The organism is Pseudomonas sp. p50(2008) (genome assembly GCF_015351605.1).
Lineage (GTDB): Bacteria > Pseudomonadota > Gammaproteobacteria > Pseudomonadales > Pseudomonadaceae > Aquipseudomonas.
This window is the reverse complement of the sequence record NZ_JACMYF010000011.1, coordinates 113128-170798: the sequence shown is the minus strand read 5'-3', so window position 1 is coordinate 170798 and position 57671 is coordinate 113128. Positions and strand designations below refer to the sequence as shown.

The following is a 57671-nucleotide window of genomic DNA, read 5'->3' as shown; positions in this document are numbered from 1 at the left end:
GCGCACACCCACGCGAACGACGCGGTGTTTGAACGGCGCGAGGTGCCAGAGCACCGTGTCGATCACCAGCAGCAGGGCGCTCAAGGAGAGCAGGTGGGCGAGGAGGAAGGACATGGGGGGACGCTCCAGGGAGAATGTTATGCGTTCGATGTAGCGGCTGTTAAGCCTGTCAGGACAATACGGACTCTGTAGCAGCTGTCGAGCTTGTCAGGACAATACGGACTCTGTAGCAGCTGTCGAGCTTGTCGGGACAATACGGACCCTGTAGCAGCTGTCGAGCCTGCGAGGCTGCGTCCGGCTGCGCAGCAGTCGCAAATCCTGTACACGCGGTCTTCCTGAACGACCACATCGACTGATTTTACGACTGCTGCGCAGCCGGACGCAGCCTCGCAGGCTCGACAGCTGCTACAGGGGATCAGTGCAGCCTCGCAGGCTCGACAGCTGCTACAGGGAACCGGTGCACCCTCGCAGTCTCGCGAGGTCGCAAGGAACTCAGTTCAAATGCGTCTTCAGTTCCAGCGCCGCCTGACGCACCGCCGCTTTCACTTCAGGAATCTGGCTCAGCGGATTCAGCAACCCGAAGTCGTGAATCATCCCGTTGTAGCGAACCGCCGTGACCGGCACACCCGCCGCATCCAGATGCCGGGCGTAGGCCTCGCCTTCATCACGCAGCACGTCGAACTCCGCCGTCTGCACCAGCGCGGCTGGCAGGCCTTTGAGCTGTTCGGCGCTGGCTTGCAACGGCGACGCATGGACCTGCGCACGTTCGCCGGCGTCAGTGGTGTAGTTGTCCCAGAACCAGCTCATCATGGCCTTGGTCAAGAAATGGCCCTCGGCAAACTGCTGGTACGACCCGGTGTCGAACCGGGCGTCAGTCACCGGCCACATCAACAACTGGAAGCGCAATGCCGGGGTTTTCTGTTCCTTGGCCATTAACGCCACGACCGCCGCCATGTTGCCACCGACGCTGTTGCCGGCCACCGCGAGGCGCTTGCCATCGACGCCGATGTCCTTGCCGTGCTCGGCGACCCAACGGGTGGCGGCGTAGGCCTGGTTGATTGCGGTCGGGTACTGCGCTTCCGGTGAAGGCGTGTAGTCGACGTACACCGCGACGGCACCGGAGCCGACGACCAGGTCGTGGATCAGACGCTGGTGAGTCGGGTAATCGCCCAGCACCCAACCGCCACCGTGGAAGAACATGAACACCGGCAACTCACCCTTGACCTTGGCCGGACGAACGATTTTCAGGTTGATGGTTTGCCCGTCGACCTTGATGGCGCGGTCGCTGACGTCCACTCCCGACAGATCAACCTTCACTGAATTCTGCGCACCGGTCAGTACCGCACGGGCCTCTTTCGGGCTCAACTGCTCGAGGGGCTTGCCACCGCCGGCGGCGAGGGCTTCGAGGAAGGCTTGGGTGTTGTGTTCGACACCGGGGCTGCCCGCCGCAAACGCGCTGCTGACGGAGAGGGCAAGGAGGGAGGCGGTCAGGGTTTTCTTGACGAGGTTCATGCGGGTAAATCCTTTTAATGGGAGAAGAAGGTCCCGGCAGGAGCATGCGGGGTGAACACAGATTAATAGGGTGCCGGAAAAGGAAAAAGCCGCTATAAAGTGTTTGACTGTCAACCAGGACGTGACAATGAACCCGTTCGAAGATATGCGTATTTTTTGCCAGGTGATGGACTCCGGAAGCTTCACCGCGGCGGCCGATCAGTTAGGGCTTTCCAAGCAATTCGTCAGCCGACGTTTGATGCAACTCGAAGAGCGTCTGGGGGTGCGGCTGCTCAACCGTTCCACCCGGCGCCTGGACGTCACGCCGCTGGGCCAGAGTTATTACGAGTCAGCCTTGCGCCTGCTGGGTGAAGTCGAGCAAGTGGAGCAGGGGATCGCCGGGCAGACCACGGAGCCGCGCGGCACGATTCGGGTGAGTGCGCCGCTGTCGTTTGCCCTGGCTCATCTGGGGTGTTTGCTGCCGCTGTTTCTGCAGCGTTATCGCGATGTCACCGTGGAAGTCGACCTGAGTGATCGCCCGGTGGATTTGCTTGGCGAGGGGTATGACCTGGCATTGCGCATCGGAACGCTGGAAGACTCGACGCTGATTGCTCGTCGCATCGCGTCCATCGAGCGTGTGTATTGCGCCAGCCCGGCTTATCTGGCGGAGCGTGGCACGCCGCTTAAACCCGAAGATTTAATCGCCCACGATTGCCTGCCTTACGGTCATGGCCGTCAGGTGCAATGGCGTTTCGAAGGGCAGGGCAAACCACTGGCCGTGCAGGTCACCGGGCGGATGCGGGTCAACAACGGTGAATTGCTCAAAGACGCAGCGATTGCCGGTATGGGGGTTACGTACCTGCCGACGTTTATTGTCGGGGCGGCCTTGAAAGATGGCAGGTTGGTGCCGGTGCTGGATGAGTTTCGGCCGGAGCCGCTGACGTTGTCGGCGGTGTACCCGCAGCATCGCCAGGGGTCGAGGCCTGTGCAGGCGTTGATCGAATTCTTGCGTGAGCGGCTGGATCAGACCGAGGTCTGAGGCACACAACGAACCCGCGTAGGAGGGGCCGCAGGCTGCGATCTTTTGGTCTTGATCTTCGAAAAAAACAAGATCAAAAGATCGCAGCCTGCGGCAGCTCCTACAGAGGTGTGTGGTGCTCGGGTGACCAGCGCCCGTCAGGACCTCTTGTCATCGCCTGGCTCACCGCCGACATGCACACCACGGTCATCGCCGACTTCTCCGTTGGCATGCACGCCGCGGTCGTCGCCGACTTCTCCGTTGGCATGAACGCCGCGGTCGTCGCCGACTTCACCCGCACGATGTACCCCGTGGTCATCACCCACTTCACCAGCGCGATGTACCCCGTGGTCATCCCCCTGCTCGTTGTGGGTGCCGCTGCGCCCGGACGAGGATGAGGCGGTGTTGCCGGAATGGCCCGAGCCATGGTCGCTGCCGCTGTGACCACTGCCGCTGTTGCCGCCGCCACCGCTTCCGCTGTGACTGCCACCACCGCCACTTCCGCTTCCGCTTCCGCCGTGACCACCACCATTGCCACCACCGCTTCCGCCGTGACCGCCGCCATTGCCGCCGCCGCTTCCGCCGCCGCCGCCACCGCCGTTTCCGCCACCACCGCCACCACTTCCGCCACCACCGCCACCTCCGTTCCCGCCGCCGCCACCACCACTTCCGCCGCCCCCTCCGCCACCATCCTTCGCGTGAGCACTAGACATACCGGAAAAGCTGTCCGGTACAAGGACAGTGGATGCCGACAGAACTGCGCCAATAGCCACTGCGAGCAAAAGCTTCTTCATGTGCATATCGATCTCCGTCTTTTTTTCTGGGTCTATCAGTGAATACTCGAGGCGAGCTCGAATATGGGGATGTACATCAGGATGACGATCACCCCGATCAGCAGGCCGATAAAGGTCATGAGCAACGGTTCGAACAGGCGCACGAACCATTCCAGCCAGCGGCTGATTTCTTCGTCGTAGAAGTCGGCGCTGCGCTCCATCATCTGCCCGAGGTTGCCGGATTGTTCCCCGGCGCGCAGCAGGCGCAGGGACACGGGTGTCACCAGGTGGTTGAGTTCCAGCGAGGTCGACAGGGATTGCCCTTCGCGTACTCGCTCGCACGCCTGGTCCAGGCGGCAACGCGAGGCGACGTTGAGCTGGGCGCGCACCATGCCCATGGCCGTGACGAGGGGGATGCCGCCCTGCAGGAGAATGCCCAGGGAACGGTAGAAACGCGCCAGTTCGTACATGACGATGCGCTGGTGGATGGCGGGAATTTTTTCGATCAGACGGTCGACGCCACGGCGAAAGCCCGGCTGGCGCTGAAGGAACACCAAGGCTGCGATGATCGCGGCCAGGGTTCCGAAGAATTCGCTCTGGTGAGCGTGCAGGAACATCCCGCTGCTCATCAGCACCTGGGACAGCCACGGCAGATTGTCGCCCAGGCCTTCGAACACCAGGCTGAAGCGCGGCACCACATAACCCATCAAAAATAAAACCACGCCACCTCCCACCACCAGCAACAGCATGGGGTAGATCGAAGCGCTGACGATCTTCTGTCGAACCTCGTCCATGCGCTGGCGATAGCTGACATAGCGGCCAAGGGCATCGCCCACGGCGCCGGTCTTCTCGCTGGACTGTACCAGCGCGACGTAAAGCGCAGGGAAAACTGCCGACAACTGGCCCAGTGCCTGGGAGAACGATTTGCCCTCATACAGCAGGCGGACCAGCTCACTCAAGGTTTTGCGGGCCTGCGGGGCGTTTTCTTTTTCGGCCAGGCTTTCCAGCGCATCGATCAACGGCAGGCCCGCATTGAGCAATGTGGTCAGTTCCTGGCTGAACAACACCAGGTTGAACGTCTCGCGCTTTTGCAAACGCAGTGCTCGCCAGTGTCGCTCGGCGTGCAGGCTCACCACGCGCAGGCCCTGGTCTTCGACGATGCGCCGGGCTTCGCTGTGGCCGGGCGCTTCGACAGTCATCGACACCACGCCGGCCTTGCCCACTGCCTTGAGATGAAAGCGCATGCTCGCCACTCCCGTCATTGCCAGCTGGTGACTTCGGCGTTTTCGCCTTCGCCGCCGGGCTGGCCATCCTTGCCCATGGAGAGCAGATCGTACTCGCCGTTTTCGCCGGGGTAGCGATAGGCGTAGTTACGCCCCCACGGGTCCTGCGGCAATTTTTTCTGCAAATAAGGACCGGTCCAGCGGGTTTCGTCGCTCGGCGCGGTGACCAGCGCCTGCAAGCCCTGTTCGGTGGACGGGTAATGGCCGACCTCCAGTCGGTACAGATCGAGTGCCTTGCCCAGGCCTTCGATTTGCGCCTTGGCCACCTTCACTTCCGAGCGGCCAAGCTGGGCGAAATACTTCGGCGCAACGATGCCGGCCAACAGCCCGAGCACCACCAGCACCACCAGCAATTCGAGGAGGGTAAACCCGCGTTGGGTACGCGGGGCACAACACAGACGCTGATTCATGATGACCTCACACAGTCGGCAGAAGGGTCGCTTTGATGGCTTATGCAATTGCCATGCTCAGGCCCCGACATTCTTCTGCAGCCCCCGTCCTGCGGGCCTTTCCAGTTGCGGCACGGTGCTTGCGTAAGCCTCTTCCACGATCAGCCATTGGGGCATTACCCCCATTTTTCGGGGCAGGTCAGGGGAGGAACCATGATCAAATCTCTCACCGCTGGACTGCTTGGCGGGCTGCTGCTGACCGGCGTCGTGCAAGCCGATGTGTTCGTTTCCGTGGACGCCAAGGGCGGCTACGTGTTGTCCAACGTCCATCGCCCCGGGCGCCACTATGAGCGGGTGATTCGCGAGCCCGAACAGGTCCAGGTCAGCCTCGATCAACAGCCCCAGATGATTGCGGCCAGGCCCTACGCTGAGCTGGTGTCGGCGGCCGCGACCGCCAACCAGTTACCGGCGGCGCTGTTGCATGCGGTGATCCAGACCGAGTCCAGCTACAACTCCAGCGCGACCTCACCCGCAGGGGCGGGGGGGTTGATGCAATTGATGCCCGACACGGCCCGGGAGATGGGGGTCAAGGATGTTTACGATCCGAAAGCCAACATCCAGGGCGGCGCCAAATACCTCAAGCGTCTGATGACCCTGTTTGACAACGACATCGCCCTTGCCGTGGCAGCCTACAACGCCGGCCCGCAAGCGGTGCTCAGCCGTGGCGGAGTGATTCCGCCGTTCGCCGAAACCCAGCGTTATGTGCCCAGTGTCCTGCGCCAGTACCGGCGTTTGCAGGGGCTGGCCGTGGACGCGCCGTTGTGAGTGATCACTGTCGGGGCCCATTCCCCCACATGTGGGGGAAAAAAGGGGCGCTGACTTAGCGGTGAGCTGATTGTGCCAAGGGGATTCCTGTGGCGAGAGGATTCCGTGGCGAGGGGATTCCGTGGCGACGGGATTCTGTGGCGAGGGGATTTATCCCCGTTGGGTCGCGCAGCGGCCCCCTCAGTTTGCGCACCCGACCAAATGCCAACTGCCCGCCCCACGGTGTCCGTTCAGGGACAATGAAGGTTTTTTTGGAGGGGGCCGCTGCGCGACCCAACGGGGATAAATCCCCTCGCCACAGATTCCCAATTTCACAGATCCCTTTGGCCACAGATTCCCAGTTTCACAGATCCCCTTGGCCACAGAATCCCAATTTCACAGATCCCCTTGGCCACAGAATCCCAGTTTCACAGATCCCCTTGGCCACAGAATCCCAATTTCACAGATCCCTTTGGCCACAGATTCCCAGTTTCACAGATCCCCTTGGCCACAGATTCCCAATTTCACAGATCCCCTTGGCCACAGATTCCCAATTTTACAGATCCCCTTGGCCACAGAATCCAAATGTCACAGATCCCCTTGGCCACAGATTCCCAATTTCACAGACCCCTTTGGCCACAGAGTCCCAATTTCACAGATCCCCTTTGCCACAGAATCCCAATTTCACAGATCCCCTTGGCCACAGAGTCCCGGTTTCACAGATCCCTTAGCCACAGAATCCCTAGCCACAGTTCCCCTCGCCAACCCCGCTCTGGCGGGCACACCGCCTATCAATCTTGAAAGCCCCGAAAAGTGGGGGAATGGGTGGGGAATATCCCCCTACTTATCAAGTCGTTCAGATAACCGGTTGATAACAAACAAAATTATTTATGGCATGCAGATTGCTCAAAGTGATTTGTCAAGAATTGCTCCTAATGAGCATCTCCAGCGAGGCCCGTGATCATGACCGGCAAACCCAACGCTCATCATCTGCTTAATCTGCTGCTGTTTCTGATGCCGATGTTCGGCCTGGAGACGGCACAGGCGGCCCTGCGCTGTGAGCGCAATCTGGTCGCAAACGTCGTGGCGCTGGATCAGCCGCTGATGTTCAACCGGCTCGGCGCACAGAACGTCAACGGGATGATGTTCGCCCTGCGCCGCGATGTGGTCGACGACCACAACAGGTCACTGGCCCAGGGTGGCACGGCGGTGCCGGGCAAGGTTTCGCTGCGGCCCGACAAGCGTCCGCGTCCGTTGGTGCTGCGTGTTGCGGCCGGCGATTGCCTGACCATCAACCTGCAGAACCTGCTGGCCTACCAAGCCAACCCCGGCAGCCATGACAGCGGCGAGGAAGAGGAAGGCGAAATCGAAGGTGAAGTGCAGATCGGTGAAGCCGACGACTTCAAGGTCGACGAGCAAGTCACTGACCGCCATGTCGGCTTCCAGGTCAACGGCCTGCAGGCGGTCAACAGCATCGATGACATTGCCTCCTTCACCGGCCGCAATGCCAACACCCTGATTGCCCCCGGCGCAAGCCGTTCCTATACCTTGTACGCCGAGCGCGAAGGCGCCTTTGCCGCCAGCAGCCGTGGCGCTACCTTCGGTGGTGAAGGGGATGCAGGTAACGTCGCCAACGGCCTGTTCGGCGAAGTGGTGGTAGTGCCCAAGGGCGGGCGCTCCTATCGCAACACCGTGACCGAAGAAGAAATGCGTCTGGCCAGCACCGGGCGTACCCCGACCGGTCAGCCCATCGTCGACTACCAGGCGCGCTACCCGCAACGCGAGCCGTGGATTCGTGAAGGCAAGGCGGGCACACCGATCATCAACATGGTCGACGGCAACGAAATCATCTCCAGCGAAAGTGACGCAATCGTCATGGGCAGCAACGCCGACGGCAGCTTCCCGCCGTCGACCTATCCGCTGGAAGCCGTTGGCAAACGCAACCCGGCGTTGCCCAACCGGCTGGAACCGTTCCGCGATTTCGCCTCGCAGTTCCAGGATGAAACCGCCGCGACCCAGGCATTCCCGGCCTACTGGGCAGACCCGGTCATGGCCCACGTGCTGGAGCCGACCCGCGACTCGTTCATGATCAACTATGGCTCCGGTGGTATGGGCGCCGAAGTGGTCGCCAACCGTCTGGGCGTCGGGCCGATGCACGACTGCCTGTCCTGCGCCTATGAAGAGTTCTTCCTCAGCTCGCACACCGTCGGCGACGTGGCGATGCTGGTGGACGTACCGGCCAACGCCGGGCTGGAAAACATTCGTCCCGGCGAAACGCCCCGCGCCGACCAGATCGGGGTCAAAGCCACCATGGCGCTTTACCCGTCCGAGCCGTCGAACGTCAACCACAGCTACATCGGTGACTTCGTGAAATTCCGCAACACCCACAACGGCCACGAGCAGCATATCTTCCACCTGCACGGGCATCAGTGGCTGTTCAACCCCAACGATGACAACTCCGACTACGTGGATGCCCAGGGCATCGGCCCGGGCGCCGGCTACACCTATGAAATCGCCAACGGCGGTTCGGGCAACCGCAACCGCGTGGCCGGCGATGCGATCTATCACTGCCACTTCTATCCGCACTTCGCCCAGGGCATGTGGGCCATGTGGCGGGTGCATGACGTGTTTGAAGAAGGCACCAAACTCGAAGTCTCGCAGCAAGGCGACGACGGTTACCACAGCGAACCCTATGCCTTGCGCAGCGGCAAACCCGCGGCGGGCGCACGGGCCTTGCCCGATGGCGAAATCATCGCCGGTACGCCGATTCCAGCGGTCGTGCCGCTGCCCGGCAAAGCCATGGCGCCGATGCCAGGCAAGGTCGCGGTCGTACCGAAAATCGGGGAAACCCTGGTGGCCGGTCACGACGATGACGATGAAGAGGACGATGACGACCACCAAAGTGGCACCGGTGGCGCCCAGGCTATCGGTTCGCTGGCCCTGGTGGATCGCAGCGAAGCCAACCGCAATGCCGATGGCAGCCTGAAAAACCCAGGCTACCCATTCTGGATTGGCGGCATGGAAACCTCGGTTGGCCAACGCCCACCGACCCCACCCCTGGACATGCTCGATGCCGCCAAGGCCCAGGCCTTGAAAACCAGCGGCAACGCACTGTGGGCCAACCTCGACCCGGCGCAGTCCGGTGGTTGGGATGGCGGTTTGGGCCGGCACTCGCTGGACGGTTTCTCCTCCGGCGGTGAAGCGCGTACCGTCACCACTTCGCTGGATTTCTCCAAGGAAGTCACCCGCGCCAAGCCGATCTACATGCCGGAAGAGGGCACCGAGGTCGAGCAGGCCGCCATGGCCTTCCACGCCAAGAAGGATCACCCCAGCTACGCGTTGCTCCCGGGCAACCAGATCGTTGCGAAAGCCTTCCGCACCAACGGCGCCTTGCCAATCGCCGGCGCGCCGTATTACGAACCTTGCATGGACGATCGGCAAAAACGCCTGACCAGCAGCGCCGGCATCGGCGAGTTTGCCAGCGGCGAACGGGTCGACGGCATGTCCTACACCGGTTCCTCTACCTTTACCGCCGACCGTCCGCGCGTCTACAAAGCGGCGAACATTCAGTTCGATGCGGTGTACAACAAGGTCGGTTACCACTTCCCGCAAGCGCGCATTCTCGCCCTGTGGGAAGACGCCTGGCCGGTGATCACCAAGCAGCGCCCACCAGAGCCTCTGGTCATGCGCATGAACACCTTCGACTGCGTGCAATACCAGCAAACCAACCTGGTGCCGGCCGTCTATGAGATGGACGACTATCAGGTGCGCACGCCAACCGATGTGATCGGCCAGCACATTCACCTGCCTAAATGGGACCTGACCGCGGCCGACGGTTCGGCGAACGGCTGGAACTACGAAGACGGCGTGCTCTCCCCAGGTGCCGTGCAGGAACGTATCCACGCGATTCGCGAGTTCAATCAGTGCCTCGGCGCTGATCCGCGTGACGGCACTCCGGCCTGCCCGAAAGCCAAGAGTCACCCGTTTTTCGGTCAATATGGCCGGGCGGACTGGGTCGGGGCGCGCACGGCGATGCAACGCTGGTTCGTCGATCCGGTGGTGAACACCAAAGGCGTCGACCGTGGCCTGGGCACCATCTTCACCCATGACCACCTCGGCCCATCGACTCACCAACAGATTGGTCTGTACGCCACCGTACTGGCCGAACCTGCCGGTTCCACCTGGTTCCACGCCGAAACCGGCGAGCAGCTGTACAGCGGCGCGCGGCAGGACGGCGGGCCGACTTCGTGGCAGGCGGTGGTGTCCACCGGTGACCTGGACGGTGACGGCAAGAACGACAGCTTCCGCGAGTTCTTCCTCGAGTACAGCGACTTCCAGCACGCCTATGAAGCCGGTGTGTATGTCGGCGCCGGCCCCAATGGCGTGCCGAACCCACAAGCGTTTCCGGCCACGGCGGACAGCTTCCGCTACGCCATCAACCCGCCTGTGCGCAACAACGCCAGCAACCTGCTGGACGGCATCATCGAAGTACAGGGCGGCATGGTTCCAGGTTGCCCGAGCCGGCCTTGCCCGCAGGCAATTTCGGTCGATGACCCGGGCATGTTCGTCGTCAACTACCGCAACGAGCCCTTGGCGCTGCGGGTCTATGACCCGAACAAAATCGGCCCGGACGGCAAGCGCGGCATGCAGGCGGACGGTCTGGCCGGCGACCTCGCTTACGCCATGCAAAGCCGTACCGACCGTGCCATCGCGGCGATGAACCTGGCGCCAAACCAGGTCACTTCCGCGACCGGCCCAACCGGTGGCACCACGCTGTTCCCACCGCACATCAACCGTGGCGGCGCAGAGGCTGGCGACCCGTTCACCCCGATGCTGCGCACCTACACCGGTGACAACGTGCGCCTGCGGTTGCATGCCGGTGGCCACGAGGAGGAGCACAACGTGACCTTGCACGGGGTGAAATGGCTGCAGAGCGGTTCCGGCTTCGGCAACAGCTCCAACTCCGGCTGGCGCGCCTCGCAAATGGTCGGTATCTCCGAGCAGATGGGCTTCAATGCGCCAGTGTCGATGCTCTCCAGTTCGGCGGCGACCACGGGGGACTACCTGTACTCGATGGACGCCTCGATTGAAGGCTACTGGAACGGAATCTGGGGCGTGATGCGCAACTACACGGCCCAACGCAGCGACCTGTTCGCCTTGCCGAACAATCCGAAACCGGCGGGCATGCGCAACACCGTGGCGTACGAGGGTTCCTGCCCACGGTACAGCGCCAACCCCAATGGCATAGGCACCCGGCCGACCGTGCAACGTAACTATGAAGTGGTCGCGGCGCTGGCTAACGACATCCTGCGCAACCCGTTGAACCTGGTCATCGGCGATCCCGCCGGTCTTGTCCAGCATGTCGGCGGGCCGTTGAATCCGGCGGGCGGCACCCTGGTGTTCAACTCGCGGACGGTGAATATCCCGCAGGTCACGGTGGTCGATCCTGAAGACGGCGAAACCATCACCATCGGCGGGCAAAGCGGGCCTCTGCATGATCCAACCGCGATCCTGTATGTGCGCAAATCCGACCTCGATCCCACCACCGGCAAGATGAAACCGGGTGTGCCGGTAGAGCCACTGGTACTGCGCGCAGCAGCGGGTGATTGCATCAACGTCACCCTGGAAAACCGCCTGCCGCTGATCATGCCCGACCTGACCCAGACGGCTGTGATGCAAGGCCTGGTCAAACGTGATCGCAACAGTGGCCAGGGTTCGACCATCTTCACCAACAACCTGATCCGGCCGTCCAGTCATGTGGGGCTGCATGCCCAGCTGCTGGCGTACGACATCACCAAATCCGACGGCACCAACGTCGGCGCCAACCCGCCCCAGACGGTTCCACCACGGGCCGGCAACACCGGCGCCTACCCGACGCGTACCTACCAGTACTACGCCGGGCACCTGGAGCGTGAAGGCAAACCCGTCACGCAACTGGGCCGCAGTGTCGACAACATCAACGCCACGGCGGTGGAGTTCGGCGGGCTGAGCATCACCCCGGCGGACGTGATCAAGCAGGGGCAGAAAGGGCTGGGGGGTGCCATGAGCATCCTGCCGGTCGGCGCGACCTGGGTCGAGGATGCCCGCAAGACCAACGCCACGGTCACGGCGCCAGGGCAGGCGGTGTACCGCGACTTTGCGATGGTCTGGCAGAAAGCCTTGAACATGCGCTGGGCCAACGGCCGGCCGGTGGAGGGTATTGCCGCCGAAGGGTTCGGGGTGCCGACCGATCCGCAGGACAACTCGAGCATGGCCATCAACTACAAGGCCGAGCCAATGTGGTTCCGCTTCGGCCTGGCGCCAGACGCACCGTTCGGACATGCCGGTGGTGCCGGCTACGGCGACGTGCCTAATGCCCACATGGCCTACAGCAATGCGTTGATCGGCGGTGATCCGCAGACGCCGGTGCTCTATGTGAAACCGGGGCAACCGTTCCGCACCCACATCCTGTTGCCGACCGGTGGCAGCCGTGGCTCGACCTTCCAGCTGGATGGTCACGTGTGGTCGGTCAACCCGTTCCAGTCGGAGAAGAGCGATACCGGTGGTTATCCGATGGGTACCCCAGGGGTCGGGTCGGTGCGGTTCGGCTACAACCCGATGTCGATGTACATCGGTGCCCGGGAAAGCATTCTGCCAGCGGCGCACTTCAGCTTCATGCACCCGAGCGCCGGGGGCAGCAACGCCATACCAGGTGATTACCTGTACCGGGACTATGGCGCTTACGGCAATACCTCCGGGTTGTGGGGATTGTTGCGGGTGACCAACGAACCGGAACCGGCGCCAGCACCGTAACTGGGGACCGCTCCAACTGTGGCGAGGGAGCAAGCTCCCTCGCCACAGGATTAGCATCGCACTGCACGCGACAGACAGGCACAGATCTGTAAGGGGAGTAGGCAATGAACAGGACCATCAAAATCACCACCAGTGCACTGGTTGTCGGCGCGGCGCTGATCGGGCTGGGGCTCTGGAAGACCATACCGTCGGACATGCTCAGCGAGATCGCGCTGCCGAATACCTGGTCCGCCAACGCCAGTTCGCCCGCGACTACGCAATCTCCTCCGTCCACCCCGCCCCCTGTGGGAGCGGGCTTGCCCGCGAATGCTTCACCTCGGTCTACCGACCAGCCACCTGTAGAAGCGGGCCTGCTCGCGATGAAGTCACCACAGACCCTCGAGCGAGACGGCGTATCGATCGCCTTGGAGGTGCGCCCCCTGGCCGAAGACGGCGTGCTGCGCGAAGGCGAGTTCGCCGATGTGCGTTTTCGCATCACCGACAGCGCCTCCGGTCAGCCACTGGCAGGTGTCGCGCCGGGTGCCTGGCTCGACCCGGAAACCGTCGCGGCAGATCAGGCCCAGGGCCGGGAAAAGAGTTGCAAATCCCGGGTCGGGGTGTTCCTTAAGTCGAGCATCGGCGCACGCCCCATGCTCGATCTCAACAGCTACTTCCTGCTGGTGATGAATCGCGATGCCAGCGTCTCGGTGGTCGACCCTTCGGTCTCCGTGGGTGGCATCACCAGCACCATGTCGCGCATCGACATCAAGCAACCCCCGATGGACTGGACCACCCCCAAGGACAACAAACGGGTATTCGTCTCGATGCCCACGGCGGGTGAAATCGCCGTGATCGACAGCGAGCAATTCAAACTGCTCGACTCGGTGCCTGCTGGCAGTAACCCGGTGCGTGTGGCACTGCAACCGGATGAGCGTTTGCTGTGGGTCGGCAACAACGCCAGGAGTGCCGAAGAGTCCGGGGTGACGGTCATCGACGCCCGCAGCCTCAAGCCTCTCAAACACCTGGCGACGGGTGCCGGGCACCATGAAATCGCCTTCAGCAAGGACAGCCGCTACGCCTTCGTCAGCAACCGCGACGACGGCACCGTCAGCATCATCGACATCGCGAGCCTGACCATCAGCAAGCAACTCAAGACCGGCTCGCACCCGCTGTCCGTGGCCTACTCGCCGCTGTCCCAGGCGGCGTACGTGGCCGACGGCAAGGACGGCACGGTCACCGTGATCGACACTGCCAGCCTGGCGGTGCGCCGGGTGATCCAGCTCAAGCAGGGCCTCGGTCCGATGAGCTTTAGCGCCGACGGACGCTTCGCCATCGTGCTCAATACCCTGGAGAACCAGGCCTCGGTTATCGACGCCGCGACCAACTCGCTGATCCATGACCTGGACGTCTCCACTGAACCCTTCCAGATTGTATTCACCAAGGCCTATGCCTACATCCGCGGCCTGGCCTCGGCCAAGGTCACCATGATCAACCTGTCGTCCCTGGGCGAAGGCCGCAAGCCGATCACCCAGGGCTTCGAAGCCGGTCCCCAGGCGCCGCGTCTGGCGGGTGATCTGCCACTGGCATCGAGCCTGGCGGTGTCCCGGGATGACAACGCAGTGTTCGTGGTCAACCCCGTGGACAACACCACCTACTTTTACGCCGAAGGCATGAACGCACCGATGTCCGGCTACCCCAATCGCGGGCAGGTGGCGCGTGCGGCGCTGGTGATCGATCGCAGCCTGCGCGAAGTCGAACCGGGGCTGTACAGCGCGCGGGTCAAGCTGCCGGTGGCCGGGCGATTCGACGTGGCCTTCCTGCTCAACCAGCCGAACATCATTCACTGTTTCACCGCGCTGGTTGAGCCCTCCATGAACCTCGCCAGGCAACCCGGTGTGCCAAAGGTCGAGTTCATGCTGGACAAATCCACCGCCGACCTCGGCAGCCCCTACGTCGTGCGCTTTCGCATCGTTCAGGGCCAGCAGAAAACCGAGCGCAGCGGGGTCAGGGACGTGAAGGTGCGGTACTTCCGCGCGCCGTCATCGAAAACCCGGACCGTCGCGGCGCTGGAAGTGGGCAACGGGGTGTACGAAGCCCCGGTGACCCTCGACCAGAACGGCGCCTGGTACTTGCATGTACGCGCGGCCTCATTGGGCGCGAGCTTCGACGACAAGACATTTGCCAGCGTCCGGGTACTCCCTGGCAACGCCCACTGAAGAGGACATCGACATGAACCGATTCGCACACTGTGGACTGCTGACGCTGTGCCTGCTGGCCAGTGGTATCGATCAGGCCCTGGCTCACTCGGCAGATGAACACGCCGGGCACACCATGGACGCCAAGAGCGCCAGCGCCGAAAACGCGCAGGTCAAGTTCGCCGACGTCGCCCTGGTGGACCAGGACGGCAAGGCCGTGCGCCTGGAAAAAGACCTGGTGACCAACAAGATCGTGGTCATGAGTTTCATCTACACCAGCTGCACCACCGTGTGCCCGGTGGTGTCGTCGATCATGGGCAAGGTGCAGAAACAGCTTGGCGCACGGGTCGGCAGCGAGGTGCAGCTGGTGTCGATCAGCATCGACCCGCAGCGCGATGATCCCAAGCGCCTGAACGATTACGCCCGCGCCTTCCAGAACGGTCCTGGCTGGAGCTGGCTGACCGGCTCGACCCAATCGGTGAATGAAACCCTCAAGGGTCTGGGCAGCTTCAGCGGTGACTTCAAAAGCCATGCGCCGCTGATTCTGGTGGGCGATGGCAACAGCAGCCACTGGACCCGTTACTACGGTTTCACCGACCCGAGCGTGCTGATCCGTGAGGTGGAAAAACTCAGTGGTCAACGCAACACCCACGCCAGGCACACCGCCATTGCCATGGAGCAGCAGCCATGAGAGCGCTCATTTTGATCGTCCTGACCATGTGCTTCTGCGTGTTCAGCTTTATGGCGCTGGCGCACGAAGGGCACGCAGAACCCGCGCCAGCCGTGGCGGCTGCGCAGCCGGCCACGGGCACCCGTGATGCCAAGGCCTGGTTTACCGACACGCCGCTGCAGGACCAGAACGGCGAGACCCTGCGCTTCTACAGCGACGCGCTGCAAAACCGTGTGGTGCTGTTGAATGTGATTTTCACCAGTTGCAACGATGCCTGCCCGTTGATCACCCGCAAGCTCAAAGAGGTTCGTGAAGCGTTGGGCGACAAGGCGGACGGCATCACCTTTATCTCCCTTACCAGTGATCCGCTGCGGGATACCCCGGCGGTACTCAAGGCTTACACCTTGAAACAAGGGGTAGACGACCCCCACTGGCTTTTTCTCACCGGCGACAAGGCGCAGATGGACCTGGTGCTCGGACGTATCGGCCAGATCGTGCCGACCCCTGAGCAGCACTCCACGCAGCTGATTGTCGGTGACGTAGCCAACAAGCGCTGGAGCAAGATCCGCCCCGATGCCCCGGCCGCCGCCATTGCCCAGCGCTTGCAGTTGCTGACAATGCCCGTGGTCGGCCGTTGAGCGCGCGCCATGAAAACTTTACTCGTCTTCGGCCTGTTATTCCTTGGCAGCCTGCAGGTCGCTGCCCAGGAACTGCCGTTGAGCCCCAGCGAAAGTGCCGGTAAACGGCTGTTCCGCGAAGGGCTGTCGGCGAGCGGTGAACCGATCATGGCGCGGGTCGGCGCGGCGGGGATGCTGTTGCCCGCCACCAGCCTGCCGTGCGCCAACTGTCACGGTGCCGATGGCCTGGGTCGACCCGAAGGGGGCGTGCGACCACCGGACCTGAGCTGGCCACGGCTCAGCAGCACCTATGGCCAGCAGCAGGTCAATGGCCGCGATTACCCGGCGTACACCGACGCCGCGCTGTCCAGGGCGATCCAGGAAGGCCTGGACCCTGGCAATAATCGGCTGGACCCGGCCATGCCGCGTTTCGTCCTGTCGATGAACGATCAGCGCAACCTCACGGCCTACCTCAAGCGCCTGGCCGATGACCGCGATCCGGGGCTGGACCCGGAGACCGTGCACCTGGGCACCTTGTTACCGAGCCAGGGACCCTTGGCCGAAGAGGGGGCCACGGTGGCAGCAGTGCTTAACGGCAGCGTGGCGCGGATCAACCAGGCGGGTGGCATTCATGGCCGGCGGATACGCCTGACCATTCTTGATCCCGGACCGGATCGCGCCAGTGCCGAGCAGGCACTGGATCAGTTGATCGAACGGGAACAGGTGTTCGCCCTGGTCGCACCGATGGTGCCGGCACTGGACGCAGAGCTGGCGGCGCGACTGGAGCGCGCCCGTGTGCCGCTGATCGGTCCGCTGTCGCACCAGGGCATGTCCGGGACCAGCCGGCAGATCTTCGAGCCGTTGCCGGGTTTGCGCGAGCAAATGATCGCGCTGGCGGATTACGCCACCGGCGGTTTGCGCGTGTTGCAGGGACCGACGCTGATCACCTACCCAGACGAACCCAATCAGCGTCTGGCGGCGCAAACCCTCGGCCAGTATTTGCAGGACCACGCGTGGCAGAACGTCCATCTGCAAGTCTATGACCCGGCGCGGGACGACTTGCCATTGGGTTCGCGTTCGGTGTTCTACCTGGGCAGCGGTGGCGGGTTCAGACGCCTCGCCGAGCGCTTGCAGACCGCGGGGCAGGTGCCGTATTTGTTCGCCGCTTCGAATCAGGTGGCCGGGGACTTGTTCCAGGTGCCCAGCAGCTTTTCCCGACGGGTGTTCCTCGCTTATCCGTTCGTGCCCAGTGACTGGACGCGGGCCGGACGCCTGGCCCTGTCCAGGGTGCGCGAAACCCAGGGCCTGGGCGGCCAGCACGCGGTGCTGCAAGTAAGCGTTTTCAGCTCGATGCTGCTGTTCAGCGAAGGCATGAAGCAGACCGGGCGCGACGCCAGCCGCGAGAAGCTCATCAGCGCGCTGGAAGGCCTGCACGACTTCGATACCGGACTGACCCCACTGATCAGTTTCGGCCCGGGCCGTCGCCTGGGCTTGAGTGGCGCCCATGTCGTCACGGTGGACCTGACCGACCAGCGCTTCTATCTGGTCGCCCCGTACAAACCCATTGCCGCGATGCCCTGACTGGAGGTCGACATGAAACTCAACACCTGGTTGATCCTGATGAGCCTGTGGGCGCCCGTCGCCTTCAGCAGCAATGGCCCGGCCGCTGCGCGGGTCAACGGCGAGGAGATTTCCGAGTTTCGTCTGGAGCGTTTTTTCGTCGAATACCTGGAAGATCAGGGGCGGGCAGTCGGCAGTATTCGCAACCCCACGGCCTACAAGCAGCTGCGGCGCAAGGCGCTGGACGCGTTGATCGACAAGGAATTGCTCTGGCAGGAGGCGGTGAAACGCGGGGTGGTGATCAGCGACGCCGTTGTCAAAGACCAGATCGATCAAACCCGCGAGGCCATGGGCGGCACCGAAGTGTTCGTCCGCCGACTGAATGATGCCGGTTTCGACGAAGCCAGTTTTACCGAGTACACCCGTCGCGAATTGGCGGCGCAACAGGTGTATGCCGAGCTCACTAAAGTCGACGCGCCGGACGAACAGCAGGTCCGCGCTTTTTACGAGGAGCATCGCGCAGAAATGAGCCGGCCCGAGGAAGTCCAGGCCCGGCATATTCTGGTCAAAGTGCCGCAAGGTGCCGATGCCGCCACAATCGAAGCCGCGCGACTACGCTTATCAGAGATGCGAGTGAAGATCACTCAAGGTGCAGATTTTGCCAGTGTTGCCAGAAGCAGTTCCGAGGATGATTCCGCCAGCGCGGGCGGGGAGCTGGGTTACTTTCCTCGGGGCCGGATGTTGCCGGAATTCGAAGCGACAGCTTTTTCCATGGCCGCAGGTGAGATCAGTGAGCCGGTGCGCACCGCCGTTGGGTGGCACCTGATTTATTTACAGAACCACCAGGAGGCCGCCGATGTCACACAGGAGCAGGGGCTTGAAATGGTCAGGGCGTACCTTGCCCGACAGCAACAGACCCAGGCGCGCCTTCAGGCCTTGGCCCAACTTCGGTCAAGCAATCGAATCGAACGGATTGACGACGATTGAAGATTGTTCCCCAATAGTGGGGCAAAGCTTCAGGGTACATCCGTGCGCTTCCCCCGCCTTTGGGGGGTGGGGTACTTGGGCGAAAACAGATTTTTTATACATATCAACGACATGCAGTGGTAAAAACACCGGCGCTCAGCCTGGCATGAAGTGTGCGTTAGCCTCAGTAAGGCGCGCACTCCACCAGGTTCACTCGGACCTGCGGTTACAAGGAGTCCACCTTGTTAAACAAAGTACTGGTTGTTGAAGACGAACAGCTGCTTGCACAAAACCTCCAGGATTATCTGCAGGCGCAAGGGCTGGAAGTCCGGATAGCACACGAAGGTGCCAAGGCCATCGGCGAAGCCGCTGTATTTGCTCCCGACGTGATGGTGTTCGATTACCGCTTGCCCGATATGGAAGGTTTCGACGTTCTCGATGCTGTCCGCCAGAACAGGAAGTGTCATTTTGTACTGATCACAGGGCATCCAACCGCTGAAGTCTGTGAGCGGGCCCGGCAACTGGGAGTCAGTCATATCCTGTTCAAACCGTTTCCGTTGGCGGAATTGGCCCGTGCCGTGTGTGACCTTTTAGGGATGAAGCGCGAAGCGAGTACCGCTGAAGGATTCGTCGAACGACGCCAGAGCAGAACCGAGAGTTTCCCGCTGCAGTTGTACGACGGCAGTTGGCTGCTGGCAGATCGCCGACGAACGTCGGCCTCCATGGCACCAGACGACGAACAATTGCTCACCGGGGAGTAGTGGCGCGACAAGACGTTCCGGCCCCCACCGTAACTGCTCGCCGCGTCGACAGGGCTCAAAGCCCCCGGCGTTGGAGAGCATGCCATGGACCGTCTATCCCTTGCCGTAGAACCGGCGCTGTTGGACTGTGTACCGTCTCGTTTTTCCAGTGAGCAACTGGCCCAGGCCCGGTCCCGGGCGGCCACCTCCGGCGAGCGGGTCCTCGAAGCCCTCGGGGTACTCTGCGAACTGGCCCCCATGGCTTTCATCGAGTGCCTTGGCGCCACCCTGCATTATCCGGTGCTCGACACCGACACCCTGTTTCAAGCCACCCCGGTGTTCGACCGGGTCACCCTGGCTCAATGCCTCAAGCGCGAATTCATCCTGCTGCGTCACGACGAAGCGGTCATCGGCGTCTTCGCCGACCCCTTCGACACCGCGCGCCTGGCCTGGATCGATGACTGCCTGCACGGCGCACCGCTGTACCTGGTGCATGCCGATGACCTGAAAGCCTACCTGGCGCGTCACGAAGAAAGCTTCCATGCCGTGGAATCGCTCAACGCCCAGGCAGAGGGCGGGGTTGAAACCGACAAGTTGCAAAGCCTGTCCCTGACCAGCATCAGCGAAGACGCCAGCGTTGTCGTCAAGCTGGTCAACTCGACCCTGTACGACGCCCTGAAAATGCACGCCAGCGACATTCACCTGGGCACCACCGGCAGCGGCCTGGTGATCAAGTACCGCATCGATGGCGTGCTCAACAACATCAGCAAGATCCAGGGCAGCGAGTTCGCCGAGCAGGTGATTTCCCGGGTCAAGGTCATGGCCGAACTGGACATCGGCGAAAAGCGCGTGCCCCAGGACGGTCGTTTCAAGATCGGCATCAGTGGCCGTCAGATCGACTTTCGGGTGTCGATCATGCCGAGCATTTTTGGTGAAGACGCGGTGCTGCGGGTGCTGGACAAGCAGGACCTGGCCGACAAGGTCAGCGGCGTGCAATTGCAAGCCCTGGGCTTCGAAGATGAAACCCTGCGCCAGCTCCGTCGCCTCGCGGCCGAACCCTACGGCATGGTGCTGGTGACCGGCCCGACCGGCAGCGGTAAAACCACCACCCTCTACGCCATGATCACCGAGATCAACCACGGCGTGGACAAGATCATCACCATCGAAGACCCGGTCGAGTATCAGTTGCCGGGCGTGCTGCAAATCCCGGTCAACGAGAAAAAAGGCCTGACCTTCGCTCGCGGTTTGCGCTCGATCCTGCGCCACGACCCGGACAAGATCATGGTCGGTGAAATCCGTGACCCCGACACCGCACAAATCGCCGTGCAGTCGGCACTCACCGGGCACCTGGTGTTCACCACCATTCACGCCAACAACGTGTTCGACGTCATTGGCCGCTTCACCCAGATGGAAATCGACCCCTACAGCCTCGTCTCGGCGCTCAACGCAGTGCTGGCCCAGCGCCTGATCCGCCTGGTCTGCGCCAGCTGCAGCGCACCGCATCACCCGACCGATGACGAGCTGCACCTCTCCGGGCTCGACCCGCAACAGGTCAGCGATTTTCATTTCGTCCATGGCAAGGGTTGCGGCAACTGCCGTGGCACCGGGTACCGCGGACGCACGGCGATTGCCGAGCTGCTGCACCTGGACGACGAGCTGCGGCAGATGATTGTGGAGCGCCAACCGATTTCGAAAATCAAGGCCCACGCGTGCAAACGTGGCTTGCGTCTGCTGCGCGAGTCAGCTCTGGAACTGGTGCAAGAAGGGCGTACCACGCTCGAGGAGATCAATCGTGTCACTTTTGTCTCGTGATCGTTTTGTCGCCGTGCTCGGCGCCAGTGGTGTCGGTCTGGGCCAGCGCCGTGGCAACGAAACCCTGTGGCTGGGCAGCGTCGGTTTTATCGACGAAGGCTTCCATGCCTGGGCCGTCGCCCTGGAAACCCTCGACCGTCTGCTGGGCGAACATGCGCCTGCCGGTGCGCAGTTGAGCGTGGTCGTCTCCGGGCACTTCAGCCGATTCTGCCTGGTGCCCTGGAGCGATCAAATCAGCAGCCCCGCCGAGCTGCAAGGGTTCGCCCAGCTGTGCTTTGAAGACCTGTTCGGCGTGCCGACGCAACCCTGGAACCTGGTGTTGTCGGCTGAACCGGCAGGCTACGACCGCATTGCCGCCGCGTTGCCGCAGGACTTGCTGGAGCGTCTGCGCACGATGGCCAGCGGCCGTGGGTTGCGCCTGCGTTCCGTGCAACCGTACCTGATGGCGGCGTTCAATCACTTCGATAAAAGCCTGGACGCCGGCGACTTCCTCTTCGTGGTCGCCGAGCCGGTGCGCAGTGTCCTGCTGGTGGCGCGGGAAGGGCGCTGGACTTCGGTGCGTTCGGTGGGCAGCAGTGACAGCGACGCCGCACTGAGCGCATTGATCGGTCGTGAAAGCCAGCTGCAAGCGTCCACCAGCGAACGTCCGCTGAACGTTTACCTGCATGCCCCGGCGCGCCTCGATTCACACCCCGACGTACCCGGTGTGCACCTGCGCACCCTTGAAGAGGACCGGACAGCCGTACGCGATAGCCTGTACGTCATGTCCCGGGCGGTGGCCTGACATGCGCGCCCTGATGCTCGACTTCCAGCCGCGTCGCCGCTCGGGCCCTTTGGGCTGGAGCCTGCTGGCCGGCGGTGTGGTACTGACCCTGGCCTGTGTCGTGGTTCAACAACACGTCAGCGCCCAGGCCGCGCAACAGCAAGGTCACCTGCAAACCACCCAGCGCGTGCTGACCGGCGACACCGGCGGCAAAGTCGGCCTGACCCCGGCCGAAACCCGCGAACAGGCACAAAACCTGGCGGAAATGCGCAAGGTCTCCCAGCAACTGCGCCGGCCGTGGGAACGCCTGTTCGCCACCCTTGAAAGCCTGCCCCGGGACAACATTGCGCTGCTGACCCTGACGCCGGACGCCCGTAAAGGCCAGGTGCGCATCAGCGCCGAAGCGCGGGATCTGGACGCAATGCTCGACTTCCACCGCCGCCTCGAAGCCAGCGACGAGCTCTCCGATGTGTCGCTGCTCAGCCACGAAATCGTCGCCAACGTGCCGGAACACCCGGTGCAATTCAACCTGTCGGCTACCTGGGAGATTGGCGATGCAAATCCCTAAATTGATCGTTCACGAATACCTCCAAGGGCTGGGTGTTCCCGGTCTGGCCGGGCTGTCGCTGGTGCTGCTGGCGCTGGTCTATGGCTTGGCGGGCCTGATGCCGGACTGGCAGTCGTTGCAACAGCTCAGCCAACAGACCCGCGAAGCCGGCGAGTATTTGGCCAAGGTTGAAGAGGGCAGCATCGCCGCGCCGGTGCTGCCACAGCGTCAGCTCGACGACTTCCGCAGCAAGCTGCCGTCCCAGCCTCAGGCGACCGTCGCCATCGACAAGATCTACGCCTTGGCCGCCCAGGAACGCATCACCCTGGCGCGGGGTGAATATTCCCTGGGCATCGACCCCAAGACGCACCTGGCCCGCTATCAGATCCTGCTGCCGGTGCGCGGTAGCTACCCGCAACTGCGGCGTTTCCTGCACGCCTTGCTCGGCCAGTTGCCGGCCGTGGTGGTGGAAGACGTGGAGTTCCAGCGCAAGAAAATCGCCGACGCCGACCTGACCGGCCGGATCCGCATGACCCTTTACCTGTCGAGGTCATGATGAATACCAAACGCGCAGTGGGTTGGGTGGCGTTCTTCGCAGTGGCGGCAGCGCTGACCTGGGGGCCTGATTACTTCACGCCGGCAGGCGAGGGCGACGAGTCGGTCGCTGTCGTGGCCACCCCGGCCAAAAGCACGGTTCGCGGCGCGTTGCCGGCGGCCGCATCAACTCCGGGTAAAGCAGTGGAAATCAAGGACCTTAGCCCGGCAGGCGACCTGTTTGCCGCCCGCAGCTGGAAGGCGGCGCCGACCCTGGCCGTCGTCACCGAACAACCTGTCAACGTCACTCCGGTGGTGCAAGCCCCTAGCGCACCGGCCATGCCTTTCCAGTTCGTGGGAAGGCTGGATGACCAATCCGACCTGCAAGTGTTTTTGCAGAACGGCGAAAAAATATACGTCGTGCGCAAAGGGGACGTGATCGACGAAACGTGGCGGATCGAAGGCATTTCCGACGTGGAACTGAGCTTCGTTTACCTGCCTTTGCATTTGTCTCAGACGCTGTCTGTGGGGAGCACGCAATGAACCGATCCCGTTTGCTGATAAGCCTTGTCTGCCTGTGTGCAGGGCTGGCTGCGTGCAGTTCCGCGCAAGTCGCCAAACAAGAGGCCTCCGACCTGATGGAGTCGGGACAATACGAAGCCGGTCTGGCCCGCATCGAGGAAGGCCTGCGTGAGAACCCACGCGACACCGAGCTGCACCTGGCCCTGAACAGCGGCCGTGCGCGCGCAGTGACGGCCTTGCTGACCCAGGCGGACATGGACCGCGCCCAGCGTGACTTTGCCTCGGCGCGCATGGGATATGGCCGTGTGTTGACCATTGAGCCGAACAACCGTCGCGCCCAGGAGTCCCTGAGCCAGCTCGAACACATGCGTAGCCAGGACGAAAAGCTTGAACTGGCCCGTGGTGACCTGCGCCGTGGCGACATCTATGCAGCCGACCGCCAGGTTAAACAGATCCTCGAACTGGACCCGAAAAACGACGGCGCACTGGAGCTGCTCAGCAGCATCCGCCTGGTGCAGAGCCGCAACGTGGTGCAGTACCCACAGCTGCGTACGCGCCTCGATCGGCCCGTCACCCTGGAGTTTCGCGATGCCAACCTGAAAACCATTTTCGAAGTGCTGTCCCAGGTAGCCGGGCTGAACTTCATCTTCGACAAGGACCTGCGTCCGGACATGAAAGCCACCATCTTCGTGCGTGACGTGCGCATCGAAGACGCCGTGGCGCTGCTGCTGCAACAGAACCAGTTGCACCAGAAAGTGGTGAACGAAAACACCCTGCTGATCTACCCGGATTCGCCGCAGAAGCTCAAGGATTATCAAGAGCTGGTGATGCGCACGTTCTACCTGACCAGCATCGACGCCAACACCGCGCTGAACATGATCAAGACCATGCTCAAGACCCGCGATGTGTTTGTCGATGAACGCCTCAACACCCTGACCATGCGCGACAGCGAAGACGCCATCCGCATGGCCGAGAAACTCCTGCAATCCCAGGATCAGTCCAACCCGGAAGTGGTGCTGGAAGTGGAGGTGATGGAAGTCGCCCGCCAACGCATTCTCGACCTCGGCCTGCAGTGGCCCAACACCTTTGGCGTGCTCACCAGCGATGGTGGACCGGTGTCGGTGCTCGATCAGCTCAAAGGCATCAACTCCAGCCGGATCTCGATCTCGCCCTCGCCACAAGCCAAGATCAACGCCCAGGACAAGGACATCAACACCCTGGCCAGCCCGGTGATTCGGGTGAGCAACCGCGAGCAGGCGCGTATTCACATCGGTCAGCGCGTGCCCATCATCAGCGCCACCTCGGTGCCGTCGACGCAGGGCCCGGTGATCACCGAAAGCGTGACTTACCTGGACGTCGGTCTGAAGCTCGAAGTGCAGCCCATCGTGCACCTGAACAACGAAGTGGCGATCAAGATCGCCCTGGAAGTGAGTAACGCCACGCCGCTGGAACCGACCCGCCAGGGCACGATTCCAGTTCAGGTCGATACCCGTAATGCCCAGACCACCCTGCGCCTGCACGACGGCGAAACGCAGATCCTCGCCGGGCTGGTGCGTAACGACCACGGCAGCAACGGCAACAAGATTCCGGGCCTGGGCGACATTCCAGGGCTGGGCCGCTTGTTCGGCAGCAATCGGGACGACGTCAGCAAATCGGAGCTGGTGCTGTCGATCACCCCGCGGATCGTGCGCAACCTGCCGTACCAGAGCCCGTCTGACATGGAGTTCCCGACCGGCACTGAAACCAGCATGCACATTCAGGCACCGGACCGGTCGATGGACACGGCGATCCGCACCGGAACCATGATCACGCCGGTCGCTTCCACCACCCCTCATGTCACTGTCGAGAAGCCTTGATCATGAACGCCTCGCAACGTGGTTTTACCCTGATCGAAGTCGTGGTGACGCTGTCCCTGATCGGCCTGTTGGCCGGCATGGCCGCGCCGCTGACCGAGACCGTGGTGCGCCGGGGTAAAGAGCAGGAGCTGCGCACGGCGCTGTACCAGATACGCGATGCCATCGACGCCTACAAACGTGCGTTCGATGCCGGTTACATCGAGAAGTCGCTGAACAGCAGCGGCTACCCGCCGAACCTCAAAGTGCTGGTGGACGGCGTGCGTGATGTGCGCAGTGCCAAGGGCGCCAAGTTCTATTTTTTACGGCGCGTTCCCCACGACCCGCTGGCAACGGCCAAGCGTGACGACGAGGGCGGTTGGGGGCTGCGTTCCTATGACAGTTCGGCTGAGAATCCACGGGAAGGCGAGGACGTCTTTGACGTTTACTCCAAGGTCCGTGGCAAAGGACTCAACGGCGTCGCCTACCGGGAGTGGTGAGCTTATGCATCGGCAAAAAGGTTTTACCTTGCTGGAATTGATGGTGGTCATGGCAATCATCGCCACCCTGATGACCATTGCCTTGCCGCGCTATTTCAACAGCCTCGAGACATCGAAAGAGACCACCTTGCGCCAGAGCCTGTCGTCGATGCGCGAAGCCCTGGATCACTACTACGGCGACACCGGGCGCTACCCCGATTCCATCGATCAACTGGTGGAGCAGCGCTACCTGCGCAACCCGCCGATGGACCCGATTGCCGAACGCAAGGACACCTGGGTCATGGTCGCACCACCTGAAGGTGTGGCGGGCGGCGTGGCGGATATCAAAAGCGGAGCCACAGGGAGGGCGCGTGATGGCAGCCTTTATTCCGAGTGGTAGGCCTTCAGGCGAAGACGGTTTCACCTACCTGGGTGTGCTGTTTCTGATCACGGTCATGGGCATGGGCCTGGCGAGTGCCGGCGAGCTGTGGTCGACCGCGTCGCGCCGGGACCGTGAAAAACAGTTGCTGTGGGTCGGAACTCAATACGCCCAGGCATTGCGCAGCTATTACCGCAGTTCGCCAGGCCTGGCCCAGTACCCCAAAGAGCTTGAAGACCTGTTGCAGGACCAGCGTTTTCCGACGCCTAAACACCATATCCGCCAGCTGTACCCGGACCCGATCGGTGGCGGCGAATGGAACCTGCAGCGGGGTTTTGACGGGCGCATCACCGGCATCAACAGCCCCTCTACCGAGAAGCCGCTCAAGCAGGTGGATTTCCCCAGTCAGTGGGCGGATTTCAACGGCATGGCGAGCTACAAGGACTGGCAGTTCGTGGCCGAGAAAGCCTTCCTCGAAGGCACCAATGGACCGGTCAAAGGCCAGTCCGCGCAGCCTCAGGCGCTGCAGCCATGAACCGCTCATGGCTGGCTGCCTTGAGCCTGGTGCTGGCAATGTCTTTTGCCCAGGCCGCGGAAGAGGACGAAATGCTGGGCTTCATCGTCGACGACACGATTTCGCACATTGGCCACGAATTTTACTACTCGTTCAGTGAGCGCCTGCGCGCCACCAGCCCGATGGATTTCAACCTGGTGGTACGTGAACGACCCTCGGCACGCTGGGGCAGCCTGGTCACCGTGGAGTATCAGCAGCGCCTGGTTTATCGGCGGTTCCTGCCGCCCAACACCGTGGATCTCAAGGACGACGCGTACAACGCCGCCGACTGGGTTCGCGGACAGATTGTCCAGCGCAAGCTGGAAGCCTTGTTGCAAGACACCACGGACCTTGAGAGGGACGAATTATGAAGACGAAGACGTTTTCGCAGCGCACCGCCATGTGGTTGCTCTGCCTTGGGAGTGGCGGCCTGGTCCAGGCGACCGAGTTGGTCTACACGCCGATCAACCCCTCGTTTGGCGGCAACCCGCTGAACGGCACCTGGCTGCTCAACAATGCCCAGGCGCAGAACGACTACGACGATCCCGACCTGAAAGATCGCACCTCGATCGCCGGGACCTCGGCCCTGGAACGCTTCAGCAGCCAGTTGCAATCGCGGCTGCTGGGGCAGTTGCTGGACAACATCTCCACTGGCAATACCGGGAGCCTGTCCACCGACGCATTCATCGTCAACGTTGTCGACGACTCTGGCGCACTGACTATCGAAGTGACCGACCGAGCGACCGGCGAAATTTCGGAAATCCAGGTGAATGGCCTGGCTCCTTGAGGGAGCTGCGGGTCGATGGGGAGTGACGGACATGAAAAAAATAATCGTGCTAGGGATGCTGTTGGCGGCCTTACAGGGGTGCAGCCTGCGTGAGCCGATGTCGGCGGAGCAGGACACCGAAACCCCGACCCTGACCCCCAGGGCGTCGACGTATTACGACTTGCTGAACATGCCACGGCCCAAGGGTCGGTTGATGGCGGTGGTGTATGGGTTCCGTGATCAGACCGGGCAGTACAAGCCGACGCCGGCCAGCTCGTTCTCGACCAGCGTGACCCAGGGTGCGGCGAGCATGCTGATGGATGCGATGCAGGCCAGTGGCTGGTTCGTGGTGCTGGAGCGTGAAGGGCTGCAGAACCTGCTGACCGAGCGCAAGATCATTCGCGCTTCGCAGAAAAAACCGAATACGCCGGTGAACATTCAGGCTGAACTGCCACCGCTGCAGGCGGCGAACATGATGCTCGAGGGCGGGATCATTGCGTACGACACCAACGTGCGCAGCGGCGGGGAAGGGGCGCGTTATTTGGGTATCGATATTTCCCGGGAGTATCGGGTGGATCAGGTGACGGTGAATTTGCGGGCGGTGGATGTGCGCAGTGGGCAGGTGCTGGCGAATGTGATGACCAGCAAGACCATTTATTCGGTGGCGCGCAGTGCCGGGGTGTTCAAGTTTATCGAGTTCAAGAAGTTGCTTGAGGCGGAGGTGGGTTACACCACGAACGAGCCGGCGCAGTTGTGTGTGTTGTCGGCGATCGAGGCGGCGGTCGGGCATTTGCTGGCGCAGGGGATTGAACGCAAGATGTGGCAGGTGGTGGGGGATAATTCGGTGCCGCCGCAGAATGAGACGCTGGATCGGTATTTGTCGCAGAACCGGGTGGCGCCGGAGGGTGAGGATGAGTGAGCCGAGGCGGCCTTCGGGCCGACCTGGCTATCTGGTTTGTCTGCGATCCTCATGTAGGAGTGAGCCTGCTCGCGATGGCGGCCTGACAGCTAACCTGGCTCTTGCGGATGTACCCCGACCCTTGTGGGAGCTGGCTTGCCAGCGATGGCGGCCTGGCAGCCGACCCATTTTTTGCGGATGTACCCCGATCCCTGTGGGAGCTGGCTTGCCAGCGATAGCGGCCTGACAGCCGACCCATTCTTTGCAGGTGTACATATCCATTGCTGCGGTAACGGCCACTTAGGGTTTCGCCCTTACGGCGACTCACTTTTTTTTCAAACGCCAAAAAAAAGTAAGCAAAAAAAGGCTCGCCCCAAGCGTACGGCACCTCGCTAAAGCTCGGTGTTCCCTCGCTCCGGTGTCCATCTGGGGGCATCGCCTACGGTCTGCTTCGCGACGACCTCCTCTCGATGTGTGCGGCTTCGCCGCACGGCGCTTCGCGCCTGACCCCCAGATGAACACCCCCACTCGGCCTCCCGACGGGGCGGGTGGATCAAAATCAAAAGCTTGCAGGCGAGCTAACGCTCGGCCTTGAGTGGTGAAGGGCAACGGCGCTGTGTGGTGGTTTTCTTTAGATGCTCTGTAGGAGCAAAGCTTGCTCGCGATGACGGCCGATTGACCGACCTGATTCATGCGGATGTACCCGATCAACCTGTAGGAGTGAGCCTGCTCGCGATGACGGCAGTACAGACAACAAACCTGCTCCTGCCTCCACGCGAACCCCTGTGGCGAGTCAGACAAAGTTGTAGGAGCAAATATCGATGATGTCAGACGGGAATGTAGGACCAGGATTGAAACTACATCGTCTTGCGTCACTGCCTACAACTACGCCAGAATCCGCCGGCTTGTGCGCCTTGGCCTGGGTCTCTATCGTCTCCGCATCGCTGAAAACTCAGCGATTGGGTTTAGCGACCCGATTAGGTGTAAGCGCAACAATGCTCCTTTCGTAACTGCGGCCATTTCAGGTTTGCGGTTTTCGATATGGTGGCTGTGCGCGGGAGACCCTCGGGTCTGCCGGGTCTTATACCTCCCGGTTCGCTAACCTGCGTACAGCTGCCACCCTAATTTGTTTAGCGACAGATTCTGGTGGTTCCACTAGGTATAAAGGAGTTCAACCATGCCAAAACCAACCCCAAATCCCCCCGATTCAAACCCCGAAAACCCCACCGCCAACCCCGACTCCAGCCTCAACCTCAAAGCCGAAATCCTCAAAAAAACCACCCCCCACAACCCGGGCAAGATGTACGCAATCGTCGCGGACATGGACACCGAAAGCCTGTTGGCAAACGCCTGCGAGTCATTAGCGTCGGCAAGCATCATGGCCAGCGATTTCGCCACCTTCCTGGAAGGTCCACAGCGCAGCATGTTGCTGGGTATCCAGCAGATCATCATGCTGGCCGACCTGGCCGTTAACCAGGCACTGGACAACCTCGACCCCATAGCCTGAAGGCTCACCCTCCTGTGGGAGCGAGCTTGCTAGCGATGACGGCAGGACAGACAACAAGCCTGCCCTGCCGCCACGCGACCGCCTGTGGCGAGGGAGTTCACTCCCGCTGGACTGCGCAGCAGTCCCAAAACCTGCCAGCAGTGTTTGCCTGACAACACACTGGGCATAGGTTTTGGGGCCGCTATGCAGCCCAGCGGGACGGTGCGACGATCCGACGAGCTCCCTCGCCACAGGTATCTCACATGCAGCGAACAATCCCTGGACCATCCTTTCAAGAAAGCTCGCTACCCCGGCAAACCTATCAGTTCTGTTAGTTCCCCACTCCCTACAAACCGGCAGATACTGCAACTCCCAGACCTTGAAAGCTCGGAGTGTCCACATGCCATCCCAGCAGTCCGCCTTGCTTTGCCAATATCGCTACGATCCGCTGGATCGCCTGATCAACAACCACACCCAGCCCAATATCCCAACGCTTCAGCGCTTTTACTGCAAAAGCCGACTGGTTACCGAGATTCAGGGTGCCATGCAGCATTCCATTCTCCAGCACGGCGATCAGTTACTGGCGCAGCAACGGCGTGAGGATGATGTGTTCGATAACGCGCTGCTGGCAACCGATCAGCAACGTTCAGTGCTTCATACGCTGGATAAAAACCCTAAACCACAATCCATCGCCTACTCACCCTACGGCCATCGTCAACCGGAGAGCGGTTTATCCAGCCTGTTGGGATTTGCTGGCGAACGGCCTGATCCGACGACCGGGCATTATTTGCTGGGGAATGGCTATCGCGCGTTTAATCCGGTGTTGATGCGTTTTAACAGTCCGGACAATTTGAGCCCATTTGGAAAGGGTGGCTTTAATCCGTATGCATATTGCTCGGGGGATCCGATTAATAAATACGATCCGACCGGGAATGTAGGTCAGTTAATAAAAAACGGTTTGTTGCGTTGGAAAGACAGGGCGGCAAAAACAATTGCTTCAAGAGCGGCGGAAGTTCTTGAAGTGACACAATCGCGGAAAATTAATATGCGCAATGGTCCAACGCCTGATAGTTATTATTCATTGGTTGATGGGGTAGATCCCGAGATGGCGATTTTTGCGCGTGATCGTCTTAAAATGATCAACGGTTGGGAGGAATATGTATTTGAAAGCAATTATAGGTACCTCAAACAGTCGGGAAAAGCACGGTCTAAAAATGCAAAAATTAATAGTGAATTAAATACGCCAGCTTACAGGACTGATCGTGTTGTTTTGATCGATTATATAGGCGACTTCAAAGGTGTTAGTGGACTCGTTTATGATCGGAAAAAGTTAATAAATGCTATGAACGGAATATATGAGCCGACGCTCCGGATTCATGATAGGCCGACTGCCGAGGGTGCGAGAGAGTTTTGGAAAAAACTTGTAAATACCCCTGTTCCATATGAGAGGGAACTTTGGGCTGAAGCTGAACGGATCAGAGAAATGTATTTTAAGTAAGTCTGAAAAAGCCCTAACTTAAAAAGTTAATCCCAGGGGGTTCGCGGCCTTCAGGTCCGTGATTTTGCAAAAAGTGGGCTTTTTCAGAGTTTCCTTAAAGGGTGATATTGCAAATGTTCTTCAGGAGATAGTCGAGCCAAAAAAGCTGCGCCTCTGTACTCAGGGCCGCAGCTCTTTACAGCCCCCCATTCACTGCTGCAATACAGTCGCCTGGTTAGCCGCCCCAAACTGCTGCACCGTTGCCATCTGGTTCACCCCACTCTGATCAACATTGGCAACGTTCCCGTCCCGCCCTGAGTCACATACGCCACGTTCATGCTATCGGCCTGTTTAACCGTGATCTTGTTATCACTGCCATACATCTGATTGGTAAACGCCTGGTTACCGGTGCCCGACTGATCAAACTCGCTGCTGTTGCCCGTGCCGTTGGAAGAGCCCTGAACAAGGTTGGTCGTACCGCGCTGGTCGGCGATGAGGATGTTGTCGCTGCCGTTCTGGTCGAAGTACAGCTCGTTGTAGGAATCAGCCTGGCTGACCGTGGTTTTGTTGCCGCTACGCAGCCCAGCGGGACGGTGCGACGATCCGACGAGCTCCCTCGCCACAGGTATCTCACCTGCAGCGAACAATCCCCGGGCTATCACTTCCAGAAGGGTCGCCACTCCAGCAAACCTAACAGTTCTGATAGTTCCCACTCGTTGCGACCCAGCAGATACTCAAACGCCCTGACCTTGAAAGCTCGGAGCGTCCAATGTCTGTTCAACAAGCCGCGTTGCTCTGCCAGTACCGCTACGATCCGCTGGATCGCCTGATCAACCAAACTCAAACACATGCACCCATGCATCAGCGGTTTTACTGCAAAAGCCGACTGGCCACCGAAATTCAGGGCGCTAAGGGGCATTCCATCGTGCAGCACGGCGGTCAGTTGCTTGCACTGCAACAGCGAGAGGGTGATGTATTCGATACCACGCTGCTGGCAACTGACCTGCAACGTTCTGTGCTGTACACGCTCGATAGATGTCCATCAAAGCATTCCATCACCTACACCCCTTACGGGCACCGTCTCGCTGAAAGCGGTTTAACCAGCCTGCTGGGATTTGCCGGCGAACGACCTGACTCGGTGACAGGGCATTATTTACTGGGTAATGGTTACCGGGCGTTTAATCCTGTGCTTATGCGGTTTAATAGTCCGGACAGTTTAAGTCCGTTTGGGAAGGGGGGGTGAATTCATATATGTACTGCTTGGGGGATCCAATCAATCTAGTTGACGAGGACGGGCATTCGGCGTTTGGTGTGGCAATAGCTGCTGTTCATTGGCGCCGATTCGCTCGAGCAAAGATACAGACAAGAAATGAGGCGGCGCGAATATCTGAAACAGGAAAAATTTATATAAAACACGTTGAATTGAGATCCCCAGTTGCCCTTAAGCCCGGTGTTACTCCTCAACAGGCTCTCGCTGCTCGTTCACAGATCGAACACTTATCACCTTCCTCAATCCGTGCAAGGGTTTGGAACGATAAATATTTGGGTGATCTTAATAATGCAAAAACGAATGCCATCAATTCGGGAGCTATCAGGCCGGACGAAAATCTAAAGTTGCTTAACTACATTAAAAATCCGCCAGACGATAGGCTAATATTTTCCGCTAATAGGTTATTTGACGCAGCGAAGGGGCGGTTCGATCCGAAAGTCAAGCTAAGTGACGTTCCTAGCCATGAAGTAGCTCGTCGGTATCGAAACGTCATACGCGACATGGACATTGACTATTATAAGCGAAGAGAAGGATTGTTTAAGATTGTTAAACAGTTTTTCGAAGGTTATTAGTTTTTTACTAGAATAACTGGTTGAGAAATGCTGAAGCTTGTCAAAACCGCGACCCGAAAAAGGGCCGCGGTTGTGTATTGCAATCACTGCTGCAAAACAGTCGCCGAGTTAGCCGCCCCAAACTGCTGCACCGTCGCCATCTGGTTCACGCCACTCTGATCCACATTAGCAACGTTCCCCGTCCCGCCTTGAGTCACGTACGCGACGTTCATGCTGTCGGCCTGTTTAACCATGATCTGGTTATCACTGCCATACATCTGATTGGTAAACGCCTGGTTACCGGTGCCCGACTGATCAAACTCGCTGCTGTTGCCCGTGCCGTTGGAAGAGCCCTGAACAAGGTTGGTCGTACCGCGCTGGTCGGCGATGAGGATGTTGTCGCTGCCGTTCTGGTCGAAGTACAGCTCGTTGTAGGAGTCAGCCTGGCTGACCGTGGTTTTGTTGCCAATACCGGTCTGGTTCGTGGTCATGATATGGCCGGCGCCGTCCTGGGTGAAGTTGGCCACGTTGCCGTTGCCGGACTGGGTGACGGTCGCGCGTTGGTTGGTGCCGAACTGGCCACCGGTTTGTGGGCCTTTCCAGTTGCTGGCGTAGACCTTGTTGTCGCTGCCCACCGAGGTGGCGTTGAGCACGTGGCTGTCGCCGCTCTGGTAGGTGAAGTGCACGTTGCTGGTGCCTTGCTGGTACAGCGCCAGGGTCGAGCCGATGGATTCGAACTGGTCGGCGTAGATGGCGTTGAGGTCGCCGACTTGCAGGACCTGGGCAACGTTGTTGGAACCGAAGCTCTGATCGACGATGGCTTCGTTGGCCCCGCCATATTGATTGACGAGGACCTGGCTGGCGGCCTGGCCGAACTGCCAGACTTCGCTGCCGTTCATGTCGCCGAACTGGTTGATGGTGACGGTGCCACCGACGCCGCTGCGCTGATCGCCATAGGCATAGTTGTTGGTGCCGCTCTGGTTGATCGCGATCTGGCCGCCCGAGTGACCCACCTGCTCGGCGGTGCCGTAGTTGGCGGTGCCGTATTGAGTGACGGTGGCGGTGTTGGCGTCCCCCAGTTCCATTTGTTCGATGTTGGCTTCGTTGCTGTCACCGAACTGGAAGGTGAACCCTGACGAGCCTTGCTGGCTGTCTTGGTACAGGAACGAGAAGTTGCCGCTGCCTTGCTGTTGTTGCACGGCCTGGTTGCCGGTCAGACCGATGGACTGGCTGGCATGGGCGGTGTTGAGCACACCGACTTGCTGCTGAACGATGGTGCTGCCGTCTTCGAACAGCTGCTCGGCGTAGCCGGCGTTGTAGTCGCCGGCCTGGTTCTGGTCGATGCTGCTGGTCGCGGTGTCTTGCACGGCGGCTGCGTCATTGCCTTGACCGAATTGCTGCTGGGTGGCGGTGGCGAAGGGCGCTACGCTTTGTTTTACATTGGCGATGTTGGCATCACCGAATTGTCTCTGGGTCGAGACACTGTCGTCAGCCATGGCCTGGGCACTGACAATGACCAGGATGGCGGCGGTGAGGGGCGTCAGTTTGAACATGATGAAACCTCCAGGTAGTGCAGTGCTTTAGCGATATTGTTTGACCGAAACGCTCATGCCATTGCCGGACTGGGAAACGGCGCTGGAAAGCCCCGTGCCTGCCTGGTCGATGGAGGCGTCGTTGTTTTTGCCGTTTTGGGATATCTGCGCGCGGTTGTGGCTGCCGGTCTGGGTGATCTCGGCGTTGTTGCCCGAACCTTGCTGGTTGATCATTGCCATCAGGTCGTTGCCTTGCTGGAGGATGAAAGCCTCCTGATTGCTGCCCGACTGGACGATGTTGCCGAGCAGCGACTGGCCGTTCTGGCTGACCAGTGCAACGTTGGCCTGTCCGTTCTGGTTGATCAGCGCTTGCTGCCCGATGGGCGGCGGCAACTCGCCGAGGTCGGCACCGGGTGCCAGGTCGTCGTTTTCCATCAAATCGTCGGCGCGCACGCCCGCACTGCTGCAAAGCAGGAGCAGGCAGAGCAGGGCGGCGGTCGAAGTTTTCATGGCGTTGTCCTGTTGGAAGAGACCCGCCCCATCCACCCGAAGGTCGATGGGGCGAAGGCTCAGTTCGCGGTGACCGACACCGTACGCACGGTGCCTTGGGACGAGGTGATGGTGGCGGTCGGGTTCGCCGACGGAATCACCGTGGTGCTGTTGCTCACCGTCAGCCTCCAGCGACCGGTCACCGGCACTGTGGTGGTGCCCAGGGTGACCGGGCCCGTCGGGGTGCTGACCCGCACGGTGATGGTGTTGCCGGTGATCACCGACGAGGTGCCGGCGAAGTCCCAGGTGAAGCGGTTGTTGGAGCGTGCCGACACCGTTGCCGTGGTCACTGCGAAGGTTTCCGCAGCAGGCCGTGGCGAGACTTGCACGGTGACCGTCGCCGGGGCTGTCGACAGGGCGCCGAAGCTGTCCCGGGCGATGTAGGTGAAGGTCGTGGTGAAAGCCGTCGTCACAGTGGCCGGCGGGGTGTAGGTGAGCACCGTACCGTTACTGCTGACGGTGCCGCGACCTGCTGCCGGTTGAGTGAAACTGTTCACCGCTAACGGCAGGTTGCCTTCCGGATCGGTGTCGTTGGCCAGCACGCTGATCGGGATCGCCACACCCAGAGTCGCGACGGCGTCGTTGACGGCCACCGGAGGCTGGTTAGGCGCCACGGTGATGGTCACGGTCGCCGCAGCGGTCGAGGCCAGGCCTTTGACGTCTTGAGCCTTGTAGGTGAAGGTCGTGGTCAGCGGGGCGTTGACCACCGCAGGCGGGGTATAGATCACTGCAGCCGCGCCGCTCAATGCCACAGTGCCCTGGCCCGCCGCCGGTTGGGTCAGCGCCGTGATGCTCAGCGGCGTGTTGCCGTCGGGATCACTGTCGTTGGTCAGCAGATTGAGGGTGATGGGCACGCCGAAGCTGGTGCTGCCGGTATCGGCGACGGCCAGCGGCGGCTGGTTTTCCCCGACGTTGGGGGCGCTGCCAACGACCACGACCGGCTCGGTGTCACTGCCGCCGGCAGCGGATTTTACCGTCACGGTGGCGGGTGGCTGGGACAGGTCGGCAATGGTGATTTTTTGCAGAGTGCCGGACTTCGACAGGCGTCCGTAGCCTTGGGCGACCATGTCTGGCACCGCCACTTCGTCAGACGAGGTCGCTTCGATCAGCAGGCTGTGATTACTCCAGCTGTAGCGAGCGGTCTGGATTTTCACGAGGTCCGTGAGCTTGCTCGATACCGCCGTTGGGCGCGTGGTGCCGCTCGGGTTGGTGGCGGTGACCACCACGACCGGAGGCACGGGGCCGTTGGCCAGGCGCTGACCGAAGAACAGCCCGGTGTTGTCGCCCAGCAGCGTGGTCAGGCAAGGGGTCAACGGTGGTCCGGGAACCAGCGCGATGGACTCACGGAAGCACAGGGTCGAGCTGTTGTCTGCCTTGGCGAATACCTCGACCTGGACGTTGCTGTTGCCGCCCGACGTGGTACGCCGGTAAGTCGCGCGATCCAGCTCGACGTGGGTCTGGGCGCGGTTGTCCAGCTTCTTGCCCGCGAGGGTAAAGAGGTTGGTCTGGATGGTGCCTGCAGGACCTGTGATGCGCAAAAAGTTGGTGTCGAAAGGGCTTCCGGTGACCTGCTCGGTGAGGTTCGGGTCGCCGACGAAAGTTTCCACCGTGCCGGTGTCCGGGTTCACCTCGGTGTAGGGACCGTTGACGCTTTGCAGGAAGGGCCCGATGGCACCACCCACGGCGCCGGTGAAGTTGCCTGGAGCACCAATACCGACGTCGCGGGTGATGTTGATTGCCCGGCGTCCAGGTGCGGTGACGTTGACCGTTTCCACGCCATACGGGTGAGTAATGGTGTAGGTACCGGCGGTGGGCACGTTCACCCGGATACGAATCCGCGCGAAGCTTTGCTGATCGCCATCGACAGGGTTTTCCGACGCGAATGCCGCTTCAATCCCGGCGACGTAGGCGTCCACGCCATAGCCTGCACCGTTGTCGGCAATAGCGGTCTCGGCGAGGAACCAGAACGCCTCCGGTGGCCAGTTATCCGGGAATATCATCGGCTGGGTGTCGTCGTAGATGCCCGGTTCCGGCAGCAGGGTGCACATGTAGGCCGGTGGTACGGTGGCCGGCACCCGCGAGCTCGCGGCCCGGGACTGGCACAGTTCCATCGACAGCAGATTGTTGTCCTGGTACCACATGGGGAATTTCCCCGTGGCAAAGGTGTAGGGGCCAGGGTCGACGGCAGCGAGTTGCGCGAAGGCGCTGCCGGACAGCGATAGAGTCAGTCCCAGGGCATTGAGCGCCAGGCGTGGCCAATTGTTCATGATGCCTCCTGATGAGGATCTGGGCATGTGGGCGTTCATTGCACGATGACCACTTCTTCGGTGTCGCTGCCGCCATTGGATGACGTCACGCGAACCTTGGCCGGCGGGATTGGCGAGATGCCGGTGGCCAGGCTTTTCACCGCGCCATCGCCACTCAGTGCACCGATCGCTGCGCCGGTGCTGGACGTTGCCGTGAGCACCGGCGGCGACGTTTCATCGCTGGTCGAGGCCTCAAGGGTGAGTTGCCCGGAACTCAGGCTGTACTCGGCACGCTGGATCACCACCAGGTCGGTCAGCGCCATGGGCAGCGTGGTCGGCGTGCTGCTGGCGATGGCGAGGTGGTTGTCGGCGGTCACTTGCAAGGTGGTTGGCAGGGTAGGGTTGACCGACGACTGCGCGTACCAGTTGCCGGTGGTGTCAGCTTCGCTCAGGTTCAGGACCGGCGTGCTGCTGGTGAGGGCAACGGTGGCCGGTGGCGGTGGCGCCATCACGAAAACGTCTTGTTGGGCGACCGGTGCGCTGTCACCTGCCTTGCGCGAGTAAGTGCTGCGCTGGGTGATCATCGGTGTCGGGCGCACCACGGTCGATAATTTGCCCGAGATGGCAAACACCGTGGTGCGCAAGTCCAGGCCATTGGGCCCTTCGATGCGGATGTAGTTGGTGTTGAACGGGCTGCCGGTGACCGCCTCATTGAGGTTGGGGTCGCCGACGAATTGTTCTGCGCTGCCGGTTACCGGGTTGGTCTCGGTGTAGGGGCCGTTGACGCTGCGCAGGAACGGGCCGACGTCACCCTTGAGCGCGCCGTCGTAGGTCTTCGGCGAACCGATACCGATGTCCCGGGTCATGTTGATCGCCCGGCGCCCGGGGGTGTCGATGTTGAACACATCGACACCGTAGGGGTGGGTGATCACGTAGGTGCCGGCGGTGGGCACGTCGACACGAATCCGGACGCGGGCGAAGCTGACCTGATCACCTTCTACCGGTTCTTCGGCGGCGAAGGCCGCTTCGATGGCTGAGCCATAGGCCAGATCGATGCCCCTTGCCGCATCGACGATTGCACCGTCAGCGGTGAACCAGAAGGCTTCATCGGGGAAGTTGGTGGGGAAGACCACCGGTTGCGCATCGTCGAAAACCCCCGGCGTCGGCAACAGGTTGCACATGTAGCTCGGCGCGCCAGGTGCACCGGGTACGCGAGAGCTCACGGCCTTGGACAGGCACAGGTCGAGAGTTCGACCATGGGTGTCCTGGTACCAGGCGGCGAAGCCACCGTTGTCGGGCAAGTAGGGGCCGGGATCGACCGCAAACAGCGCCGCCTGAGCGACACCTTGGGCTAGAGCACTGACGACCAGGGCGGCCGCCGTTTTGGACAGTAAAGGGTGCATGTGTATTCCCTCTATCGGAGACCTGTCCCTGGGGGATGGGCCAGTTAAGAGGGGTTTTGGCAACTTCCATACCAACACACAAAAATCGCCCGCACAGCCCCGGCGTACAGGCTTGCGCTGGTACACGGAAGGCTTTCTGCGGAAAAACCCGACGGGCCTCTGTCCCCACAGTTGGGGGTAGATGGGGGCGGGGGGGATTGGGGGGCGGCAACCCCCGGAATCGGGCAAACATCAGCGAGTGGGCTATAACCCTATAGGGGAAACCGTGGGGAATATCGTCGATGAATATGCCAACACAAACGCTCCAGTCCGAGCAGGGCGATGTCCGTTTGAGCGCGCGAAAGCAGCCGTTTAATCTGCTGCGCTGGTTTTCGCTGATCAGCCTGGCGGTGATCGGCACGGTGGCAGTGGCGCTGGGGGCTGTGTCGACGCGGTTTGTGATTACCGAGAGCGTGCAGCGTGATGCGTTGCTGACCTCGCAGTTCATACAGGCGATCGCGTCGGCCGAAGTACGCCACGTCTCGATCCCTCACGTGCGAACCATGGGCGAGTTGCTCGATCCGCGCCAGGACAGGAATTTTCCCGACGTCGATCCGCTGGCACGCGCGGCGGCTCGCGGTGAGTTTCTGGACCACATCGAGCATTTGCCGGACGTGATCCTGGCCAACATCTATGCGCCTGACCGCACCGTGATCTGGTCGACCAACCCGGCCTTGATGGGCACCGCGATCCACTCCGATGAAGACCTGGAAGAAGCGTTCAAGTCCAGGATTCCGGTCTCTGCCAGTTACCATGACGTCGACAAATCGCGCATGGAGCAGAAGTTCGTCACGCCACCGGAATACATCTTTATTGAAAACTACATTCCGCTCTTCGATGCCGACGGTGACAAGGTCACGGCGATGGTGGAGATCTACAAGGAACCCAGGGACCTGATCGATCGCATGGAGCGCGGACTGCTGCTGATTTGGCTGGCCACGGCGCTGGGCGGTGGCCTGATTTACCTGGGGCTGTACTGGATCGTGCGGCGCGCGGCGATTTTGCTGGCGGCGCAGCAGAAGCAATTGATCACCAACGAAACCTTTGTCGCCCTGGGTGAAATGTCTTCGGCGGTGGCCCACAGTTTGCGCAATCCGTTGGCAACCATCCGCTCCAGTGCCGAGCTGGCCCTGGAGTTCGACGCGGGCGCGGCGCGCAAGAACATCAATGACATCATCGGTCAGGTGGACCGGATGTCGAAATGGGTGAGGGAGCTGCTGCAATCCTTGCGTCCGCTCAATGACGAAGCGGAGCCGGTGAACCTGGTTGCGGCGTTGCACGACAGCCTGATGGCGTTCGAGCAGCAGATCGCCAAAGCCTCTATCCAGGTAGAGTTCGCGCCCGCGACGACCCCCATGGTGCTCAGCCAGCAGGTGCAGTTGTCCCAGATCCTCAACAGTGTGCTGTCCAACGCACTGGAAGCCATGGACAAGGGCGGCACGCTGAGCATCCGGCTGGAGTCGACCGACGATCAGACGGTGAGCGTGGTGGTGAGCGACAACGGCAAGGGCATGACGGCGGAGCAACGCAAGATGGCGTTCCGTCCATTCTTCACCACCAAGCAAGGCGGGCTGGGCGTTGGCCTGGTATTGGTCAAGCGGATCATGGAGCGGTTCGGTGGCGCGGTGACCCTGGAAAGCCGTGAGGGCGAGGGCACCTGTGTCCGTCTGACGTTCAAACTTACCCCCTGAAAACGGGTGCGAACTTTCCCCGGTAGCGGGTGTCATTCCCCAGTCGTTTTTTAAGTCGTGGCACATTGATGTCGTTAAGCCATTGTTTTATTAAGTATTAATACTTTTGTATAAAATTGTTACAAAGATGGCGAGCTCCTTGCAAAACCACCAGCACCCCCTTCATGACTTCGAGGCGGCTGGTGATGGACATAAAAGCGCGGCACCCCTTCAAATGGTTCGGTCTGATGGCGCCTCTGAGCGTCGTGCTCACTGTCACCCTGGGCTCGGCGACATTGCGCGCCAGCCCTATCGATGATGAACGACAGCCCGAAACCACGGACCCCTCGGCTTACTACGATGAACCCGAGGACAAGGCGGGCGCCTTGAACGCCATCCTGACCATGCCCGAGGCCAACGAAGATTCTTTCGACCTGCCCGATGGCGTCAAAGGCAGCCGAGACACCACGCGTCAGGAAAACATCCTGCTGCCGACGGTGCAGACCAGTTTCAATTACCCCACCAACGGCAAGCCGAGCCCATTGTTTGGTGCGCAGCCGTTCACGCAACAGCTGGTGCTGTTCGAAGAGTTCGGCCCGGAGAAACTCGACCCCACCACACCGGCAGCCCCGTTGCCATTTCCACCGGCGGCCATCGGCCCGGCGCCACAGCAAGACCCCACCAGTGCGGCGCGCAGTGCGCCACCGAGTGCGGCACTCGATGCCTTCTTGCGCCAACCGGGGCTGACACCTTTCCCGAGCCAGTTCTCCAACGTGGTCGACCGCAACCCGTGGCAGGCGCAGATCGAATATTTCCTCAACCGGCACATCGGCTCGTCCGCCGAGGGCCGCCCGCCAGGAAAGGGTTGGTCCCATCAACGCTGGAACGAGTTCTACCCGCAACTGGCCTACAAGACCGTGCAGACCGGCGCGCGTGTCAATGGTGGCTTGCGTGACAGTCGTCAGATGCACGGCTATGCACTGGGTGAGTTCGGCCCCGGTGGCCTTTACCACAACGTTGCTGGCGTACCGGCCACCGATGGCACTGCCAAGGGCGTCGACGCGCGTTTCCATCCGAACATGCCGGTACAGAATCACAATTCGGTGTGGACCTTCGACGGCACCCTGCCACCCAAATTGTTGATGGTCCGTTACGGACAGCCCGTGCTGATGCGCCACTACAACGGCCTGCCGATCGACCCGGCAGCGAACATGGGCTTTGGCCTGCACACCATCAGTACCCACGAACACAACGGTCACGCACCGGCGGAAAGCGACGGTTATGCCAACGCGTTTTTCTTCCCCGGCCAGTATTACGACTATCGCTGGCCGATCCAGTTGGCCGGTTATGACAGCATCAATACCGATGCCCATGACCCGCGTGCGGCGTTCCCTTGCGCGCCGGGGGAAACCCTGTGGACCAACGACCTCAGCCCCAGCCGCAAGACCTGCGAGAACGGCACGATCAAGATTCGTGGCGACTGGCGCGAAACCATGAGCACCCACTGGTTCCACGACCACATGCTCGATTTCACCGCGCAGAACGTCTACAAGGGCAACGCGGCGATGATGAATTACTACAGCGCCCTGGATCGCGGCAACGAGTCGGTCAACGACGGCGTCAACCTGCGTTTCCCCAGCGGCAGTGCCTTGCCGTGGGGCAACCGCGACTATGACGTCAACCTGGTGTTCGCCGACAAGGCGTGGGATCAGAGCGGTCAACTGTGGTTCAACCCCTTCAACACCGACGGCTTCCTCGGTGACCAGATGCTGGTCAACTGGCAGTGGAAACCAACCCTGGATGTGCGTGCTCGCAGCTACCGGTTCCGCCTCCTCAATGGCTCGGTGTCGCGCTATTTCAAGTTCGCCATCGTGCGCGAGATCAAAGGCACCAGTGGCGAGTTCCAGGGGCCGAAGAACTCCGGGGTTTCCTACGCTCGGGTGCCGTTCCATATGATCGCCAACGACGGCAACATCATGGAGCACAGCGTGCCGTTCGACGGCACCATGGACCTGGACGCGGATGGCAATAAAAAGAATCACTTCGCGATTCTGCCGACCCAAGGCATCGCCGAGCGCTTCGACATCATCGTCAACTTCGCGAAAAACGGCATCAAGGCCGGCGACAAGGTGTTCGTGGTCAACCTGATGGCCCACGACGACGGCAAGGGTCCCAAAGAACCCATCGAGCTGGCGGATGTGCTCTCGGAAAAATACCTCGCGGTGATCAAGCAAAGCAGCAAAGGACCGCAGTGGGACAAGGGTGATCCCAGCGTGGGCAAAGTGCTGCAGCTCAACGTCAAGGCCTACACCGGCCAGGACCTGGCCATGGACCCGGCGGCCTATGAACCGGCCAAACCGGGCAAGGCTGAAGGCATGGTGATGATCCCGCTGAAAATCCACCGCGACAACGCAGCCGACAAGGTATTGCTGGCCCAGGCCCGTCACCGCACCCTCACCTTCGGCCGTTCCGACGGCACCGATGAAGCACCGTGGACGGTCAAGACTGACGGCGGTTTTGGTTTCCACATGGACCCTCGGCGCTTGAACACCGCCACCCAGTTGAAAACCGGTCCGACCGACGCGGGCGTCAGTGGCTTCGGTACCCTGGAGGTGTGGAACATCAAGGCTGGCGGCAAAGGCTGGAGCCATCCGGTGCATGTGCACTTCGAGGAGGGGATCATCCTCAGTCGCGGCGGCAAGGCACCACCGGAATGGGAAAAATGGGCGCGTAAGGACGTGTATCGGATCGGCTCGGAAAACGATGGCCTGGACAGCGTCGAGATGGCGATCAACTTCCGCGAATTCGCCGGGACGTACATGGAGCACTGTCACAACACCCAGCATGAAGACAACTCCATGCTGCTGCGCTGGGACATTGAGAAGCCAGGGCAATTCCAGTTGATGCCAACGCCTCTGCCCAGCTGGGACGGTGTTCGTTACGTCAACTCGGCCGCGCTGCCAACCTTCCGCAATGGCGACGGCTTTGGCCCGCAAGTGACGGTGACAAAATGAATCGCACGGGAGCCGACACAACACCACACACGCCGCGCTCCCGCGCCCTGGGCATGCACCTCGTGCTGCTGCTGGTGACCTGTCTGCTGGGCAGTCAGGTGCTGGTGGCTCACGAGGTTGCAGCGCCGCCGACCCCGTCGGCGACACCCTGGGGCGGCGACTATTTCCCCAACACCCTGCTGACCGACCAGAACGGTCGGCAGGTGCATTTTTTCGATGACCTGATCAAGGGCAAGGTGGTGGTGATCAACTTCATCTTCACCTCGTGCAGCGATTCCTGCCCGCTGGAAACCGCGCGCCTGCGTCAGGTGCAAACGCTGCTGGGTGACCGGGTCAGCAAGGACATCTTTTTCTACTCCATCAGCATTGATCCCTTGAGCGATACGCCCGAAGTGCTCAAGGCCTATGCACAACGGTTCAAGGTCGGACCGGGCTGGCAATTTCTCACCGGGGAATTCGCCGATGTCACCGAGTTGCGGCACAAGCTCGGTCTGTTCATCGAAGGCGTCGACAACGGCCGCAGCAAGGACCACAACCTGAGCCTGATCGTGGGCAACCAGGAAACCGGTCGCTGGATGAAAGCCTCGCCCTTTGAGAATCCGTGGATTCTGGCGGACCAACTGGCCAACACCTTGCAGAACTGGAAGCAACCCAGCATCGAAGAAAGCTACGCCGATGCGCCCGAGATCCGCCCGCCGAGTAATGGTGAAGAGCTGTTTCGCACCCGCTGTGCCTCGTGTCATAGCCTCGGCCCGCAAGACGGGCAGGGCATCGGCATGCGCAGCATCGGGCCGGACCTGATTGGTGTGACCCGTCAGCGCGATCCGGCCTGGCTGAACCGCTGGATTCGCGAGCCGGACCGCATGCTGGCGGAAAAGGACCCGATTGCCATAGCGCTGTTCGAACGCTTCGAAAAGATCCCGATGCCCAACCTGCGAATGGATGAACAATCGGCGCAGTCCATCATCGATTTCTTGCAGGAAGAGACGCAGCGCCAGCAAACACTGGCCGCTCAAACACAATAGCGGCGAAATACTATCATTGGACCGTCGGTGGCGATTAATGCCACCTACACTGACTTGAAATACCGCTGTAGAAGCAAAGCGGAATACGCCCATGCCGAGATCAGAACAACAAAAACTACCTGCGCCGGTACCGGCCGCAGAGCGTAAGGGCTGGCCCATCCAGTTCAATCTGCTGCGCTGGTTTTCCGTCGGCAGTTTTTTGATCATCACGGTCGTGGCGTTGGGATTGGGTTTCATTTCCACGCGGTTTGTGGTCCAGGAGAGTATCGAGCGCGACTCCATGCTGACCGCGCAATTCATCCAGGCCATCGGTGCGGCGGAAATCCGTCACGCGTCGATCAACCCCAACCGGACCATGGGCGAAATGCTCGACCCGCGCGATGACAATGCTTATCCCGACGTCGACCCCGGGACCCGAGCGAATGCGCGCATCGAGTTTCTCGACCACGTGGAGCATCTGCCGGACATTCTGTTGGCGACCGTGTACGCCCTCGATCGCACGGTGGTGTGGTCGACCAACCCTGAGTTGATCGGTGTGCGCATTGAAGACGACGATGAGCTCGACAAATCCTTTGAAATGAAGGAAGCGGTGTCCACCAGCTACCACGAGATTGATGACGAGCGTCCCGAACAGCGACTGTTGCGCGAGCCCGACTATCTGTTCATCGAAAACTACATCCCGATGTTCAATGCCGACAAAAGCAAAGTCATCGCCATGGTGGAAATCTACAAGGAACCGGTGGATCTGGTGGCCCGTATCCAGCGCGGCTTCAAGGCGATCTGGCTGGCGACCGCACTGGGCGGCGCAGTGATTTATCTGGGGTTGTTCTGGATCGTGCGGCGGGCGGCCACATTGCTGCAGAGCCAGCAAACCCAATTGATCGCCAATGAAACCTTCGTCGCCTTGGGCGAGATGTCCTCGGCGGTGGCTCACAGTTTGCGCAACCCGTTGGCGAACATCCGCTCCAGTGCCGAACTGGCCCAGGAAATTGCCAGCCAGAGTGCACAAAAGAACATTGGCGACATCATCAGTCAGGTCGATCGCATGTCCCGCTGGGTGCGTGAGTTGCTGGTGTCCCTGCGACCGGCCAATGACGACTCGGAAGCGGTGGACTTGATGCTCGCCGTCGACGATACGCTCAGCGCCTTTGATGCACTGATCAAGCGCTCTAACGTCGAAGTGCGCTTCACGCCTTTGGCGGTCGAACCGATCGTCAGCCAGCGCGTGCTGCTCACGCAAATACTCAATAGCCTGTTTGCCAATGCCCTGGAAGCCATGCCCAAGGGGGGCGTGTTGACCATCGAATTCGATGCAGCCCAGGCCGGGTACCTGAGCATGACATTGAGCGATACCGGCAAGGGCATGTCTGCGCAGCAGCAACAAATGGTCTTCAAGCCGTTCTTCACCACCAAACAAGGTGGGTTGGGGGTGGGCCTGGCGTTGGTCAAAAGAATAATGGAGCGTTTCGATGGCTCGGTCGAACTGACCAGCCGAGAGCAGGAGGGAACTCGCGTCTGTCTCAACTTTAAAGTAGCAACGGGAGGGGAATATGGAACACAGCATACTGCTGGTCGAGGATGACGAACTTCTCGCCGAGAATATTCAGACCTACCTGGAGCGCAAGGACTTCGAGGTGACGGTCTGCCACTCGGCCGAAGATGCACTGGAGCAATTGCGCACGTTCGCGCCGGACGTGGTGCTGACCGACAACTCCTTGCCGGGCATGAGCGGTCACGACCTGATCCAGAAGTTGCGCGTCAGCGCGCCGGACCTGAAAGTGATCATGATGACCGGCTACGGCAACGTCGAAGACGCCGTGGTGGCGATGAAAGAAGGGGCGTTCCATTACGTCACCAAACCGGTGGCCTTGCCGGAGCTCAAGTTGCTGTTGGACAAGGCCCTGGCGACTGACCGCATGGAACGCACACTGTCGTTCTATCAAGAGCGCGAAGCGCAGAAGTCTGGCGTGCAGGCCTTGATCGGCGAATCGGCACCCATGCAATACCTCAAAGGCACCATCGCGCAATTGCTCGACGCCGAGCGGCGCATGGCCAATACCGACCTGCCGCCCGTGTTGGTAGAAGGCGAGACGGGTACCGGTAAAGAACTGGTGGCGCGGGCGCTGCATTTCGACGGGCCGCGCAGCAAAGGGCCGTTCATTGAGTTCAACTGCGCGTCGATTCCGTCCAACCTCGTGGAATCCGAACTGTTCGGCCATGAAAAGGGCGCGTTCACCGATGCCAAGGACCGTCGCGTCGGGCTGGTGGAAGCCGCCGATGGCGGGACCTTGTTTCTCGATGAAGTGGGTGAGATGGACCTGCTGCTGCAGGCCAAGCTGCTCAAGCTGCTGGAAGACCGGACCATCCGCCGGGTCGGTTCGGTCAAGGAGCGCAAGGTCGACCTGCGGGTGATCAGCGCCACCAATTGCAACCTTGAACAGATGGTCCAGCAGGGCAAGTTTCGTCGCGACCTGTTTTTTCGGCTGCGGATCATCTCGATCAAGGTGCCGCGTCTGTATGCCCGTGGCGAAGACATCCTGTTGCTGGCCCGGCACTTCCTGGCCGCCCACGGTAAACGCTATGGCAAGCCGAACCTGCATTTCAGCGACCAGGCCGAAGAGCTGCTGCTGAGCTACAGCTGGCCGGGCAACGTGCGCGAGTTGCGCAACATGCTCGAGCAGACCGTGCTGCTGGCCCAGAGCGACACCATTGCCGCGCATCAACTGAACGTGTGCCTGAGCCTGGTGGACGACCCGCCCGTGTTGCAGGAGCCTCAGCACTTCGAGCCGCGTCCGGCCTACAACGGCACCGAGTCGATGAACCTGCCGGAAGTGGAGCGCGACATGGTGCGCAAGATGCTCGACAAAACCGACTGGAACGTGACCAAGTCCGCACGATTGCTGGGACTGAGCCGTGACATGCTGCGCTACCGGATCGAAAAACTCGGCCTCTCGCGCCCGGACAAACGGCAATGGTAGTCAGGTCACAACGACGGTCCCCGGCTGCGGCAGGCGAGCAGGCAGGTGGGGTCCTGAACTTCTTCGTTCACGTAGACACCGCGTTCCGGGTCGTAGGAGCGGATGAACACGCGAACGGTGGCGTCGGCGATCGTCGGCAGGCGCGAGTCGGAGAACGTGTGCTGGCTGGAAATCGGGATGAAGGTTTGCGGTGACGCCGGGATGTAGGCCCCCGGCGGTATCGTGCTTATAGACGGCGGGGAGGGGTGAGCGAAAGGCTGGTCCGCGCCGTAGTAGTGAAGCTCACTGTTGGAGGTGTCGGTTTGCATCAGACTGTCATCGGCCTGAACGCCCTGGGCGGTGATGAGGCAGAACGCTAACGTAAACGTCAGTTTGCTTGTTTTCATGGCTGCACCTGCGTAACCGGTTTTGCTGCGTTTCCCCAAGGTCATTAACTATAGCTGGCGGGTGGCTATCCTGACTGTCAGCGCACGCGTTTCCTGTTGGAGCTGTGCAGGAGCACGCGTTCCTCCCGGCAGCAGTGATGTGCAGCCCACCCTTTACAACATTCCAACAAACCCGAATGGGTATTTCCAGAACGCTCACCTACACTCGTGGCCTTCAATCGAGACCCGAGTTCTGGAGCCTGCAATGGAAATGCCGACCAACGAAACAGCCATCGCCAGCAACCGCGATGCGTGGAACGACTCTGCCCGTCATCACAAGGATTCCCCTGAATGGCCGGCATTGCTCGAGGCTGTCACGCACAGCGATTTCAGCTGCATCGACGACACCTTGCGCGCAGTGTTGGAACAGGTCGGCGTGGCCGGTAAAGACGCCGTGCAAGTGGGCTGCAACAATGGCCGGGAAAGCCTTTCACTGTTCGCATTAGGTGCCCGCAGCGTTGTCGGCATCGATCAGTCGCAAGCCTTTCTCGATCAGGCGCGGGAACTGGCCTCCCGTTCACCCCATTCGGCGAAGTTTATCGAAGCCGACATCCATCACCTGCCCACCGAACTACACGAACAATTCGACCTGGCGCTGATCACGATCGGGGTTTTGAACTGGATGCCGGACATCGCTGAATTCTTCCGCCATGTCGCGCAGATCCTCAAACCCGGTGGCGCATTGGTGATCTACGAAACCCACCCGTTCCTGGAAATGTTCGACCCCGAAGCAAATGATCCGTACCGCCCGGACAGTTCGTACTTTCGCAGCGAACCCTTCGTGCAAACCCAGCCCATCGTCTACGAAGGCAAAGTCGAACAGCAGGCACCTGCGTCTTACTGGTTCGTGCACACACTGGGCGCCATGTTCAGCGGCGCCCTTGATGCCGGGTTGCGTATCAGTCACTTCAAGGAATACCCGCACTCCAACCGCGAAGAACTGTATGACCAGTATGAGCAGCAGAAGGCCCAGTTGCCGTTGTGCTTCACCTGGGTGGGCATAAAAGGTTGATCGAGTGACACCTTCGCGAGCGAGTCAGTTAGCAGAAACGGCGAGCGATGAGTAACCTGTGGCGAGGCGCGCGTCTGCACGCCACAGGTTCAGTGTCATGTTTGGCTGATTTGGAGTGAAAATGAAGAACACCGCTGTACTCGCCTTGATGCTCGGCGCAGCACTGATCACCGTGCAGGCACAGGCGGCCGGCGATGCTGAGGCAGGGCAGAAACTCTTTAGCCGGATATGCGGCGGCTGCCATCAGGTCGGCGAGTCCGCGCGAGCGTCCTTTGGTCCGCAGCTCAACAACATCTTCGGACGCCAGTCCGGCAGTACAACGGACTATCAGTACTCGGACGCGATGAAATCAGCCGGCATCGTCTGGACCCCCGAAACACTCGCCGCCTACCTCGAAGCCCCCAAGAAAGTAGTCCCGGGGACCCGGATGATTTTCTGGGGGCTCAGCGATCCGCAAAAGGTCGAGGATGTGCTGGCGTACCTGCAGACGTTTCAGGGGAAGTAATTCGACGAGCGAAGATCAAAAGATCTCCAGCGAAACTCGTCCCTTGTAGCCGCTGGCGAAGCCTGCGTTCGGCTGTGGTGTGGCGAGGGGATTTATCCCCGTTCGGCTGCGCAGCAGTCGTAAAGATTTGGGGGCCGCTGCGCGACCCAACGGGGCGGTGCGACGTTTCGCTAAATCCCCTCGCCACACCACAGCCGAACGCAGGCTTCGCCAGCTGCTACAGGTTAAGTGGTGTCTCAACAATGGGTGCGAAACTCATCACTGATCCGTCATACACAAATCCCCCGTCGCACGAATCAGCGCCTGACCGTGCAACGTATCCTTGATCAGCCCCGACCGTGCCTTTGCCAGCCAGTCTGCGCAGCTCGGGTCTTTGCGATAAGGCGCGAAGGCCGCGTAGTGCTGCAATAGTCTTTTTTGCAACTCATCCAGTTGGGGCCTGATCTGTTTGGCAAGGTCGGGCCTTGGTGTATCAGGCGCTTTGCCGGCCGCTTGCCAGTGGGCGAGCAACCCGTACTGAACCAGCTTGCTGGCTTCAATCTGCGCGGCAATCAATTCCGCGACTTCATCCGGGTCCAGCTTGCGGTCAGTCGCCTGCTTTCTGGCGTTGGCAATGACCTGCGCCTCCCGCGCACTGTCCTGAGTCGGCAGGTGAGTGTCCCATTTGCTCAGCGCGACGAGGTCAGCGAGGTTCAGCCGCTCGTTCATCGTCACCAACAGCGGTTGCAGACTGGCAGGTGCTGGAGGGAGCGTATGGGCGTGGGCAGCACACACAAAAAAACCGGCAACGACACCGGTTACAAGCTTCGAAAAGGAAGGGCAGAGGAGCATTGGCAAAAACCTCTTAAGCGCAGAATTTACGACTCAACTGTTATGTATCACAGGTGCGGCCGCGGCATTAAGTGGCGATTGAATGTTTCACCCACAAAAAAGCCCGGCTGATAAGGCCGGGCTTCTCGTTGAGTGCTGACGTAGAGCGGTACATCATACGGCGCGGCTTGCGATCAGACGATCCGAACCACCTTCAGCCACGCGGCGTTCGATCAGACGATCGGAACCACCTTCAGCCACACGGCGTTCGATCAGACGATCGGAACCACCTTCGGCCACACGGCGTTCGATCAGGCGATCCGAACCACCTTCGGCCACACGGCGTTCGATCAGGCGATCCGAACCACCTTCAGCTACGCGGCGTTCGATCAGACGATCCGAACCACCTTCGGCCACACGGCGTTCGATCAGACGATCCGAACCACCTTCGGCTACGCGGCGTTCGATCAAACGATCCGAACCACCTTCCGCGACAACCGGCTGAGTTGAAGTGGCGGCAAATGCATTCACTGCGAAAACCGAAAAAGCGATGCTGAGGAGGGTCTGGCGTTTCATGATGGTGTGCTCCGGGGTGTTATTGGTTGGTATGGATGCGATGTTACGCCCCGGAATTTTTATGAGAACTTCATTGGAGTGATGGTAACTATCGATGCCAGCAATGGTCATCCGAACTGCTCACACCCCTGGAGCTGTCGAGTGGAACGAGGCTGCGATCTTTTGATCTGTTACAGCTACCACCCAGCTTGCAGTTGATATCATCCACCCCCTGACAACCCGAGATGGATTTCATGTATTTACACGTCATACGCCACGGAGAAACCCTGGCCAACATCGAGAAGCGCTACCTTGGCACGCTCGATGCGCCACTCACCGAACGGGGCCGGCAACAAGCCCAGGCACTCACGACTCAATTGCCCGAAACCATCGATGCCATCGTCGTGTCCCCCCGTCTCAGGGCCCAACAAACAGCCGAGATCCTGAGCGCAGGCCTGAACATCCCGCTGCAGACCCTGGACTGCTTCGCGGAACGCAACGTTGGGGTTTTCGAAGGGTTGACCCAGACCGAAGCCCGAGATCAGTACCCGCAACTGTGGTCGCAGAACATCACCCGTCAGTGGGATGCCGCACCGACAGGGGGAGAGTCGATTGCCGAAGTCGTGAGTCGCGTCAGAGACGGCCTCATTGAACTGGCCGCCCGGCATTCCACAGAAACCGTCGTGCTGGTCGCCCATGGCTTCGTGGCGAAGGTCATTCGCGCATTGGAGAAAGAGGACTTTTCGGATTTCTTCGAGTGGCAGCTGTCGAACGGAAGCGTGCTGGTGCTGGAAAACTTCCGAACCCCGACGTCTACCGTTGATCGTCTGAAAAGCTCAATGCCTGTGTCCTGAGCCGGATTTCTGTGGCTTGGCCGATTGGCATTGGCATCAACTGCGTTAGTTTCCATTGCCCCCAGCCCAAAGGCTATCCTTCAGAACCACCACCTCGCAGTCGAGACGGACCTCCCATCCAATGCAAACCCAGCCCCTCTGGAAAACCTACCTGCTTTTCCTCGCCCCCATGGTGCTCTCCAATTTCCTGCAATCCATGTCGGGCACGATCAACAGCATCTACATCGGCCAAATGCTCGGTACCCAGGCGCTCGCCGCAGTGTCGGGCATGTTTCCCATCGTCTTCTTCTTCATCGCCCTGGTCATCGGCCTTGGCGCCGGCGCGAGCGTGCTGATCGGCCAGGCCTGGGGCGCGCGGGAGCTGCACATGGTCAAAGCCATCGCCGGCACCACGCTGTTGCTGGGCGCCATGATCGGCCTGACCGCTGCGGTGCTTGGCAGTGTGTTTGCGCGACCGGCCTTGCAGGGTTTGGGCACGCCGGTGGACGTGCTGGACGATGCCGTGGCCTACGCCCACGTGATGATGTGGATCATGCCCTCGCTGTTGGTCTACGTGCTGTTCACCCAGTTGCTGCGTGGGGTGAGCGATACGTTGTCGCCGTTGGTGGCCTTGCTGGTATCGACCTGTATCGGGTTGGCGCTGACGCCGGCGCTGATACGCGGGTGGCTGGGGTTGCCGCCGATGGGGATTCAGAGTGCGGCCTATGCCGGGTTGGCGGGTAACCTGGCGGCGATGGGCTGGTTGGCGTGGCGGTTGATTTCCAGGAGGCATCCATTGGCCCCGGACCGGGAGATGTTTGCGGCGATGCGCCTGGATCGGGTGATTCTTGGCAAGGTGCTGCGCATCGGCCTGCCGACGGGCTTGCAGATGGTGGTGCTGTCGCTATCGGAACTGGTGATTCTGGCGTTGGTGAATCAGCACGGTTCCCAGGCGACGGCGGCTTATGGGGCGGTGACGCAGATCGTCAATTACGTGCAGTTTCCGGCCTTGTCGATTGCGATCACCGCATCGATCCTCGGCGCTCAGGCCATCGGGGCAGGGCGCGTTGAACGCCTGGGGCCGATCCTGCGCACCGGGCTCTGGATCAACGTGTGCCTGACCGGTGGTTTGGTGCTGCTGGGTTATCTGTTATCGCACTGGTTGCTGGGCTTGTTCCTCACCGAAGATGCGACCCAGGTGATGGCCGAGCACTTGCTGCACATCATGCTCTGGAGCCTGTTGGTGTTCGGCTTCCAGGCGATCATCGGCGGCATCATGCGCGCCAGCGGTACGGTGCTGGTGCCGATGGCGATTTCGATTGTGTGCGTGCTGCTGGTGCAGTTGCCGGTGGCGTATCTGCTCGATGCGCAGTTCGGTTTGCAAGGGGTGTGGATGGCGTTTCCAGTGGCGTATCTGGGGATGCTGGTGTTGCAGACGACCTACTACACCTTCGTCTGGAAGCATCGCAAGATTGAACGGTTGGTGTAGCGCTGAGGTTGATGTCGACTCTTTTCGGATCGACAATCCAGCGTGACCCCATGAGGTGAACCGACAGGCGTGATCGCCTGGGGAGGTGTTCAAGTGAGTCCCTCATCGCCACTCATTTTGCAGGACCGGGCAGCGGCCGGCAGACGCCTGACAGAACCGCTGCGCCATTACGCGGACAGGCCCGATGTCATCGTCCTCGCCTTACCCCGAGGCGGTGTTCCGGTTGCGTACGAGGTGGCCACGGCCCTCAACCTTCGCCTCGACCTGATGCTGGTGCGCAAGCTCGGGGTGCCGACCCAGCCAGAGCTCGCCATGGGGGCCATTGCCAGCGGCGGTATTCAGATTCTCAACGATCATGCCTTGCAGTTTCACCCGATTGACCGGGCGGCATTCGCGGCCGTGGTCGCTCGGGAAACCCGGGAGTTGCTGCGCCGTGAGCAGGCTTACCGGGGAACGCGCGCACCCGTACAACTCAAGGGTCAAGCCGTGATCCTGATCGACGATGGCCTGGCCACCGGCGCCTCGATGAGGGCGGCGATCCACGCGGTGCGGACGCAGTCGCCGTCGCGCATTGTCGTCGCCGTGCCCGTGGCGCCGGTGGAGACCGCCGAAGCGCTGCGCCGCGAGGTAGACGAACTGATCTGCCCGATCACCCCCGAGTGGTTCACGTCGATCGGCCATTGGTACATGGATTTTTCCCAGACACCCGATGCAGAAGTGATCAGGCTGCTGCAACGCGCCTGGCAGCCGCGTGCGTAGTTCGGGTCTGTCACCCAACCTGTGGCGAGCGAGCGAGTTTGCTCGCGCTGGGCAGCGAAGCGGCCCCCAAAACGCCCCCCGACAGGTGGTCGGAAGTCTGCGCTTCGAGTGGCATAACCCGCCGTTCTTTGCTTTAGTCCACCTGTTGCCGTGCTGATCTGCACGGCCTTGAATCGATCAGTAGAGCCCCGGCCGGAGAATCACATGATCTCTCGCTTCCCGCGTTCCTTCGCCTGGGCAATGGCTCTGATGCTGGGCATGACGCCGCTCGCCGGCGCCACCGAATACACCCGCGTAAACCCCACCGCGAGCCAGATCAGTTTCACGTTCAACCAGATGGGCTCAGAGATGTACGGCACGTTTGGCAAATTCGAAGCCACCCTGGATTTCGACACCGCCAACCTGGCCGCAGCGCACACCAAACTGGTCATCGACATGGCCAGCATCGACGCGGGTAGCGAAGACGCCAATACCGAATTGCAGAAGCCTGCCTGGTTCAACACCGCTGACTTTCCCCAAGGTATTTTCGAGTCGACCCAGGTGACTGACCTGGGCGATAACCGCTATGCCGTCGAAGGCAATCTGACGTTGAGGGGCATGACCCGCGAAGTGCAGGTGATGGTTGAGCTGAAGCCCGAGAGTGGCATCGGGCTGTTCAACGGTGAGTTTGTGCTCAAGCGCGACCACTTCAGGATCGGCGAAGGGGAGTGGGCGGACACCGTGGTGTCCAAAGACATCGATATCAAGTTTCGGGTCGTGGCGCCGGAGCATTGATCACAGGCTTTTTGCCGCTTGCTCTGCTGCAGAGCTCAATCTGGATGGACTGTTCCGTAATCCGGGCAGTTTCCGTCTCGCCAACCTCGTCATATCAATGGCGCACTGGTAGCGATGGCGGCCTGACAGTCGACTAATCTCCCGCTGATGTACCCCGATCAACTGGGGGGCTGATGGCGGCAAAACACTCGCTGACCCACCACCCACGCCCAGCGCGTTATGATAGGCACCCCCAGCGAACACGCCCGCCCCAGAGTCAACACCACAATGCCCCAGATCACCCATTTCAAAACCCCGTGCCCCGAGCACTTCAACAGCCAGATCCTGCAGATGGTCGTCGACAACCTGACCGACATCAGCATGATCGCCATCCCCCCGAGCAACCTGCTGTACAACGTCTACCAGTACGCGATCGGCTTCGAAGTTCATCTGTACCTGGAGGCGCTGAACGGGGCGAAGGGGATTGCGGTGGAGTTACTCGTTGCCACCGACGAGGACGATCCGGAACAGGTCATTGGCTTCCTGTTGTACCTGCCGATCCAGGACGATCCCGAGGCGTGCGGCGTGGCTTACATGGCGGTTCACGCTAACCATCGGCGCCAGGGTGTGGCCCGGCGGATGCTGCGCGAAATGGTCGGCCGTTACCCGCACGCCGAGCTGACGTGCGCCGTGGCGAAAGTGCCGTGGTTCGAGTCCATGGGCTTTCAGGTGGTGGGTGTGCGCGGCACCCAGGTGCTGATGAACACCCGTGACCACAGCAGTGACGGGTTGATGGGGTTGCTGGATGTGGGACCGATCTACAGTTCGCTGGAGGTGCGGCAGATCCACACCTACCTGCTGCAACTGCACGGCAAGCGGGCGATGGTTGACGCGGAGAAACAGCGTGATCGACATCTGGATCAGCTGACGTACAAGGCCAACGAGTTTGTTCGCGGGCGTAGCGCGAAACCCCAGGGCTGATACCTGCCTTCACCGCGACTCACAATCCCGAACCTGACACCTACCTTCTCCGCGACACATAACCCCTGTAGCAGCTGGCGAAGCCTGCGTTCGGCTGCGCAGCAGTCGTCGAATTGCGTGTTAGGTATATCTGGAGCACCGCGACTACAGGATTTACGACTGCTGCGCAGCCGAACGCAGGCTTCGCCAGCTGCTACAGGGGGTGTGAGGATCACTGACCCGTCGGGAGCCGAAGCTCCGCACACAATCCACCCCCTTCACGATTACTCAAGGTCAGCGACCCACCCAATGCCAGCGCCAGTTGCTGGGCAATCGCCAGGCCCAGGCCCGTGCCACCGGTGCTGCGATTGCGCGAGTTTTCCACGCGGTAGAACGGTTCCAGCACGTGGGCGAGTTCTGCCTCGGCGATGCCCGGCCCCCGGTCCATGACTTTCACCGACAGGCTGCCATCCGCTTGCGCTTGCACCTCCAGCTGCGCCGCACCGGCGAACTTCAAGGCGTTGTCCGTCAGGTTGACCAGCACCCGCCGCAGCGCGTGTGGCCGGGTGTTGATCACTGCAGCGCTTTTGCCGTCCAGTGACACGTCCTTGCCCATGTCCTGATAATCGAACACCAGGCTGTCGAGGAACGAATCCAGATTGGTCCGGCAGATTTCTTCGGTAGCGCCATGCACGCTGCGCGCATAGGCGACGCCTTCGCGCACCAGGTGCTCGATCTCGCCGAGGTCGTTCCAGAGCTTGTCCTTCTCGCTGGAATCGTCCATGAATTCGGCGCGCAATTTCATCCGCGTGATCGGGGTTTGCAGGTCGTGGGAAATGGCTGCCAGCAGCTGCATGCGTTCTTTCAGATAGGCCGCGATGCGCGCCTGCATGGCGTTGAACGCCTTGGCTGCATGGGCGACTTCGGTCGGGCCTTTTTCGTCCAGATGGACCGGGCGAGCGTTGGGATCGAGGGTTTCCACTGCTTCCGAGAGGCGGGTGAGGGGACGAATGGCGATCCTCACGGCCAGCCACGTGCACAAAATCAGCAACGCCAGTTGGCCTGTCAGCACCATCGGCAGCCACGGCGACAACGGCACCATCGCCGGTCGCACGTCGATGGTCACCGGGTTGCCATCCGCCAGCTTCAGGTGCACCTGGAAGTGTTTTTGCGGGCCGGGAATATCGCTGTAAGTCATCGGGTAATCCTTGCCGATGGCTTCCTTGATCGAGGTCATGGCCATCGGCGAGTCGTGCATCGGTTCGCCCGTCGAGCCTTCGTTGAGCAGGTACTGGTAGTTGCGCCGATTCAGTTGTTGCAACCAGCTGGCACGCTCGTCGGCGGGCAGGCGGTCGAGGATCGCGATGGAGGTCGACACGTCGGTTTCCAGGTTGCCGAGCATGGTGGTTTTCGCGGTCTGATAACGCTCGTAGTACTGCACACCAAAAGACAGCCCCTGCGCCAGGATCAACCCGATCAGAAAGATCAGCGAGAGTCGCGAGGCTAGGGTACGGGGCCAACGCATCGACAGGCTCATGCGGGTGCCCCGATGATTTCAACCGGCAGGGAAAACACATAGCCTTCACTGCGCACGGTCTTGATGTAGGCCGGTTCGCGGGCATCGTCCAGCAGGCGCTGGCGCAAGCGGCTGACCAGCAAGTCGATGGAGCGGTCGAACAGGTCGGCGTCGCGGCCCTGGGTCAGGTTCAGCAATTGATCCCGGTTGAGCACGCGCTGGGGATGATCGAGGAACACCCGAAGCAAGCGGTACTCCGCGCCACTGAGCGCGACCATGGTGCCGTCCTCATCCAGCAGATGCCGGGCCGAGGTGTCCAGGCGCCAGCGTCCGAAGGCCAGCAGGCGACCACTTTCAGTCACCACCAGGTTCGGCGGCAGCATTCGCGTGCGGCGCAGCACGGCGCTGATTCGCGCGAGCAACTCACGGGCGGCGAACGGTTTGACCAGGTA

Annotated in this window: 49 protein-coding genes and 2 pseudogenes (2 of these 51 only partly in view); 36 read left to right on the top strand and 15 right to left on the bottom strand. The window is 60.9% G+C overall.

All coding sequences use genetic code 11. The features are described 5' to 3' along the window. Both H7698_RS27820 and H7698_RS27815 read right to left on the bottom strand, forming a co-directional pair. A protein-coding gene (locus H7698_RS27820; protein WP_194693522.1) for a mechanosensitive ion channel family protein crosses the window boundary here: on the bottom strand, positions 1–114 show its start. It extends 1323 nt beyond the left edge of the window; only the first 114 of its 1437 coding nucleotides appear in the window; it begins with the start codon at positions 112–114; the stop codon falls past the left edge of the window. A 378-nt stretch (positions 115–492) separates the two neighbouring features. Continuing rightward, positions 493–1512 (bottom strand): alpha/beta hydrolase, encoded by a 1020-nt coding sequence (locus H7698_RS27815; RefSeq protein ID WP_194693521.1) that lies wholly within the window; start codon positions 1510–1512, stop codon positions 493–495. Positions 1513–1639: 127 nt separating this feature from the next. Here H7698_RS27815 and H7698_RS27810 point away from each other — a divergent pair, with 127 nt between their 5' ends. After that, a complete protein-coding gene (locus H7698_RS27810) occupies positions 1640–2530 on the top strand; it encodes a LysR family transcriptional regulator (RefSeq protein ID WP_194693520.1) in 891 nt (296 codons plus the stop codon). 137 nt (positions 2531–2667) lie between these two features. Here H7698_RS27810 and H7698_RS27805 read toward each other — a convergent pair whose 3' ends face one another. From H7698_RS27805 to gspG, 3 genes are read right to left on the bottom strand one after another with little or no spacing between them, the layout of a single operon-like run. Beyond that, on the bottom strand, positions 2668–3309 hold the full coding sequence (locus H7698_RS27805; protein ID WP_194693519.1) for a hypothetical protein: 642 nt from the start codon (positions 3307–3309) through the stop codon (positions 2668–2670). 29 nt (positions 3310–3338) lie between these two features. After that, positions 3339–4526, bottom strand: a complete 1188-nt coding sequence (locus tag H7698_RS27800; RefSeq protein WP_194693518.1) for a type II secretion system F family protein — start codon at positions 4524–4526, stop codon at positions 3339–3341. Between the two features lie 14 nt (positions 4527–4540). Then, positions 4541–4975, bottom strand: a complete 435-nt coding sequence (gene gspG, locus H7698_RS27795) for a type II secretion system major pseudopilin GspG (RefSeq protein WP_162440966.1) — start codon at positions 4973–4975, stop codon at positions 4541–4543. 195 nt (positions 4976–5170) lie between these two features. Between gspG and H7698_RS27790 the strand changes: the two genes are divergently transcribed. The 22 genes from H7698_RS27790 (at position 5171) to H7698_RS27685 (ending at position 31346) form a co-directional block, all read left to right on the top strand. Beyond that, positions 5171–5779 (top strand): lytic transglycosylase domain-containing protein, encoded by a 609-nt coding sequence (locus H7698_RS27790; protein ID WP_194693539.1) that lies wholly within the window; start codon positions 5171–5173, stop codon positions 5777–5779. A gap of 942 nt (positions 5780–6721) precedes the next feature. Then, positions 6722–12550, top strand: coding sequence for a manganese-oxidizing multicopper oxidase MnxG (gene mnxG / locus H7698_RS27785; RefSeq protein ID WP_194693517.1), 5829 nt, complete (start codon positions 6722–6724; stop codon positions 12548–12550). A gap of 104 nt (positions 12551–12654) precedes the next feature. Beyond that, on the top strand, positions 12655–14745 hold the full coding sequence (locus H7698_RS27780) for a YncE family protein (protein ID WP_235992970.1): 2091 nt from the start codon (positions 12655–12657) through the stop codon (positions 14743–14745). A 13-nt stretch (positions 14746–14758) separates the two neighbouring features. Continuing rightward, a complete protein-coding gene (locus tag H7698_RS27775; protein ID WP_194693516.1) occupies positions 14759–15415 on the top strand; it encodes an SCO family protein in 657 nt (218 codons plus the stop codon). Continuing rightward, positions 15412–16032 (top strand): SCO family protein, encoded by a 621-nt coding sequence (locus H7698_RS27770; protein ID WP_194693515.1) that lies wholly within the window; start codon positions 15412–15414, stop codon positions 16030–16032. Before H7698_RS27775 ends, H7698_RS27770 begins: the two co-directional genes overlap by 4 nt. A gap of 9 nt (positions 16033–16041) precedes the next feature. Next, positions 16042–17592: a cytochrome c/ABC transporter substrate-binding protein gene (locus tag H7698_RS27765; RefSeq protein ID WP_194693514.1), complete on the top strand. Its 1551-nt coding sequence runs from the start codon at positions 16042–16044 to the stop codon at positions 17590–17592. Positions 17593–17604: 12 nt separating this feature from the next. Next, on the top strand, positions 17605–18558 hold the full coding sequence (locus tag H7698_RS27760; RefSeq protein WP_194693513.1) for a peptidylprolyl isomerase: 954 nt from the start codon (positions 17605–17607) through the stop codon (positions 18556–18558). Positions 18559–18779: 221 nt separating this feature from the next. Then, positions 18780–19298 (top strand): response regulator, encoded by a 519-nt coding sequence (locus H7698_RS27755; protein WP_194693512.1) that lies wholly within the window; start codon positions 18780–18782, stop codon positions 19296–19298. A gap of 84 nt (positions 19299–19382) precedes the next feature. Next, positions 19383–21089 (top strand): GspE/PulE family protein, encoded by a 1707-nt coding sequence (locus tag H7698_RS27750; RefSeq protein WP_162440981.1) that lies wholly within the window; start codon positions 19383–19385, stop codon positions 21087–21089. Further along, positions 21070–21873, top strand: coding sequence for a hypothetical protein (locus tag H7698_RS27745; protein WP_194693511.1), 804 nt, complete (start codon positions 21070–21072; stop codon positions 21871–21873). The genes H7698_RS27750 and H7698_RS27745 overlap by 20 nt, the downstream gene beginning before the upstream one ends. 1 nt (position 21874) lies before the next feature. After that, positions 21875–22420, top strand: coding sequence for a PilN domain-containing protein (locus H7698_RS27740; protein ID WP_162440979.1), 546 nt, complete (start codon positions 21875–21877; stop codon positions 22418–22420). After that, the gene (locus H7698_RS27735; protein ID WP_194693510.1) at positions 22407–22955 is read left to right on the top strand and encodes a GspMb/PilO family protein; all 549 of its coding nucleotides are present in this window, start codon (positions 22407–22409) and stop codon (positions 22953–22955) included. Before H7698_RS27740 ends, H7698_RS27735 begins: the two co-directional genes overlap by 14 nt. After that, complete coding sequence (locus H7698_RS27730) at positions 22955–23476, top strand: hypothetical protein (protein ID WP_194693509.1); 522 nt, start codon at positions 22955–22957, stop codon at positions 23474–23476. The genes H7698_RS27735 and H7698_RS27730 overlap by 1 nt, the downstream gene beginning before the upstream one ends. After that, a complete protein-coding gene (locus H7698_RS27725) occupies positions 23473–25311 on the top strand; it encodes a type II secretion system protein GspD (RefSeq protein ID WP_162440976.1) in 1839 nt (612 codons plus the stop codon). Before H7698_RS27730 ends, H7698_RS27725 begins: the two co-directional genes overlap by 4 nt. Before the next feature lie 2 nt (positions 25312–25313). Beyond that, entirely contained in the window at positions 25314–25787 is a 474-nt protein-coding gene (locus H7698_RS27720; protein ID WP_162440975.1) for a type II secretion system protein, read from the top strand. Between the two features lie 4 nt (positions 25788–25791). Then, on the top strand, positions 25792–26166 hold the full coding sequence (locus H7698_RS27715; protein WP_194693508.1) for a type II secretion system protein: 375 nt from the start codon (positions 25792–25794) through the stop codon (positions 26164–26166). Further along, a complete protein-coding gene (locus H7698_RS27710; protein ID WP_162440973.1) occupies positions 26141–26680 on the top strand; it encodes a type II secretion system protein in 540 nt (179 codons plus the stop codon). Before H7698_RS27715 ends, H7698_RS27710 begins: the two co-directional genes overlap by 26 nt. Beyond that, a complete protein-coding gene (gene csgE, locus H7698_RS27705) occupies positions 26677–27069 on the top strand; it encodes a curli production assembly/transport protein CsgE (RefSeq protein ID WP_194693507.1) in 393 nt (130 codons plus the stop codon). Before H7698_RS27710 ends, csgE begins: the two co-directional genes overlap by 4 nt. Beyond that, positions 27066–27485 (top strand): curli assembly protein CsgF, encoded by a 420-nt coding sequence (locus H7698_RS27700; protein ID WP_162440971.1) that lies wholly within the window; start codon positions 27066–27068, stop codon positions 27483–27485. Before csgE ends, H7698_RS27700 begins: the two co-directional genes overlap by 4 nt. A 31-nt stretch (positions 27486–27516) precedes the next feature. After that, positions 27517–28383, top strand: a complete 867-nt coding sequence (locus H7698_RS27695; protein ID WP_162440970.1) for a CsgG/HfaB family protein — start codon at positions 27517–27519, stop codon at positions 28381–28383. 1156 nt (positions 28384–29539) lie between these two features. Then, positions 29540–29869: a DUF6124 family protein gene (locus H7698_RS27690; RefSeq protein WP_194693506.1), complete on the top strand. Its 330-nt coding sequence runs from the start codon at positions 29540–29542 to the stop codon at positions 29867–29869. Positions 29870–30248: 379 nt separating this feature from the next. After that, positions 30249–31346, top strand: a complete 1098-nt coding sequence (locus tag H7698_RS27685; protein ID WP_194693505.1) for an RHS repeat-associated core domain-containing protein — start codon at positions 30249–30251, stop codon at positions 31344–31346. Positions 31347–31535: 189 nt separating this feature from the next. Here the strand turns inward: H7698_RS27685 and H7698_RS27680 are convergent. After that, positions 31536–31900, bottom strand: a pseudogene (locus tag H7698_RS27680) (curlin); the annotation flags it as partial. Between the two features lie 194 nt (positions 31901–32094). Between H7698_RS27680 and H7698_RS31500 the strand changes: the two are divergent. Then, positions 32095–32627: pseudogene (locus tag H7698_RS31500) on the top strand (RHS repeat-associated core domain-containing protein); the annotation flags it as partial. A 623-nt stretch (positions 32628–33250) separates the two neighbouring features. Here the strand turns inward: H7698_RS31500 and H7698_RS27670 are convergent. The 4 genes from H7698_RS27670 to H7698_RS27655 are packed head-to-tail and all read right to left on the bottom strand — an operon-like array spanning position 33251 to position 38876. Further along, positions 33251–34699: a curlin gene (locus H7698_RS27670; RefSeq protein WP_194693504.1), complete on the bottom strand. Its 1449-nt coding sequence runs from the start codon at positions 34697–34699 to the stop codon at positions 33251–33253. A gap of 27 nt (positions 34700–34726) precedes the next feature. Then, positions 34727–35188, bottom strand: coding sequence for a curlin (locus tag H7698_RS27665; protein WP_194693503.1), 462 nt, complete (start codon positions 35186–35188; stop codon positions 34727–34729). Between the two features lie 59 nt (positions 35189–35247). Next, a complete protein-coding gene (locus tag H7698_RS27660) occupies positions 35248–37494 on the bottom strand; it encodes an Ig-like domain-containing protein (RefSeq protein WP_194693502.1) in 2247 nt (748 codons plus the stop codon). A 35-nt stretch (positions 37495–37529) separates the two neighbouring features. Further along, positions 37530–38876, bottom strand: a complete 1347-nt coding sequence (locus H7698_RS27655; protein ID WP_194693501.1) for a hypothetical protein — start codon at positions 38874–38876, stop codon at positions 37530–37532. A gap of 281 nt (positions 38877–39157) precedes the next feature. Here H7698_RS27655 and H7698_RS27650 point away from each other — a divergent pair, with 281 nt between their 5' ends. The 5 genes from H7698_RS27650 (at position 39158) to H7698_RS27630 (ending at position 47602) form a co-directional block, all read left to right on the top strand. After that, on the top strand, positions 39158–40606 hold the full coding sequence (locus H7698_RS27650; protein WP_194693500.1) for a sensor histidine kinase: 1449 nt from the start codon (positions 39158–39160) through the stop codon (positions 40604–40606). A 185-nt stretch (positions 40607–40791) separates the two neighbouring features. Continuing rightward, complete coding sequence (locus H7698_RS27645; protein ID WP_194693499.1) at positions 40792–43599, top strand: multicopper oxidase domain-containing protein; 2808 nt, start codon at positions 40792–40794, stop codon at positions 43597–43599. After that, positions 43596–44624 (top strand): SCO family protein, encoded by a 1029-nt coding sequence (locus tag H7698_RS27640; protein ID WP_194693498.1) that lies wholly within the window; start codon positions 43596–43598, stop codon positions 44622–44624. Before H7698_RS27645 ends, H7698_RS27640 begins: the two co-directional genes overlap by 4 nt. A 91-nt stretch (positions 44625–44715) precedes the next feature. Beyond that, positions 44716–46206 carry a sensor histidine kinase gene (locus H7698_RS27635; protein ID WP_194693497.1) on the top strand — a complete coding sequence of 497 codons (1491 nt, stop codon included), beginning with the start codon at positions 44716–44718 and terminating at the stop codon, positions 46204–46206. After that, positions 46175–47602 carry a sigma-54-dependent transcriptional regulator gene (locus tag H7698_RS27630; protein WP_194693496.1) on the top strand — a complete coding sequence of 476 codons (1428 nt, stop codon included), beginning with the start codon at positions 46175–46177 and terminating at the stop codon, positions 47600–47602. The genes H7698_RS27635 and H7698_RS27630 overlap by 32 nt, the downstream gene beginning before the upstream one ends. A 5-nt stretch (positions 47603–47607) precedes the next feature. On the opposite strand, the gene H7698_RS27625 is transcribed toward H7698_RS27630, so the two are convergent. Then, positions 47608–47988, bottom strand: coding sequence for a hypothetical protein (locus H7698_RS27625; RefSeq protein ID WP_194693495.1), 381 nt, complete (start codon positions 47986–47988; stop codon positions 47608–47610). A 244-nt stretch (positions 47989–48232) separates the two neighbouring features. Here H7698_RS27625 and H7698_RS27620 point away from each other — a divergent pair, with 244 nt between their 5' ends. Further along, positions 48233–49039: a class I SAM-dependent methyltransferase gene (locus H7698_RS27620; protein WP_194693494.1), complete on the top strand. Its 807-nt coding sequence runs from the start codon at positions 48233–48235 to the stop codon at positions 49037–49039. A gap of 121 nt (positions 49040–49160) precedes the next feature. After that, on the top strand, positions 49161–49544 hold the full coding sequence (locus tag H7698_RS27615; protein ID WP_194693493.1) for a c-type cytochrome: 384 nt from the start codon (positions 49161–49163) through the stop codon (positions 49542–49544). A gap of 258 nt (positions 49545–49802) precedes the next feature. Here the strand turns inward: H7698_RS27615 and H7698_RS27610 are convergent, their stop codons facing one another. Beyond that, a complete protein-coding gene (locus tag H7698_RS27610) occupies positions 49803–50375 on the bottom strand; it encodes a chorismate mutase (RefSeq protein ID WP_194693492.1) in 573 nt (190 codons plus the stop codon). A 153-nt stretch (positions 50376–50528) separates the two neighbouring features. Beyond that, entirely contained in the window at positions 50529–50930 is a 402-nt protein-coding gene (locus H7698_RS27605) for a hypothetical protein (protein WP_194693491.1), read from the bottom strand. Positions 50931–51163: 233 nt separating this feature from the next. Between H7698_RS27605 and H7698_RS27600 the strand changes: the two genes are divergently transcribed. The 5 genes from H7698_RS27600 to H7698_RS27580 all read left to right on the top strand — a co-directional run bounded on the left by H7698_RS27600 (position 51164) and on the right by H7698_RS27580 (position 55724). Further along, on the top strand, positions 51164–51763 hold the full coding sequence (locus H7698_RS27600; RefSeq protein WP_194693490.1) for a histidine phosphatase family protein: 600 nt from the start codon (positions 51164–51166) through the stop codon (positions 51761–51763). A gap of 121 nt (positions 51764–51884) precedes the next feature. Next, on the top strand, positions 51885–53231 hold the full coding sequence (locus tag H7698_RS27595; protein ID WP_194693489.1) for an MATE family efflux transporter: 1347 nt from the start codon (positions 51885–51887) through the stop codon (positions 53229–53231). A gap of 93 nt (positions 53232–53324) precedes the next feature. Beyond that, a complete protein-coding gene (locus tag H7698_RS27590; protein WP_194693488.1) occupies positions 53325–53990 on the top strand; it encodes a phosphoribosyltransferase in 666 nt (221 codons plus the stop codon). A 204-nt stretch (positions 53991–54194) separates the two neighbouring features. Then, a complete protein-coding gene (locus tag H7698_RS27585; protein WP_194693487.1) occupies positions 54195–54764 on the top strand; it encodes a YceI family protein in 570 nt (189 codons plus the stop codon). Between the two features lie 267 nt (positions 54765–55031). Continuing rightward, a complete protein-coding gene (locus H7698_RS27580) occupies positions 55032–55724 on the top strand; it encodes a GNAT family N-acetyltransferase (RefSeq protein WP_194693486.1) in 693 nt (230 codons plus the stop codon). Between the two features lie 211 nt (positions 55725–55935). On the opposite strand, the gene H7698_RS27575 is transcribed toward H7698_RS27580, so the two are convergent. Together H7698_RS27575 and H7698_RS27570 are read right to left on the bottom strand one after the other, a co-directional pair. Continuing rightward, on the bottom strand, positions 55936–57240 hold the full coding sequence (locus H7698_RS27575) for an ATP-binding protein (protein WP_194693485.1): 1305 nt from the start codon (positions 57238–57240) through the stop codon (positions 55936–55938). Next, a protein-coding gene (locus tag H7698_RS27570; RefSeq protein WP_162439511.1) for a response regulator crosses the window boundary here: on the bottom strand, positions 57237–57671 show its 3' portion. It continues 306 nt past the right edge of the window; 435 of the gene's 741 nt are visible here — the last part of the coding sequence; its start codon lies beyond the right edge, outside the window — the gene reads right to left on this strand; it ends in the stop codon at positions 57237–57239. Before H7698_RS27570 ends, H7698_RS27575 begins: the two co-directional genes overlap by 4 nt.

Coding starts and splice junctions, on each gene's coding strand:
- H7698_RS27815 (WP_194693521.1), bottom strand. CDS start 1,512: ATGAACCTCGTCAAGAAAACCCTGACCGCCTCCCTCCTTGCCCTCTCC.
- H7698_RS27810 (WP_194693520.1), top strand. CDS start 1,640: ATGAACCCGTTCGAAGATATGCGTATTTTTTGCCAGGTGATGGACTCC.
- H7698_RS27805 (WP_194693519.1), bottom strand. CDS start 3,309: ATGCACATGAAGAAGCTTTTGCTCGCAGTGGCTATTGGCGCAGTTCTG.
- H7698_RS27800 (WP_194693518.1), bottom strand. CDS start 4,526: ATGCGCTTTCATCTCAAGGCAGTGGGCAAGGCCGGCGTGGTGTCGATG.
- gspG (WP_162440966.1), bottom strand. CDS start 4,975: ATGAATCAGCGTCTGTGTTGTGCCCCGCGTACCCAACGCGGGTTTACC.
- mnxG (WP_194693517.1), top strand. CDS start 6,722: ATGACCGGCAAACCCAACGCTCATCATCTGCTTAATCTGCTGCTGTTT.
- H7698_RS27780 (WP_235992970.1), top strand. CDS start 12,655: ATGAACAGGACCATCAAAATCACCACCAGTGCACTGGTTGTCGGCGCG.
- H7698_RS27775 (WP_194693516.1), top strand. CDS start 14,759: ATGAACCGATTCGCACACTGTGGACTGCTGACGCTGTGCCTGCTGGCC.
- H7698_RS27770 (WP_194693515.1), top strand. CDS start 15,412: ATGAGAGCGCTCATTTTGATCGTCCTGACCATGTGCTTCTGCGTGTTC.
- H7698_RS27765 (WP_194693514.1), top strand. CDS start 16,042: ATGAAAACTTTACTCGTCTTCGGCCTGTTATTCCTTGGCAGCCTGCAG.
- H7698_RS27760 (WP_194693513.1), top strand. CDS start 17,605: ATGAAACTCAACACCTGGTTGATCCTGATGAGCCTGTGGGCGCCCGTC.
- H7698_RS27750 (WP_162440981.1), top strand. CDS start 19,383: ATGGACCGTCTATCCCTTGCCGTAGAACCGGCGCTGTTGGACTGTGTA.
- H7698_RS27740 (WP_162440979.1), top strand. CDS start 21,875: ATGCGCGCCCTGATGCTCGACTTCCAGCCGCGTCGCCGCTCGGGCCCT.
- H7698_RS27735 (WP_194693510.1), top strand. CDS start 22,407: ATGCAAATCCCTAAATTGATCGTTCACGAATACCTCCAAGGGCTGGGT.
- H7698_RS27730 (WP_194693509.1), top strand. CDS start 22,955: ATGAATACCAAACGCGCAGTGGGTTGGGTGGCGTTCTTCGCAGTGGCG.
- H7698_RS27725 (WP_162440976.1), top strand. CDS start 23,473: ATGAACCGATCCCGTTTGCTGATAAGCCTTGTCTGCCTGTGTGCAGGG.
- H7698_RS27720 (WP_162440975.1), top strand. CDS start 25,314: ATGAACGCCTCGCAACGTGGTTTTACCCTGATCGAAGTCGTGGTGACG.
- H7698_RS27715 (WP_194693508.1), top strand. CDS start 25,792: ATGCATCGGCAAAAAGGTTTTACCTTGCTGGAATTGATGGTGGTCATG.
- H7698_RS27710 (WP_162440973.1), top strand. CDS start 26,141: ATGGCAGCCTTTATTCCGAGTGGTAGGCCTTCAGGCGAAGACGGTTTC.
- csgE (WP_194693507.1), top strand. CDS start 26,677: ATGAACCGCTCATGGCTGGCTGCCTTGAGCCTGGTGCTGGCAATGTCT.
- H7698_RS27700 (WP_162440971.1), top strand. CDS start 27,066: ATGAAGACGAAGACGTTTTCGCAGCGCACCGCCATGTGGTTGCTCTGC.
- H7698_RS27695 (WP_162440970.1), top strand. CDS start 27,517: ATGAAAAAAATAATCGTGCTAGGGATGCTGTTGGCGGCCTTACAGGGG.
- H7698_RS27690 (WP_194693506.1), top strand. CDS start 29,540: ATGCCAAAACCAACCCCAAATCCCCCCGATTCAAACCCCGAAAACCCC.
- H7698_RS27685 (WP_194693505.1), top strand. CDS start 30,249: ATGCCATCCCAGCAGTCCGCCTTGCTTTGCCAATATCGCTACGATCCG.
- H7698_RS27670 (WP_194693504.1), bottom strand. CDS start 34,699: ATGTTCAAACTGACGCCCCTCACCGCCGCCATCCTGGTCATTGTCAGT.
- H7698_RS27665 (WP_194693503.1), bottom strand. CDS start 35,188: ATGAAAACTTCGACCGCCGCCCTGCTCTGCCTGCTCCTGCTTTGCAGC.
- H7698_RS27660 (WP_194693502.1), bottom strand. CDS start 37,494: ATGAACAATTGGCCACGCCTGGCGCTCAATGCCCTGGGACTGACTCTA.
- H7698_RS27655 (WP_194693501.1), bottom strand. CDS start 38,876: ATGCACCCTTTACTGTCCAAAACGGCGGCCGCCCTGGTCGTCAGTGCT.
- H7698_RS27650 (WP_194693500.1), top strand. CDS start 39,158: ATGAATATGCCAACACAAACGCTCCAGTCCGAGCAGGGCGATGTCCGT.
- H7698_RS27645 (WP_194693499.1), top strand. CDS start 40,792: ATGGACATAAAAGCGCGGCACCCCTTCAAATGGTTCGGTCTGATGGCG.
- H7698_RS27640 (WP_194693498.1), top strand. CDS start 43,596: ATGAATCGCACGGGAGCCGACACAACACCACACACGCCGCGCTCCCGC.
- H7698_RS27635 (WP_194693497.1), top strand. CDS start 44,716: ATGCCGAGATCAGAACAACAAAAACTACCTGCGCCGGTACCGGCCGCA.
- H7698_RS27630 (WP_194693496.1), top strand. CDS start 46,175: ATGGAACACAGCATACTGCTGGTCGAGGATGACGAACTTCTCGCCGAG.
- H7698_RS27625 (WP_194693495.1), bottom strand. CDS start 47,988: ATGAAAACAAGCAAACTGACGTTTACGTTAGCGTTCTGCCTCATCACC.
- H7698_RS27620 (WP_194693494.1), top strand. CDS start 48,233: ATGGAAATGCCGACCAACGAAACAGCCATCGCCAGCAACCGCGATGCG.
- H7698_RS27615 (WP_194693493.1), top strand. CDS start 49,161: ATGAAGAACACCGCTGTACTCGCCTTGATGCTCGGCGCAGCACTGATC.
- H7698_RS27610 (WP_194693492.1), bottom strand. CDS start 50,375: ATGCTCCTCTGCCCTTCCTTTTCGAAGCTTGTAACCGGTGTCGTTGCC.
- H7698_RS27605 (WP_194693491.1), bottom strand. CDS start 50,930: ATGAAACGCCAGACCCTCCTCAGCATCGCTTTTTCGGTTTTCGCAGTG.
- H7698_RS27600 (WP_194693490.1), top strand. CDS start 51,164: ATGTATTTACACGTCATACGCCACGGAGAAACCCTGGCCAACATCGAG.
- H7698_RS27595 (WP_194693489.1), top strand. CDS start 51,885: ATGCAAACCCAGCCCCTCTGGAAAACCTACCTGCTTTTCCTCGCCCCC.
- H7698_RS27585 (WP_194693487.1), top strand. CDS start 54,195: ATGATCTCTCGCTTCCCGCGTTCCTTCGCCTGGGCAATGGCTCTGATG.
- H7698_RS27580 (WP_194693486.1), top strand. CDS start 55,032: ATGCCCCAGATCACCCATTTCAAAACCCCGTGCCCCGAGCACTTCAAC.
- H7698_RS27575 (WP_194693485.1), bottom strand. CDS start 57,240: ATGAGCCTGTCGATGCGTTGGCCCCGTACCCTAGCCTCGCGACTCTCG.